Below are 57,335 nucleotides of genomic sequence, written 5' to 3' on the forward strand. Positions count from 1 at the left end.
AGCTGGGGGTGAGGGCGGGGGGTTCTGCTTGCTGATATCGCAGTTAGAACCGCTGGCCCTCTCCCCCGCCCCCTCTCCCGCAGAGCGGGAGAGGGGAGACAACATAGCGGAGTGGTGAGGTATCAGAACGCCCAGCAAGAACATCCCAGCGCGCCCCAGAACGTGCTTTCGTCCGAAGTCGGTGCGCTGGTGGTCCACGCCTTGGCGTGGGCATGGCCGTGAACGCCGCAGGAGCTGGCGCAGCCGCAGGCGGTGTTCATTGCCAGCTTGGTTTGCGCCGTGGGGCGTGGCTGGTACTTGCTGCCGTGGCGGGCCGGCGACCAGTCCGGCATGGCCGGCGGAATCTCGGGCGAGAGCTTGTCGAACTCGTGGTCGCCATAGACCACCTTGCCGCCGAGCACGGTCATCACCGAGGTGATGTCCTGGATGTCGTCGCCCGGCACGGCGAAGTAGTCGGCGGAGAGCACGGCCAGGTCGGCCAGTTGACCGGCCTTGATCTGGCCCTTCTTGCCTTCCTCCGACGAGAACCACGTGTTGGCTTCGGTCCACAGGCGCAGTGCGGTTTCGCGATCGAGCAGGTTGGCCTGCGGATACATCGACATGCCACCCACGGTCTTGCCGGTGGTCAGCCAGTACAGCGAGACCCACGGGTTGTACGAGGCCACGCGCGTGGCATCGGTGCCTGCACCAACCTTGACACCTTTTTCCAGCATCTTCTTGATCGGCGGCGTGGCTTCGGCAGCCTTGGCACCGTAGCGTTCGACGAAGTACTCGCCTTGATACGCCATGCGGTGCTGCACGGCGATACCGCCGCCCAGTGCCGCAATACGGTCGATGTTGCGATCGGTGATCGTCTCGGCGTGGTCGAAGAACCAGTTCAGGCCGGTGAACGGCACGTCCTTGGCCACCTTCTCGTAGACGTCCAGCGCGCGCGTGATGGTTTCGTTGTAGGTGGCGTGCAGACGCCACGGCCAGCGCTTTTCGGCCAGCAGGCGGATCACGGGTTCGAGATCGCCTTCCATCGACGGCGGCATGTCCGGACGCTCGACGCGGAAGTCCTCGAAATCGGCAGCGGTGTAGACGAGCATCTCGCCCGCGCCGTTGTGGCGATAGAGATCGTCGCCCTGGCCTGGCTTGACCGTCGATGTCCAGGTCTTGAAGTCCGACAGTTCTTCCTTCGGCTTCTGCGTGAACAGGTTGTAGGCCAGGCGCACCGTGAGCTGCCCATCGCGGTGCAGTTCCTCGATGATGTTGTAGTCCTCAGGATAGTTCTGGTAGCCGCCGCCAGCATCGATCACGCCAGTCACGCCCAGGCGGTTCACTTCGCGCATGAAATGGCGCGTGGAGTTCTTCTGGTACTCGGCCGGCAGCTTCGGACCCTTGGCCAGCGTGGCGTACAGGATGGTCGCGTTCGGCTTGGCCAGCAGCAGGCCCGTGGGGTTGCCGGCCTTGTCATGCACGATCTCGCCGCCGGGCGGGTTCGGCGTGTCCTTGTTGTAGCCCACGGCGCGCAGCGCGGCGGCGTTCAGGATGGCGCGGTCGTACAAGTGGAGGATGAACACGGGCGTATCGGGCGCCGCGGCGTTCAGTTCCTCGATGGTCGGCAGGCGCTTCTCTGCGAACTGGTGTTCGGTGAAGCCACCCACCACGCGCACCCATTGGGGCGCGGGAGTGCGGGCGACCTGGTCCTTCAGCATGCGCATGGCGTCGGCCAGCGATCGCACGCCGTCCCAACGCAGTTCCATGTTGTAGTTCAGGCCACCACGAATGATGTGCATGTGGCTGTCGATCAGCCCGGGAATGGCCCGCCGGCCATTCAGGTCCACTACCTTCGTTGTCGCGGCCGCGAGCTTCATGACCTCGTCGCGCGTGCCCACGCTGACGAATCGGCCATTCTGGATGGCCACGGCGTCAGCTTGCGGGTTGGACTTGTCAAGGGTGGTGAACTTGCCGTTGACGAGGATGAGGTCGGGAGTCGAGGACGGTGACATGGCAAAAAGCTCCGAAGAGGCTGCTGCGCCCAGGGCAGCAGCCGAGGCAATGAATTGCCGGCGGGATACGGACATGAAGCGTGAACCTTAGCTGTTGATGAAGGCGAGCAGGTCGGCGTTGACCTGGTCGGCGTGCGTGACGCACATGCCGTGCGGCGCGCCCGGGTAGATCTTCAGCGTGGCGTGCTTGATGATCTTGGCCGAGAGCTTGCCGGCGTTGTCGATCGGCACGATCTGGTCGTCGTCACCATGCAGCACCAGCGTGGGCACGTCGATCTTCTTCAGATCGGCGGTGTAGTCCACTTCCGAGAACTCCTTGACGCACAGGTACTGGCCCAGGATGCCACCGGCCATGCCCTGCGCCCAGAAGGCGTCGATGGTGCCTTGCGAAACCTTCGCGTTCGGACGGTTGAAACCGAAGAACGGCACGGCCAGGTCCTTGTAGAACTGCGAGCGGTTATCGGCCACACCCTTGCGGATGCCGTCGAACACTTCGATGGGCAGGCCGTTCGGGTACGCGGCGCTCTTGGCCATCGTCGGCGGCACGGCGCCGATCAGCACGGCCTTGGCCACGCGCTTGGTGCCATGGCGGCCGATGTAATGCGCCACTTCGCCACCGCCGGTGGAGTGGCCCACGAGCGTGGCTTCGCGGATGTCCAGTGCGTCGAGCACCGCGCCCAGGTCATCGGCGTACGTGTCCATGTCGTTGCCCTTCGCAGGCTGGTCCGAGCGGCCATGGCCACGGCGATCATGGGCGATCACGCGGAAACCCTTCTGCACCAGGAACAGCATCTGCGAGTCCCATGCGTCGGCATCCAGCGGCCAACCGTGCGAGAAGACGACCGGACGGCCCGAGCCCCAGTCCTTGTAGAAGATGCGCGTACCGTCCTTGGTGGTGATGTAGCTCATGTCTTTCGATCCGGAGGAGTGATGGGAAGATGCGCCTTGCCTGCCAGCCGCAGCGGCCGTGGCAGGGGCGCCAAGCGTGACCGCGGCCACGGCGGCAGCGCCGACCGTGCCTGCACCCGACAACAGCACCTTGCGACGCGACGACGAATGTTCGGCGTCCTGTGTCTTGTTTTGCATGTTCATTTAAGGAGATGGACGTTTGAAAGTCTGGTGAAAACGATGCCGCGCGCTTCAGCGTGCTGGGACCGGAGCGATCGACTCATGCGGCGTGGCGGTGCGCTGCTCGGCCTTGTGGACCATCGTGTAGGCGTAGTCCACGCCCATGCCGTAGGCACCCGAGTGTTCCTTGACCAGCTTCATCACGGCGTCATAGGTGTCGCGGTGTGCCCAGTCGCGTTGCCATTCCAGCAGCACCTGTTGCCAGGTCACGGGCACCACGCCAGCCTGCACCATGCGTTGCATCGCGTAGTCGTGGGCTTCCTTGGTGGTGCCGCCCGAGGCGTCGGCCACCATGTAGATCTCGTAGTCGCCTTCCAGCATCGCGCACAGGGCGAAGGTGGTGTTGCAGACTTCGGTCCACAGGCCCGCTACGACCACCTTCTTGCGGCCGTTTGCGGCCAGGGCGTCACGTACCTTCTGGTCGTCCCACGAATTCATCGAGGTGCGCTCCAGCGTCTTCTGGCCCGGGAACACATCGAGGATTTCCGGGAAGGTGTAGCCCGAGAACGAATCGCTCTCGACCGTGGTGATCGTCGTCGGCACGTTGAAGATCTTGGCGGCCTTGGCCAGGCCCACGACGTTGTTCTTCAGTGCCTGACGGTCCATCGACTGCACGCCGAAGGCCATCTGCGGCTGCTGGTCGATGATGATCAGCTGGCTGTTTTGCGGGGTCAGCACTTCGAGCTTCGGATTGGACATGATGTTGCTCCTTGATACGCAGGTTGGGGGCGACGCACGGACAGCGCGGCATATGCCTGGCGTCCGCGCCGGTTGCAGCGCGACTCCGGGTCGTCCGATCATCTGATGGTGTGACCGGACGGCACGATGCAACCCGACGGGAAGCCTAGTTGGCCCGCTGATAGCGGGCCATTGGCTGATCGTATTAGTCGATGGTGCCTCGGGCCTACCGTGTGCGGTACGCGGCAGTTGACCCATACGAACGTCGTATGAGGATGCGCTCACCGACGGCAGCCCGCGCAGGGTAGGCCCGTGCGGAAGCCCGCGCCATAGACACTTCGTATGGGTTTGCGCAGGGAGGGACGGCGCGTGGCGCAGGGGGCGCGCTGCGGTGAGGCCCGGCGGCGTGCCGCGCCCCTCACACAATGGTATAGGTGGCAGCCTGGCGCCGGGTGTGTTGAAATGCGGGCTTCCGGGGGACGGCACGCCATGAGCGTCGCGCGTATCGTGCCCCACATTGGCCAGCGTAACGGAGAGAGCAAGCGTGATTGCGCAGAGCGGGGAGCCTGGCGTTACCGGCACCGACATCCAGAATGTCGAGAGCGTCGATGACGCCCTGGTACTCGTCGTCGATGACGACGCCATGCTGCGTCGTGCACTGGGCAACCTCTTCCGTTCCGTCGACATGAAAGCCGAATTGTTCGGCTCGGCGGCGGAGTTGCTCGACTTCCCGCTGCCAGAGGTGCCCTGCTGCCTGGTGCTGGATGTGCGGCTGCGCGGCCCGAGCGGGCTCGATCTCCAGACGCGCCTCGCCCAGATGGGCATTCATATCCCGATCATCTTCATGACGGGCTACGGCGACATTGCGATGACGGTCACGGCGATGAAGGCCGGCGCCGAGGATTTCATTGCCAAGCCGTTCCGGGACCAGGACCTGCTCGATGCAGTGGCGGCGGCGATTGCCAAGGACCGGCTGCGGCGCAGGAGCCTGCGCAAGGTCCAGGAGATTCGTGCGAACTACGCCACGCTGACACCGCGCGAAGCGGAAGTCATGGGCATGGCCGTGTCAGGGTTGCTGAACAAGCAGATTGCCGGCGAGATCGGTATCAGCGAGGTGACCGTGAAAATCCATCGTGGCCAGGCCATGCGCAAGATGCAGGCGCGCACGTTTGCCGATCTGGTGCTGATGGCGCAGCAGATCGGCGTTTCAAAGGTCGATTTCTAGTTTTCTCGTTCAGGTTCGGCTCAGCCGAACTTGCGGGCCGCGTCCAGCGCCAGCCCCGAACCGATGCCGCCGAACAGGTCGCCTTCCACGCGGCGCGCAGCGGGCAGCAACAGCGCCAGTTGCTCGCGCAACATTGGCACGCTGCTGGAACCGCCTGTGAACAGGATCGTGTCCACGGCGTCGGCCGGGACGCCGGCGGTCTTCAGCATGCCCTTCACCGTGTCGGCAGTCTTCATCACCAGCTTGGTGATCGACGCGTCGAATGTTTCGCGCGTGATTTCCAGCGTGGTCTCGGGTGCAATGCGGCCCAGCTCCACCAGCGTGCGCTCGTCTTCGGACAGTGCGATCTTGGCCGCTTCCACCTGAATCGCCAGCCAGTGCCCGGCGCGTTCGCGAATCAGGCGGATCAGCCGGTCGAGCTTCTCGGTCTCGGCGGCGTCGCGATAGTTATCCATCACAAGCGCCCACGCTTTGCGTGTATAGACCAGGTTGATCGTGTGCCAGCTCGCCAGGTCGAAGTACTGGCCGGAGGGCATGGCCTTGCCGTTGCGCAACTGGCTGTTCAGGCCCAGCATGGGCATGACGCTGGCCAGGCTCAGTGCACGGTCGAAATCCGTACCGCCGATATGCACGCCGCCGTTAGCCAGAATGTCCTCGCGGCGATCGACCTTGCGTGCCCGCTCGGGCGACAGGCGCACCAGCGAGAAGTCTGACGTACCACCGCCGATATCGGCCACGAGTACCAGTTCCTCTTTCGAGATACCGGCTTCGTAGTCGAATGCCGCGGCAATCGGCTCGAACTGGAATGCGATGTCCTTGAAGCCGGCGTCGCGCGCAATCTCCGCGAGCGTGTCTTCGGCCAGTTGATCGGCGGCGGCGTCCTCGTCGATGAAATGCACGGGGCGGCCCAGCACGGCCGAGGTGAATTCACGACCGGCCGAGCGTTCGGCGCGACCCTTGAGTTCGCCGATGAAGTGCGCCAGCAGTTTGCGGAACGGCATGGCCTGGCCCATGACCTCGGTGCTGTCGTCCATCATCGACGTGCCCAGCAAGCTCTTGAGCGACCGCATCATGCGGCCTTCGTAGCCGGCCAGATAGTCGGTCAGCGCCGCGCGGCCGTAGCTGACCAGCGGGTCCTCGGCATGAAAAAAGATCACCGACGGCAGCGTGGCCTTGCCGTCCTCGAGCGGCAGCAGGGTAGGCGCGCCCGGGCGCAGCCAGCCGACGGTGGAGTTGGACGTGCCGAAATCGACGCCGCAAGCGTTTGTGGTCATGGGATTCAGGAGTTCAGGTGCAGCCAAAAGCAGACGGCGGCCACGCGGCCGCCGTTGTACGGGGCGATATTGTAGGGGGTTTCGGTGTCATGCACGCGGCAACGATGCCCCAGGCGGCTTGGCCGACCCATATCCGCATTCTCCCCATGCGGGTTTGTGCCAACTGTTCGCCACGCCGGCGCTGCAGTCTACTAAAGCCGCAGGATGCAGTGTGGCCGGGACAGCGCACCAGCGCCGCCCGGGCGTTTGGGACAACCAAAGGGAGACAACCATGGTGACCGCGCAAGACGATGCATGCATTTTCCGCAACCTGATGGCCCTGGCCGTGGTGGAGACACTGGGTGGGGCGGTCGCCTTGGGGTTTGTGTTCAACCTGCTGACATAAAGCATCCCTCTCTGTTGCTCCCCTCTCCCGCAAGCGGGAGAGGGGAAGAAGAAGGATGGCGGGAGAGGGGAGCAAAGCCACTCCAAGCACCATTCCCCGACCCCCACTACAATGCCCCATCGCCTGGCTGCCATGGCCGGGTCTGACCTGGGGAGTCGAAGATGCGAATTCTGGTGGTTGGGGCGGGCGCCATTGGCGGCTATTTTGGTGCGCGGCTGTTGCAGGCCGGACGCGATGTCACGTTTCTCGTGCGTGCCCGTCGGGCTGCGCAACTCGCGGAACACGGCCTGCGCGTGAAAAGCCCGCACGGCGACGTTCATATTCCCGATCCCCCGCGCGTACTTTCCGAGCAGATCGCCCAGCCCTATGACGTGATCCTGCTGAGCTGCAAGGCGTACGATCTGGGCAGCGCCATGGACGGCATCGCGCCAGCCGTGGGGCCTGAAACCGTGATCGTGCCGATGCTCAACGGCATGGCCCACCTGGACCAGCTCGACGCCCGTTTTGGCGCGGCCCGCGTGATGGGTGGCCGCTGCATGATCTCCAGCACGCTCGATGACGATGGCACCATCGTGCAACTCTCGCCAATGCACATCCTGTCATTCGGCGAGCGTCCGTCCGGCACCAGCAATCGCGCGCAGGCACTGGCCGAACTGTTCGGCAATGCGGGGTTCGACCTGCAGCACAGCCAGTCGATGCTCCAGGACATGTGGGAAAAATGGTTCTTCCTGGCCACGCTGGCCTCGTCCACCAGCCTGATGCGCGCAGCCATCGGCGATATCCTCGCCGCACCGCGCGGTCACGAGACGATTGCAGCCTTGCTGGAAGAATGCGCGGCTATCGCCGCCGCCAATGGGCACCCGATCCGGGAGCCCGCGCTGCAGCAGGCCCGGACCAACCTGTTCACCGAGGGTTCGAAGATGACGGCGTCGATGCTGCGCGATATCGAGCGCGGCGCAGCCATCGAGTCCGACCAGATCGTTGGCGACCTGCTGGCGCGCCGGCAGCAGACGGCGGCGCCCACGCTGCAACTGGCCCTGACCAGCCTGAAAGCCTACGAAGCCCGCCGCGCACGCGGCGGCTAGGCCAGCGACATTTGTGCATCCAGCCAGGCCGGCAGGTCTGCCTCCGGCATCGGCCGCGCCAGCAGGTAACCCTGCATGGTCTTGCAGCCGATGTCGATCAGCGCCTGTCGGTCGGCCTCGTATTCCACGCCTTCGGCAACCACCTCGAAGCCGAACGAACGGCCCAGGCTCAGCACGGCGCGCATCAGATCCTGGTTGCGCGGCGAGCCGGCAATGCCGGTGATGAAGCTCCGATCCACCTTCACGCACGCCGCGCCAAGCTGCCGCAGCGCGCCAAGCCCAGAATAGCCGACGCCGAAATCGTCCAGCGCGATGGTCACGCCGGCGCGGGCCAGGTTTGCCAGCTTGCCCTGCACGGCATCCATGTCGAGCGCGACTTCCTCGGTGATCTCCACCGTCAGCAGGGCGGGTTCGATGCCGTGGTCGGCCAGCGTGGAGAGCAGCAGGCGGTCGATATCGCCCTGTCCCATTTCCCGTGGCGAGAGATTGATGGCGATGGGAATCCTGCGGCCGTCGCGCACGTGGATTGCCTTGGACAGGCGGCAGACCTTGGCCAGCGTGGCGCGCAGCAGCGGCTCGGCCAGCCCCGAGGCGGCGGCCACCGACACCAGTTCGGGCGGCGGCACCCAGCCGTGGCGCCAGTGCTTCCAGCGGATCAGCGCCTCCAGGCTGCGCACCCGCGTGCCGCCATCGGCAAAGATCGGCTGGAACCAGACTTCGAGCAGGTCGTCCGTCAGCGCGCGCGGCAGGTCGCGTTCGATATCGCGCTGCATCTTGAGATGCCGGCGCAGGTCCTCGTCGAAGACGTAGTGGCTGTTGCGCCCCAGCCGCTTGGCGGCGTAGAGCGCCGCGTCCGCGAACAGCAGCAGGTCGTCCAGGCTCAGGTCCGGACCCTGGCAGATGCCGATGCTGATGCCGACCGGGCAGTACTCGTAGCCATCCAGCGGTTCGCGTATGGCGGCGATGAGGCGGGCAGCCAGGCTGGAGGGGCAGTCCGAGGTCTCGAACGGATCGTAGAGGATCATGAATTCGTCGCCACCCATGCGGCCGACCATCATGTCGGGGCCTGCCACGGCTTCGAGCCGCCGCGCCACTTCGCGCAGCACGCCGTCGCCGGCCTTGTGGCCGAAGGCGTCGTTGATGACCTTGAAACCATCGAGGTCGAGCAGCAGCAGGCAGTGACGCCCGCTGGTCCCCTGCATGAAGCGCTTGTTGGCGCGGTCGAAAAAGCCGCTGCGGCTCAGCAGGCCGGTCAGCGGGTCCTGGCTGGCCAGCGTCCACAGTTCGTCCGCGCGGGTGACCGCGTCTTCGTGAGCAATCCGCAGCGAATGCTGGATCGCCGTGGCCTCGTTCTTGAGACGGATCGAATGGCGGATCTGCTGTTCACTTTCGAGCGTGCACCGGAAAAGCGCCGCAAGGTAGAGCACCGTAGTGAAGGCAAGCCAGTACCGGTCGAAATCGCCAAAGACCACCAGGCACGCGGCAGCAGACAGCAGCGGCGGCGTGATGAAGCAGAGGGGAATCGGCGCATACGCAAAGCCATGCGTGACGGCGCCGGCCGTGATGCCGCAGACCACGGTCAGGTAGAACAGCGCTTGTGGCGACGTATAGCCGTCGCACAGGATGGGGATGGCCGCCCAGGTCAGCCCGGAGAGAAAGGCCAGCGTGCAATGCATCCGCAGATGCCATTTGACCGCACGATGCAGGCGCGGGTCCTCGGCCTGCGTTGCCGCACCGGCCTTGCCCAGCGGCAGGCGGCACAGCCAGATACGCAGCGCATTGAACAGCAGTGAAACCAGAAACCACGCGCTGGCCGTGGGGCCGCGCCCGGCATGCCATGCCACGGCCAGCACGCTGACGCCGAGCACGATATTGATCGGAATAGAGATACGTACCGTGCGGCAGACGGCCTGTAGCTGGTCGTGCCGGGTGAGCCGTGCCAGCGAGGCGTCAATGGTTGCGCCGCTGCGGTGATCGGCGGGCACAGGGATTTGCGCCTGCGCTGCCCTGCGAATTGTCTTCATCAGTTCCTGCCCGTCGCCTGTCGGTCGCGCGCTGCCGACTCCGCCGCGCCACCAGAAGGCGATTTCCTGCGCCCCAAAAAATACCTTGTTCCTGCTTGTTGTTATTGTGTTGCCGCCGTGTTGGCCGGTCGGCATATTCATGAACCTGGTGCCTGACTGCCCACGGCACCGGTACTGTCCCCGATTTGGTGCCATGCCAATCAGGCCGCTTGACGTGTGCCATGGGTCCGGATTGGAACCGGCGAGTATAAGGCCGAAGTGTGAAAACGGAACCGCGGAGATGGACTGTGCTTGTGCGGATCAGTCCGCGGTGACTTCCCTGCCGGCCTCCTGCCGCCCGCGCCGGCGGAAGAAATCGATGAAGTCCGCCACAGGCATGGGTCGGCCAAAAAGCCAGCCCTGCCCATACTGCACGCCGCGCTGTTGCAGAACCGCACACTGCGTCTCGGTCTCGATGCCTTCGGCCACCATGCGGATATCCAGCGCCCGCGCCATCTCGATGATGTGCGGGCCGACGCCGCGCGTGGGGCCGTCGGTGGTCATCGACTCCACGAACGCGCGGTCGATCTTGAGGCCGTCTACATCCAGATCCTGCAGGTAGGCCAGGCTCGAATAGCCGGTGCCGAAGTCGTCGATCCATGTCGGATGCCCGGCGCGGCGGAACGCGGCGATGGCCTCGCGGCAGGCCGCGTCGTTGGCAAAGCCCCGCTCGGTGACCTCGATCCAGAGTTGCTGCGCGCGGATGCCCTTGCGCTGCAGCGCTGCCGTGAGGAAGGGCAGCGTATCGGCCCGGCGGAAATCCTCGGGGGACAGGTTGATCGAGATATGCAGGCTGCGATCCGCGGCCAGCTGCGCGCCCAGGTCCGCGAGCACGGCCTCGACCATGCAGCGGGTGATGGCGTGGACGGTGCCCGTCGCTTCCGCCATGGGAATGAAGTTGTCGGGCATCGCGATCTGTCCGTCGGGCAGGCGCCAGCGCACAAGCGCCTCGGCGCCGATGCAGTGACCGGACTGCAACGCCATCACGGGCTGGTAGACCGCAAAGAATTCCTTGCGCCGGATGCCCCCCCGCAGCGCATGTTCCGGGCTGCTCAGGCGCCGGCCCCAGCGCAGCATCAGCCAGGTGGCCAGCGCGCTCACTCCAAGCGCCAAAGGTACGCTGGCATAGAGGAGTCGCGCCCAGGTCTCGTTCAGTTCGACGGACGGCTCGTAGGCCACCACGGCGAATGGCAGGCTGCGCGAGGCCTTGACGTCGAGGTATCGTCCCTCCTGAACCTGCCCGTCGAGTTGCCGGGACCAGGCCCGCTGCAACGTGGCCTGTTCGGTATCGCTCCACGCCGCCACGACGTTGCCCGTGCCGGTGTCGATCATGCCAAGGCGGATGTGCGCGTCGAGCGGAACGATGTCGATGAAGAACTGGGCGTCGACCACCGCCACGTGCCGGCCCACGCGGAACTGAATGGTGGGCTGCGTCAGCGCTGCCCCGGCGGGACGGTAGCTGGTGCCGAGTTCGGGTAGCGGGGTCCATGGCCGCGACTGGTCTTCGATACCGCGCAGGGCGCCAGGGAGCGACGACGACGCGCAGAGGAAGCGCCCGTCATCGAGGTACGTGATTTGCCGGACGTAGCGATGCTGGAGGTCTGACGCGCGCATGGCGTCGAGATGGGCGGCGCTGCACGTGTGGCCTGTGAATGCATCGGCCGATTGCGCGGCGGCGATGGCATCGCGCGCCACGGCTTCCACACGCTGGAGCGCCCGTTCGGTGAACTGGTCCACACGCTGCCGGAACATCTGCTCGGCAAACGCATGCGATAACCACGTGGTAAGGGCCACCGGCCCGCAGATCCCGAGCGCGACCACACAGAACATGAAGAACCAGAGGCGAAGCCTGCTCATGAGCGTCCGGGCCGGGGGAAATGCGTGGCAGGATACCAGACCCGATTCTCTGCACAGTCTGATATGGCTCATGCGGGAATCAGGTTCCCGTGTTCCTTATTTTGTCGGCTTGCCTCGCAGCGCCTTGCTGGCGCCGATGTCCACCAGATGTTGCTTCCATGCTGAAAACACCGTATCGAGGCACGCCGCCGTATCGCACTTGTCGCGCCGCGCCCGAAAGCCGTCGATATCGGCCTGTGAGATCACGCCAGCCTGCAGCAGGCGCTGCTGGTCGTTGTAGATGCGCTGATAGCCCATCGAGAAGAGCGCGTGTTCGCAGATGATGCGGCTGGCGGGCGTGGCCGGTGCATCGCAGGCGATGTCGTTGGCGTGTGCCACGGCGGAAAACGCCAGGAGCGCGGCGAAAAGGGTGGCAGTACGGGTGACGGAAAGCGCGGCCTTGGTATCGAGGGTCACGGGGAGTGCGCGGCGGTGGCCAGGTCTTGGGGGAAGCGCGTGATCATAGCGCAGGCCCCCTTTCCATTGCGCAGCAAAAAAGAGCGCCCGCCGGGGAGAGCGGGCGCAACGGAGGGAGGATGGTCCTCACGAAGAGGTGACTTGATAGTAGGTCCGGCGCGTCCTGCCCGCTATTACGCGATGGTATGCCCACTCCAATCTTTCGGATGGCATGGCCCACGCGGCGGTATGCGGCAGCGCCCGAATACATTCGATATTTCATGACATGCCGAAGCATTGGGCGGGCCGATGCTGGGATCATGGGTGCATTCTTCATCGACGCCCCGCCCATGCTGCCCGCCGATCCCATTGCCGCTGTTACCCATGCCGATCCCTATCCGTATTACCGGCACCTCGCGCAGTCACGGCCATTCCACTTCGATCCCGCGCTGAAACTCTGGGTGGCCGCCAGTGCCGCCGCCGTGGCCGAGGTGCTCGGCCATTCCGATGCCCGGGTACGCCCGGTTGGCCAGGCGGTGCCACCTGCACTGGCCGGGGCAGCGGCTGGCGAACTGTTCGGCAGGCTGATCCGGATGAACGATGGGCCCGCGCATGCCGCGCTCAAGGGCATCGTGATGGCACGGCTGATGCGGCTCGACCTCGATCGCGTGCGTGTGAGGACGCAGCAACTGGCGGCTGCCTTGCCGCGCGCCACGTCGGACGATGCGCACGAAGCCATGCGCTGGATGTTCACGCTGCCGGTGCTCGCTGTGGCGGACACGCTGGGACTCCCGCTGCATCACGACGAGGACGGCCACGTATCCACGCGGATGGCGGGGTTCGTGGCGACCTATGCGGCAGCCATGTCGCCACTCGCCTCCGCAGCCGATGTGGAAGCCGGCAACGTGGCCGCGCAATGGCTGACCCGGAACGTCGAGCAGTGCGCAGATGCGGCGCCCCACGATGGTCTGCTCGCCGCGTTGCGCCAGGACGCCGCGCTGGCCGACATCGCGCCGCCGAAGTGGATCGCCAATGCCGTTGGCCTGATGATCCAGGCGTGCGAAGCCACGGCGGGGTTGGTCGGCAACACGCTGGTGGCGCTCGGGCGCGAGCCTACATCCGCGCGCGACAACATCAATGCGCGCGTCGCCCGAGTTGCTCACGACGATCCCCCAGTGCAGAACACGCGCCGTTTCATGGCAGCCGATGCCATCATTGGCGGCCAACCGCTGCGCACCGGCGACACCATACTGGTGCTGCTGGCCGCCGCAGCGCATGATCCCGATGGCGCTGGACCTGCCGAGGATCGGCCATGGACATTCGGCACCGGCCGCCACGGCTGCCCCGGCGCTGCGCTGGCCCAGATGCTGGCGGCGTCTACGGTTCAGGCGCTGCTGGACCGGGGCGTGCGGCCCGAACGGCTATTGCCTGGCTTGCGTTATCGTCCCTCGGTCAACGCGCGGATTCCGCAGTTCCAGTGACGACTACGCATACCCCATAACCATACCCATAACGAAGGAGCCCCCGAATGATTGCCGTGATCTTTGAAGTCGAGCCCGCACCGGGCCGGCAGGATGCCTATCTCGATATCGCCGCTCATCTGAAACCGACGCTGGAGGCCATCGACGGATTTGTTTCCGTTGAACGTTTCCAGAGCCTGACCACGCCGGGCAAGCTGCTCTCGCTGTCGTTCTTCCGCGACGAGGCAGCGGTGATGGCATGGCGCAACACGCTCGATCATCGCCAGGCGCAGGCTGCCGGGCGCGGCGGCGTCTTCGCCGGATATCGGCTGCGCGTGGCACAGGTGCTGCGCGATTACGGCCTGAACGAGCGTGACGAAGCGCCGGCCGACAGCCGGGCTGCCCACGACGCGCACGAACACTGATACAGGGAGCCGATTCGCATGACCATGCTGCAAGCGAGCCACGAGATCGCGTTCATCGGGCTGACCTTCCTGCTGGCCGGATTCGTCAAAGGCGTGGTGGGTCTCGGCCTGCCCACGGTGGCGGTGGGACTGCTCGGGCTGGTCATGCCACCCGCCCAGGCCGCCGCGCTGCTGGTGGCGCCTTCGATGGTGACCAACGTCGTGCAACTGTTCAGCGGACCACGCTTTGGCCAACTTGTCCGGCGGCTGTGGCCGTTGCTGGTGACGATCTGCGTCGGCACCTGGGTTTGCGCGGCCCTGGTGCCCGCCAAGCTGATGGCGCATGCGACCAACGCACTGGGCGTGGCGTTAATCGCCTACGGGGTGCTCGGACTGGCGGCGGTCAAGTTGACGGTGCCGCCGCGTGCCGAGCGCTGGATGGGGCCGCTGGCCGGGCTGGTGACCGGCGCCATCACGGCCGTGACCGGGGTGTTCGTGATTCCCGCCGTGCCCTATCTGCAGGGTTTGGGGCTCGACAAGGAAAGCATGGTGCAGGCGCTGGGGCTGTCCTTCACGGTTTCGACGATTGCCCTGGCTGTGAGTCTGGCGCTGGGCGGCGCATTGCTGCACACGCCGGTGCTGGGCGCGTCGGCGCTGGCGCTGGTACCCGCGTTGGGCGGCATGTTCCTCGGCCAGTGGCTGCGGCACCGGATCAGTGCCGAACGGTTCCGCAAGCTGTTTTTCTGTGGCTTGCTGCTGCTCGGTGCCGAACTGGCCCTGCGCGGCGCGTTCTGACACCGGCGTCCGCGAGAAGCTGACACAATTGCCCGCCATACTCGTGCATCATCGCAACGGATGTGTGACAGCACGAAACGAAAGGGCTGATCGGCATGAAGCGGCGCACCGGTGGCATGAAGTTGTGGACGACGTTGAGCAAGCAGGCGACACGCAGTGCGCGCCAGCTTCAGCGCACCATGGCGCGCACGGTGACCGATCCGATGATGCGGGCCGCGCAGAAGCAAAGCCAGTCGGTCAGCAAGGCCGTGGGCGAGGCGGTCGGCAAGGCAGCCCGGCAGGCGCTGACCGGCGTGGTGACGCCTGCCCGGGCACCGGTCAGCCGTGGCGGCGGGGCCTGGGAGGAAGGACAGTGGGGCTTCGGCCTCGGCATTGGGCGCCTGGCACAACGCCGCTACCGCGTGTTCGTGCCGCCCGGCGTCACCGTGGCCCGGCCCGCACCGCTGCTCGTGCTGCTGCACGGCTGCGGCCAGGATGCGGCCAGCTTTGCCGCCTGCACGCGCGTGGCGACCGTTGCCCGCGATGCGCGCTGGGTGGTGTTGATGCCCGAACAGTCGTCGCACGCCAATCACCAGCGTTGCTGGAACTGGTTCCGACCCACGGTGCGCGGCGCCTCCGAAACCGCGCTGCTGATGGCGATGATCGACCACGTTATCCGACGCTATCCCGTCGTAGCGGATCGCGTCTGCGCATTCGGTCTCTCGGCGGGTGGCGCCATGGCAACGATGCTGGGACTGAACCACCCCGACCGCTTTGCCGCCATCGGCTCCCACTCGGGCGCCGCGCCCTACAGCGCATTGAACGCGACGCAGGCCGGCAAGGCCATGCGCGGCGAACGCGGTCCCGACATCCTCGCGGCGAAGGTGGCACTGGCCGGCCGCCGCGCGCCGCCGTTGCTGCTATTGCATGGCGACGCAGACAACGTGGTCACCTACGACAACGCCACGGCCACGGCTGCCATGTGGCTGGAACTGACACCGGCGGGCACGCCAAAGCCCGAGGCACAGGCCGCCAGGCGCGTGCGGCGTGGCACGCGGCGTGCGGTGGATGTGTTCGACTGGCAGGCAGGGGAGAGACCGTACATGAGGCTGGTCCGGGTGGAGGGCTTGCGCCACGCGTGGAGCGGCGGCACGCCGGGGCAGGCGTTCTCGGACCCGTCCGGCCCCGATGCCCTGAAAATCGCGCTGCGCTTCTTTTCGGTCAGCGGCCAACATCCCGCGTGATTCAACGTGTGCCGACGGGTTCGAACGTGACGTCGCTCGTGGGACACGCCACGCACGGCAGGATGTAGCCGTCTTCCTTCTCGTCGAGGCTCAGGCCCGGCCATTCGATCCGATACCGGACGCTGCCCGCGTGGAGCTTGCTCAGGCAGGCGCGGCATGTGCCATTGCGGCAGGAGCTGGGCAGCGGCAATCCTTCGAGCAACGCCGCTTCGAGCAGGCTGAGGGACGCCGGCGCTGCAAACCGGGTGTTGGCGGGCAGCAGGTGGGCGATGTATTCGCAGTCGTCCACGCCATCGTGTGCGATTTCCTTTGCTGCGCTCATGCCTCGGCATCCGGAAATGCCGCGCGTCCATGCGTGGCATCGCGTAGCGTTGCGATGGCGGATTCGCGCATAGTGACCGGCAGCCGGATAACGAGCTTCGCCAGCGCGCCGTATTCCGTATCGATCAGCGAGCAATTGTCCGCAGCGGCCTGATCGATCCAGCGGCGCACGCGCGGCTCGTCGGCATAGTCCACCAGCACGGCCAGCGTGGCAAACGCGATGCGCTCGACGCGCGGCGCATCCTTGAGCGCACCGGCGATGGCATCGGTGTAGGCCCGCACCAATCCACCTGCACCCAGTTTGACCCCACCGTAGTAGCGCACCACCGCAGCGAGCACGCCGTCGAGGTCGTGATGACGCAGCACTTCGAGAATCGGCCGCCCGGCGGTGCCCGAGGGCTCGCCGTCGTCGGACATGCCCGACTGTCCACCCGCCAGCAGCGCCCAGCAGACATGCGTGGCGGTGGGGTGGGTGGTGCGCAGGTCATGGATCACGGCCATGGCCGCATCGCGATCGGGAACCGGTACGGCCAGTGCGATGAAGCGGCTCTTGCGGATCTCGATCTCGGCGTGAACCGGGGCGGCAAGCGTGTAGGTGGGCAAGGTCTGGAAACAGGCAGGCAACAGGCAGACGGCGAGTGTAGCGCAGCCGCGCGGTGGCTGACGCCGCAGAGACCCAGGTGCTGCTAACCTGTGGCCTGTGCGCCGTCGTCATCCGGACGCATCGCGAGACCGACCCCCAAGGAGAATGCATGACCCAGCCCGCCGCAGACCTCAACGCGCGCCGCATGGCGCCCGCCACCGACCGCAACCGCGAGGCCATCCTGGCCGTATTGCGCGAGGCATTGCCGGCTTCGGGCACGGTGCTGGAGATCGCCAGCGGCACAGGACAGCACGCGGTGCATTTCGCCAAGGCGCTGCCGACGTTGACCTGGCAGCCCAGCGACCCCGATGCCACGCACCGCGAATCCATCGCCGCGTGGACCGCCCACGCACAACTGCAGAACGTGCCCGCGCCGCTGGACATCGACGTCCGCCGCGAACCATGGGCCGCGCCGGGCGTCATCGATCGCGTGGACGCCATCGTCTGCATCAACATGATCCACATCGCCCCCTGGGCCGCCGCCGAAGCACTGTTCGCCGGCGCCGGCAAGCGCCTGGCACCGGGCGGCGTGCTCTACCTCTATGGTCCGTATCGCCGGCACGACGCCCACACCGCGCCGAGCAACGAGGCATTCGACCGCCAGCTACGCCTTGCCGATGCAGAGTGGGGTGTGCGGGATATGGAAGCCGTCGTCGCGCTTGGCGCGGCACAAGGGCTGACTTGCGATGAACCGGTGGCGATGCCGGCGAATAACTTTAGTCTGGTGTTTCGGAAGGGGTAGTTGGGAGGTTCTGCCCTGCGTGCTCGATTTCGGGCGGGAACTTCGGTTCTATGCACAGCAGCATAGCCAGCCAGTGCAATGCGGCGCGAGCCAGATCAATGGGAGCAAGTCCGATCAGCAGCAACCACCACAACGGGCCACCGTGTATCAGCCGTTCCGGGTAGATATAAAAAATTTCCAGAAGCGACATGTGCGGCCAGACGCCTTTCCACAGCCGCAGGCGAGGCCTAGGTACGCTGTGGGGGCCTTCTTCCATATATCGGCGGATGTACTCCCACCAGGCGCGACCACGGGCAGCGTTACCCGCGGCGCGGCCCACGAAGATCAGGCCCGTCGCTTTCTCGCCTTCGGTATCTTGCCAGCCCATCAATAGCCGGCCATCGCCATGGTCCGGCACGGCATCGTCGAGCAGTGCGGTGGCACCGTCCCAGTCGTGGATCTGGATGCCGCCTGCATGAGGCGGCTGATGGACATAGACCTTGCGCGTGACACGATTGAAGCGAATAACCGTGCGGCGCGAGGTGAAATAGTCTCTGCGGATCAGTGGGAGGGCGAAGCGTATGCAGGCCCAGAGAATGGCCCACAGGATCAGCGACCTAAATATGAGAGTGAATATGTAATCCCCCAATCTGACAGGTTCGTCGGTGACCATAAAATAGACCAGGTCCAGCGCGATGGCGAGCAATTCAGAAATGCTGTAGACGATCACCCACGTCGGAATCGCGCCCAATGCAAAGCCGAGCAATCCACGATGCGCTTCGAATTGTCCGCATACCTCCAGATAGGTGTCGTTCTTCTTGAAGACCGACAGGTTGGAAATTGGCCGTTCCGCAGCGTGCTCGTCATGCGGCATCCCACCGGTGGGCAAGCTGGTATTCAGTTCGGGGCACTCCTTCAACCCGATAGCGATGGTTTCTTCTACGAACATCAGCGAAGTCCGTATGACGATCGTGGCAACGCAGGCAACGCAGGCAACGCAGGCAACGCACTTGATGGGATTTCCTGCGCATGCATGTCTGTGGGCCTCATCCCCTGCAGCGCCTTCTTGAACTCATCTTCCTCCTCGTCATGACTGACGTAAGGTTTGCCAGCCTGTTCTCGATGCATGATCTCGGTCCAGAAACCTCGATAGGCTGCGATCGGCTTGCGGAAGCGACAGCGCGTCAACCACACCTGCACCGGATTGTCCTTCGATGACATGATTGCAAACTCGCCCATTTGATACAGGACCAGGACCCAGCCAACGAAACCCGCCGCCGTTGTCGCTGCGGCTCTGATTGTCACACCGGCCAATGCGCGATGGGCAATCTTGCGCTCTGCGAAGGCGGCGATATGTTTCCCGAAATTCTCGACAACAGCTCCGTAATTGCTGCCGCTGATGAACTTCCCCACTGCTTGCAACAGTGGCCCGCTAAATAGCAGCCCCACAAACGTTGACCCGGCCGCAGCCGTTGCGGCCAGTGCGCCTTTCACATACAACACGTTGGCAGCAATCATGCGACTGTCCTCCCGGGCGCCCCTGGCATCCTCAAGAGCCTGAACTGCCATCAACCCCGCAGCAAATCCGCCCAGCACTCCGCTTCCCAGCGACAGATGGTCAATCCACTTTGTCCCGTTGCGTACCACCTTCGGTAGTTGGGCGACCGAGATTGCGATGGCGCCGGACGTCGCGGCAGTTGCTGCAATGAGTTCCCGTTGCTCGCGCTGATTCAGATCCCGCCCCTGCGATGCATGGAGTTTCATTCCAAGATTCAGGAGTTCGACGCAAGCCAGTCCTGTCGAAAACCGCAACGCGATGTAGTTGGCGTTTCGTCTGTTGTCAGTGGCAGCGGCTTCCGCCAGCACCTTTCTATATCGATCCGCTTGTTCCAGCGGCAGGTGGGCCCGGGATGCATGAGCCGCGTCGAATATGCCAAACACCGCATCGGACACCCCTTGCGCGTAGGCTCGGGCGCTGCCGCGCATGTACAGCAACAGCGAATAGAACTTGGTCACCACCGGGTTGAGCGGTTGCAACGCGGATTGCCCGATGGTCGCGTACATCTGTTGGGCGAGTACGAACTTGGCGGCAACGCCACCCATGCCGACTGGCACCATCCCCCCTTCGCCCATTGCGGCAATCGCTGCCGCCTTGTCGAACGTACTGGCGATGTGCGATACCATCGTTTGCAAGGTCGCCGTGTCGATATCGCGCTTGCCCTTCAGACCCTTTGCGATGGTTCGGAACTCATCGAGCGCCGCCTGTTGGTTGAACAGCAACTGCCGCAGGATCAGGTTGTCTCTACCGCCGTCGACATCCGAAGTCCATGCCCTGAGCAACACCTGTCCGCCTCGGGCGATCCCCATCCCGTAGGTACACAACGTGACCTGATACTCGAACAGTACGCCACAGTTCGCATCATCCTGGGCATACCATTCCAGCGCGTTCAGTAGCGCGGAGCTGGCCATCCACGCTTTCAGGTCAGTGAATCGCCGCTCGGCAACCTCCAGCCTGGACTGGATCAGGCGGCGAACCCTCGCGACTAGTTCGACGCGGGCCACCTCGTCGTAACAGGCGTCGTAACGGGCCCAGGCACGCTTCTGATTGAGCCTGACCCAGCCTTCAGGATCGCGCTCCCATTGTCGGTACTCGCTCTCTGCCTCAACGCCGGTGAGTTCGTAGGGATTGGCACGAAGGCGCGAGGGTGGCACCGCAGCCTGCATCATCACCTGATCCTTGATTCCTTCGATCTGGAACGAGGTTTGCAGCGCCCATTCATGCGGCCTGATGGTTGTCTCGATATCCTCCTCGACTGCGCGCAGCGAGCGGTTCAGCTCCTGGGTGATGCCGATGGGGTCCCACAGCACGACGGCCGGTGACTTCGTATCCTCCAGCCGCTGGATCAGGTTCGTGAGGCGCTTGCCGTGGAGGTTGAAATCGGGCACGTCCACCCCGGGGCCGCCCATCAGTGGATACAGTTGACGCGAAATTTGATTCTGTCCGGTCTGGCGCGGATCTTTCGTGTCGATCTCGCCAATCCCTTCCATGTTCAGCTTGAACTCCGCCACCCATTGCGTCAGTTCGTTCGCCTGCAGCGTGTGAGCCTGGCCTTTCCATGCCTTGGGAGACAATGTCTGCATGCCAAGCCTGTCCCTGGCGCGCTGGTCGAGCATGGCAATCGGCACCACATCGGGCGAGAACAGCATGTGGATGGCCGAGACGTCTTCGATCTTGTCGATCGAGACCAGAGAGGCGCCCACGCCATCGGTGGCCAGATCGCACGTAAATGGCACCGGCACATTGGGTGGAAATCTAATCGGGAACTGCGCCAGCATGCCGCCGGGGGTGACGGCGTAGCCCTGCCATTGCGGGCCGCGCTTTCGCTCGACCAGGACGTACAGATAGCCTTCACGCAGCAGGCGAACGGTATAACGCGACTGGCCTGGCGCCTTGTCGGCAACGTTCGCGCCCAGTGTGGACCCCAGATCAGGCCATTGGCTGGCTGAGGCATTGCACACCACGGCATAGCGCAGGGGCAGGAAGGTGTATCCCTTGTGTTTGCAGAATCGACAGTCCATTTTGCCGCCCATCTGGCCGCGCAAAACCGACTCTTCCATGCGTTGGAAAATATCTTCGGGAGTGGTCTTTCTTTGCACCCCACTCCCGACTTCCTTTTCTCCCTCCACCCTACTCGCCATGACTTCGCGCTCCGTTATCGGCGTGACTGAATATTCGGCGGGGGCCAGCGGTAATTGATGTACCACCTGTGGGCGCACGTTACGCCGATTTCATCGAGCCGTGAATGTGCGATTCGTGGTGTTTGCAACGCGTCCAATACGAAACTGCAAAATCAATGTTTGCCGATGTACGGCGTGGGAGGGCGATGCTAGTCCCGCATGTTCCGCGGCAGGTTAGTTGACCTCCGTCGAGGTGGGTTCTTAACCCCGCACCAGCATCACCACCGCCGTCGCAATCAGACACACCGCAAACGCGGCGCGCAGGCGGCGTTCGGGCATGCGGTGGGCGAGGGCGACGCCCCAGGAAATGGTCAGCATGCCGCCGAGCGAAAGCGGGATGCCTGCGTACCAGTCCACATGTCCGGCTTGGGCATAGGTGAACAGCGCCACGACTGCGCCTGGGGTCACCAATGCGAGGGCGAGTCCCTGTGCCGCGGCCTGTCGCATGCCGAACAGGCCGACGAGCGCGGGCGCGGCCACGACGCCGCCGCCGACGCTGAAGAATCCCGAGAACGCGCCGCCGACCACGCCGACCGCTGGAATCCACGCGGTGGAGACACGCGCCTGTTGTTGCGTGACGGATTTGCCGGGCAGCAGGCGCCAGAGAAAGTAGATCGCCATGCCGATCATGAACAGCGCGAAGATGCGACGCAGCAGTACGGCGTCCATCGACGTGGCGACCTTGGCGGAGAGATAGGTAGCGAGGACGGCGGAGAGGCCAAGGATCAGCGCGGTCTTCAGTTCGATATCGGCGCGCTTGCGGTATTGCCAGAAGCCGATCAGCACATTCGGCGCGATCATGACCAGCGAGGTGCCCTGCGCCAGTTGCTGGTCCATGCCGAACAGCAGGCCCAGCGCCGGAATCGCGATCAGTCCGCCGCCGATGCCAAACAGGCCTCCCACGCCGCCGAGCAGCCCTCCAAGTCCGAAGATGAGCAGGGCGGAGAGCAGCGAGTGGTCAGGCATCGTGAATCGGCGGGTTGAACGTGGGGGCGGGGGGCGCAGCCAAGCCTGCGATGATACGCGGACATCGGGCAGACATTCGGGAAACTACCGATGTGGTGTCGGTCGCGGGGCGCACGGGTGATGAGGTGTCATTCGGAGGGGCAGGCTATCGAATCCGTTTATGCCCCCTTTCGCAAAGCCAAGTTCACAGGGCCGGCACTGGCGGGTAGATTGGCGGCATCGTGAAAGCTCACAACGCCCCGCATACCGCCATGTCCAGACCGCTCGAAGGCATTACCGTACTCTCGCTCGAACAGGCCATTGCCGCGCCGTTCTGCACGCGTCAACTGGCTGATCTGGGCGCGCGCGTCATCAAGATCGAGCGTCCCGGTCCCGGAGATTTCGCCCGTGCCTACGATGGCCGCGTGCGCGGGATGTCGTCGCACTTCGTCTGGACCAACCGTTCCAAGGAGAGCCTGACGCTGGACGTCAAGGCGCCCGATGCAGCGCCGGTGCTGGCCGCGTTGCTGGAGACCACCGATGTGCTGGTGCAGAACCTGGCGCCGGGGGCATCAGCCCGGCTGGGGCTGGACTACGAAACGCTGTCGAAGCGCTACCCGCGGCTGATCGTCTGCGATATCTCGGGATATGGCGCCGATGGCCCCTATCGGGACAAGAAGGCCTATGACCTGCTGGTACAGAGCGAATCGGGCTTTGTATCGGTGACCGGCACGCCCGAGGAAGGCGTCAAGGCCGGCGCATCCGTGGCGGATATTGCCGCCGGCATGTATGCCTATAGCAACATCCTCGCGGCGCTGATCGAGCGGGGGCAGACTGGCCGGGGCAAGTGCATCGACGTGTCGATGCTCGAATCGATGGTCGAGTGGATGAATTTTCCGATGTACTACGCGTTCGACGGCGCCGAGCCGCCGCCGCGCGCCGGGGCCGCGCACGCCACGATCTATCCCTATGGCCCGTTCCCGACCGGCGACGGCAAGACCGTGATGCTGGGTTTGCAGAACGAGCGCGAATGGGCGATGTTCTGCAAGGTGGTGCTGCAGGAACCCGAACTGGCCACGCATGCGCCGTTTGCCACCAACAGCCTGCGTAGCGCCAACCGTGCGCAGTTGCGCGCACGGATCGTCGAGGCGTTCAGTCGATTGACTGCAGCCGAGGTGGTGGAACGCCTGGAGGCGGCGAGCATCGCCAATGCCAACGTCAACACCATGGCCGACGTCTGGAATCATCCGCAACTGGCGGCGCGCAATCGCTGGCGCCAGATCGAGACACCGGTAGGCAGCGTACCCGCCTTGTTGCCGCCCGGCCTGACCGATGCCCGCATGGACGCGGTGCCGGCAGTCGGCCAGCATACCGATGCCCTGCTGGCCGAGTTTGGCTACAGCGCCGAGCAGATCGCGCGCCTGCATACCGATGGCGTGGTCTGAGGACGCGCGATGACTTCCACGAAAAAAGCAGCGCGCGTGCCCCGCAGCTATCTGTTCGTCCCCGCATCGCGCCCAGAGCGCATTGGCAAGGCCATTGCGGCGGGCGCCGATGCCGTGATCGTCGACCTGGAAGACGCCGTGGCGCCCGATGCCAAGGCCACTGCGCGCGATGGCCTGACGGCGCCCTGGCAACCGTTGCAGGCACAGGCCGACGCCGCAGGCGTGGCGTTGCTGCTGCGTGTGAATGGTGCCGATACCGCGTATTTTGCGGACGATCTCGATTTTTGCGCAATGCAACATGTGCAGGCCATCGTCCTGCCCAAGGCAGACGCGGTTTCGCTGGCCGCGCTCCGCAAGACGCTGCCGGACATTCCTTGCCACGCCCTGCTAGAGAGTGCGGCAGGGTTTGCGGACCTCCACGAAGTAGCTCGCGCCCCCGGCGTCACGCGGCTGCTGTTTGGCAGCATCGACCTGATGTTCGACCTCGATGTGGCCGATGACGATCTGCCGCTGCACGCATTCCGCAGTGCGCTGGTGATGCATTCGAGGGCGGCCGGCCTGCCGGCGCCTGTCGATGGTGTGTGCACGGCCATTGGCGACGCGCAGGCGCTGGCGGCGGATACCGCGCGCGGCCGGCGTTTCGGCTTTGGCGCCAAGCTGCTGATTCATCCCAACCAGATCGAAGGGGTCCACGCGGGGCTGGCGCCGAGCGCCGAGGAACTGGCCTGGGCCACGCGGGTGGTGCAGCAGGCTGCCGCGTCGAACGGTGCCGCGATTGCGGTGGACGGGAAGATGGTGGACCGCCCCGTGCTCGATCGCGCGCAACGCATCGTGGCCGCAGCGGAAACCGCTCGCATGCTTTGAATCCTGCAAAAAGTGGCGCGGCAAGCCTTTGGCGACGGCAGGGCCCGCGCCGCCAATCGGTGTTTTCCCTGACCGGACGGTTCGCAGAAATTGCGGTGGCTTGCGTGAATATGTAAGCCATTTGAAATCACGTTGGGATCAAATGCGCGTGGGAGATCGTGCGCATCCGCCTTCGGGCAGGCCGCGTGTCCCGGGCGGCCAGAATCATAAAAAGTCTCATGCCCGGTGCACCGTTCGGTTGGCACGGTCGTTTACTGCAGACCGCTAGCGAATCGAGCCTGATTGATCGTGCATTTTTCTGTTGTTTCCAAAGCTGCCGCGGTAACGCTGCTTGCCCTGGCGGCAAGCGCGGGCCACGCGGCCAGCGAGCCAATGCCCCCGGATGGCCCTTGTGTGCCGCCGCCTGCCAAGGCCGCCCTGACACTCTCGCAGGCTCGTCTCGATGCCCTGCGCTGCAATCGCGACATCATTGCCGCGCGCCGCAGCGAAGAGGCCAGTCAGGCCGATATCCAGATTGCGTCGCAACGACCGAACCCGGTGCTGAGCCTGGGTGTGGCGAACATCAACCCGCATCTGGGCGTGGGGGCTGGCAACTGGCGCAGCAAGACCGTGGACTCCACGGTGCGCGTGGATCAGGTCATCGAAACCGCCAACAAGGGCAATCTGCGTACCGACGCGGCGCGCAAGGCCAGTGTGGCTGCGGGCGAGCAGACCCAGGCCATCGTGGCCCAGCAGCTCGGCAGCGTGGATCAGGCGTGGTACGAGGCGCTGGTCAGCCAGACGCGCGTGGAAGTGCTGACCGAAATGGTTGGCCTCTACGGACGGACGCAGCAGGCCAACGAAACGCGGCTCAAGTCGGGCGACGTATCGCGCGCCGATGTGACCAAGCTCCAGCTTGAAACGTTGCGCGCGCAGAGCGACCTGCGCAACGCGCTGGCCGATCACGCCAGTGACAAGGCCGCACTGGCCGCCGCCATGGGCGTGCCCGGCACGCTGATGGACAACCGCCTCGTGGCGGACTGGCCGGCGCCGGACGCGCCCGTGCCGCCGGTCGATCCCGAAGTGCTCCAGCGCCGGCCCGATGTGACCGCCGCCGAAGCGCGGCTGGCGGCTGCGGCATCGCAGCGCGACCTCGCCCGTGCGGGCCGGGTGCCTGATGTGACCGTAGGCGTCCAGTACGAGCACTATCCGATTTCCGAAGCCAATACCACGGGCAGCGGCAACAGCTACGGCGCGTTCGTGTCGATCCCGCTGTTCGTGCGCCATAGCTATGGTGGCGAGGCACGCCGCGCGGAAGTCGACTACTACGCGGCACTCGACGACCGCAACCGCATCTTGCTCGAAGCACAGAACGACATCGGCCGGCTGCGTGCCCAGCTCGAAGCGGCCCGCGCGTCGCTGCAGCAGATGCGCGAATCCGTACTGCCCGCTGCCGAAAGCGTGGCCAATAGTGCTGAGTTTGCCTATACCAAGGGCGCCAGCGGCGTGCTGGATCTGCTCGACGCGCGCCGCGCGTTGCGTCAGACCCGGGTGGATGCACTCGAGGCGCAAGGCAACTATGCCAAGGCCCTTTCGGCCTATCTCACGGCGCTGCAAGCTACCAGTTCCGATCTCAACAAGCTTCCCCAGGTTCGTACCGATGCGTCGCGCCCTTGATATGCGTATTTCCAGCGATTTCCGTCTGACTCGTACCGCTGCGGTACGAATGGCCGCCGTGGTGGCGTTGTGCACGCTTGCCCTGGCGGGCTGCGGCAAGAAGGAAGCCCCCGAGAACGATGACGATCCGAAGATCTCGGGCCAGACGATTTCCTACCCGGCCAGCGTGAAGACGCTCGCCGGCATCGTGGGCCAGCCTGTGCAGAGCGGCGGTGACCGCATGCTGCAGATGCCAGGGCGTCTGGTCTGGAACGAGGACAAGACGGTGCGCGTGGCCACGCCGTTCACGGGCCGCGTGATGGAAATCCTCGTGCAGCCCGGCGCCACGGTGAAAGCCAACCAGCCGCTGGCAATGCTGACCTCGCCGGACTTCGGTCTCGCGCAAGCCGATGCACGCAAGGCCGCCGCCGACAGTGCCGTGGCGTCGAAGTCGCTGGCCCGCCAGCGCGAACTCTACGACGCCGGCATCATCTCGCAGAAGGATTTCGAACAGGCGCAGGCCGACAGCGCGCGCGCTTCGGCCGATACGCAGCGCACGCAGGCCGCGCTGCGCATGTACGGTGCGGGCGGCGACGCGGTGAACCAGCGCTTTGCGCTGCGCAGCCCCATCGACGGCCTCGTGGTGGAACGCAATATCAATCCGGGCATGGAAGTGCGCCCTGACCAGCAACCCACCGCACCGCTGTTCCTGATCACCGATCCCACCACGCTGTGGGCACAACTCGACGCCGCCGAAGCCGATCTCGGCCTGTTCAAGCCGGGTATCGAGGTGCAACTGGCGAGTGCCGCGTATCCCGGCGAAACGTTCAAGGGCACCGTGGTCAAGATCGCCGACTATGTGGACCCGGCCTCGCGCAGTGTGAAGGTGCGACTGTCGGTGCCCAATGCCGACCGCAGGCTGAAAGCCGAGATGTACGTGACGGCCAAGGTGCAGGCCGCGTCGTTCCAGGGGATCTCGGTGCCGGCAAAGGCCATCTTCCTGGCGGACAACAAAAATTACGTGTTCGTGCGCAAGTCTGCTGCACCGATCGTGTTCGAGCGTCGCGAAGTCAAGCTGGGCGTGACCATGCCGGGCACCTCCGAAGTGGTGTCGGGGCTGTCTGCCGGCGATGTGGTGATCACCGACGGCAACCTGTATCTGCAGGACATCCTGCGCGACGCCACGGCCGTGAACAACGCGCGTGCGTCGGCGAAGTAAGGCGGGGACGACAGATACATGATTTCCCGAATCGTTCATTTCTCGCTGCACCAGAAGCTGTTCGTCTGGCTCGGCCTCATTATTTTCGTCGCCGGCGGCCTGGCCGCCTTCAAGAACCTGCCAATCGAGGCATTTCCCGATGTGTCGGACATCCAGGTCAACGTGATCACGTTGTACCCGGGCCGCGCCGCGGAGGAAGTGGAACGTCAGGTCACGATTCCCATCGAAACGGCGCTGGCCGGTACGCCGAATTCCGTGCGCGTGTTCTCGCATACGCAGTTCGGCCTGTCGTTCATGATGGTGACGTTCAACGACAAGGCCACGGACGTGACCGCGCGCCAGCAGATCATCGAGCGCCTGCGCGCCGTTGACCTGCCCGATGGCGTGCAGCCCGAACTGGCGCCGCTCTCTACGGCCATCGGCGAAATCTTCCGCTTCCGTCTGGCCGGCAAGGGCTATACGCCGCAGGAACTGCGCACGCTGCAGGACTGGGTCGTGGAGAAGAACCTGCGTCAGGTGCCGGGTGTGGCGGACGTGGTGACCATCGGCGGATCGGTGCGCCAATACGAGGTGAATCCGAACCTTGGCCGCATGCGCGACGCCAAGATCTCGATGGCGCAACTGTTCACGGCGTTGCAGCGCGGCAACTCGAATGCGGGCGGCGGTGCCGTCACGTATGGCCGCCAGCAGTATCTGCTGCGTTCGCTGGGCAGTTTCCGTACTTCGGCGGATATCGCCAACGTGGTGGTGGCCGAGAACAACGGCACGCCGATTCTGGTGAAGGACATCGCCGAGGTGCGCGTAGGTGCTGCGCCGCCGCAGGGTTTGATGGGCCAGGATGACGAGGACAATATCGTGTCCGGCATCGTGGTGATGCGCAAGGGCGAGAACCCGTCGGTGGTGCTGGAGGCGCTCAAGCAGAAGATCGAACTGCTCGACTCGCAGATCCTGCCCAAGGGCGTGAAGATCGTGCCGTACTACGACCGCTCCACGCTGATCGACAAGACGCTGCACACGGTGTTCGGCAATCTGGTGGAAGGTGCCCTGCTGGTGATGGCCGTGCTGTACCTGTTCCTGGCGAACGTGCGCGCGGCGGCCATCGTGGCGCTGGTGATTCCGCTGTCGCTGCTCTCGACGTTTATCGGCCTGACCTGGGTTGGCATTCCCGCCAACCTGCTGTCGCTCGGCGCGATGGACTTCGGCATCATCGTCGACGGCGCGGTGATCGTCGTCGAGAACATCTTCAAGCGGCTGGGCGAACTGAAGGAACAGCAGATCAAGGACAGCCGTGCGCGGCTCGACGCCATCCTGCAGGCCACGACCGAAGTGGGGCGTCCTACCGTGTTCTCGATGGTCATCATCATCGCGGCGCACATTCCGATCTTCACGCTGCAGCGCCACGAGGGCAAGATCTTCGCGCCGATGGCCTACACGGTGACGGGCGCGCTGATCGGTTCGCTGATCCTGTCGCTGACCGTGGTGCCGCTGCTGTGCCACCTGCTGCTCAAGAAGAACATCGCGCACGAGGACAACTTCGTGGTGCGTCACTGCAAGCGGCTCTACGAACCGATGCTGCGCTGGGCGCTCGACAACAAGAAAAAGGTGGTTGGTGTCGCGCTGGGCCTGCTGGTGGCCACGGTAGGTGTGGGCAAGTTCCTCGGCAGCGAATTCCTGCCCGAACTCGACGAGGGTTCGATGTGGGTCAGCTTCGACCTGCCGGCCTCGGTCTCCCTGACCGAAGCCCGCGAGCAGGCGCGCATGCTGCGTACCGTGATCCGCAAGACGCCCGAGGTGAACACCACGATCTCGAAGGTGGGCCGCCCGGACGATGGCACCGATCCCAAGCTGATCAACACCGTGGAAATCCTGGTGGACCTGAAGGGCGAGAAGCAGTGGCGCGATGGGTTCACCAAGCGCCGCATCATCGAGGAAATCAATCACAACCTGCGACAGTTGCCGGGCATCGAGCCGAACTTCTCGCAGCCGGTGCGCGACAACATTCTGGAGAGCATCTCGCAGATCAAGGGCCAGATCGTGATCAAGGTGCAGAGCGACAGCCTGGAACACAACAAGGCAGTGGCCGACCAGATCCTGGCCAACGTGCAGTCCGTGAAGGGCGTGATGCGCGCCTTCATCGACCGTGACGGGGAACTGCCGCAGTACGTGCTGGAATTCGATCGTGCCCAGGCCGCCCGTTATGGCATCAACGTGGCCGATGTGCAGGACCTGATGGAGAGCGCACTGGCCGGCAAGGCTGCCACCGAATTGTGGGAGGGCGAGAAGCACTTCAGTGTAGTGATCCGCCTGAAGCCGAACGAGCGCGAACTGCCGAACCTGCCGAACATCTTCATGCAGACCGCCGAAGGCGCGCAGGTGCCGTTGTCGCAACTGGTGACGTTCCGCACGGCGTCTGGTGCCATGAACATCAGCCGCGAGAACGGCCAGCGCACCACGTCGATCGGCATCTTCATCCACGACCGCGATATGGGTAGCGTGGTGAAAGACATGCAGGCGCTGGTGAAGAAGAACGTCAATGCCGAGGATGTGAAGATCAGCTGGTCGGGCGAGTTCGAGAATCAGGAACGCGCCATGGCACGACTGTCGATCGTGGTGCCGCTGTCGGTGCTGGTGATCTTCCTGCTGCTGTTCAACGCGTTCCAGTCGTTCAAGAGCGCGGCGCTGATCATCTCGAACATTCCGTTCGCGTTGATCGGTGGCGTGTTCGCGCTGTTCTTGACGGGCATTCCGCTGTCGGTGTCGGCGGCCATCGGCTTCATCGCGCTGTTCGGGCAGGCCGTGCTGAACGGCGTGGTGATGGTGACGTACTTCAATCAGCTACGCGGTGAAGGGCTGTCCGTGCGGCAGGCCGTGCTGACCGGTTCGATGGATCGCCTGCGCACCGTGCTGATGACCGCGATGCTCGCCATGCTGGGTCTGTTCCCGATGGCCGTCTCGCGTGCGATTGGTTCGGAAACACAGCGCCCGCTGGCCATCGTCATCATCGGCGGCCTGATCACGGCCACGATGCTGACGCTGATCGTGTTGCCTACGCTCTACGAGTGGATGGTGGGCCGTAACTGGCCCGACGAGGAAGCGGAACAGGAAAACGGCAACCGCCTGTCGGATTCCGTGGCGGGTTGATTCAACGCACCAGCGCCGGGATGCGCAAGCCGCCCGGCGCGATGGCTTGCGCAGCCAGCGTGCACACCGCCAGCGTGCCGGTGAGCAGGCCCAGCGCCGACGAGGTCTGCGCATGCGAGGAGAACCCGGCCGCGAATGCGTAGGCGGCCATCTTCAGATGGTGGGCGTCACGGTGGCTGTGTTGGGGGCGGGTCATGGCTCGCTGCCTTGCTAACGGTTAGTTAAGTTCAATTGGTTTGAAGGGTGGTGGCCAGGGCTTCGGCGTGGCTGCTGTCACCCCGCCTTCCGCTGCGCTGTCCATGTGCAGCACTATACCGACGGGCTCCCCGCCCAAAGTCGGCTATCGGTGTCATAGTCATTCAAATTTATTAAACGCCCGGTGCGCTGAGATCGCGCGGCGGGCTTGTATCGATAAAGCGACAAACAGACACGGGTGACTGCAAATAGAAATAATTCTCAATTAGTATGCGGCCCTTCCTCCTCCTGACTGCGGGTTTTCCCGCATCCTGCCGCATTCGATGTCTTTCCGCCGCCGTCCTCTCGCTATTGCAGCCCGCACGCTGGTTGCCGCTTCATTCACGCTGCCCGTCGTGCCTGTCATGGCCGCCGAGGAGCCAGTAGCCGATAACGTGACTTCGCTGCCCGCCGTCACGGTCAAGGCCGCGACCGATCCGTATGTCGATGTCGGTTTCGCCACGCGCCGTCCGGCCGGCGTCACCAAGTCCAACGAGGCGGTGGCCGACACACCGCAGTCAATCACCGTGATCACGCGCGACCTGATGGACAGCCAGCAGTCGCAGAACCTGAGTGACGTGCTGCAGAACTCGGCGGGGGTATCGACCAATACCTACGGCCGTCGCGGATGGGACGACTTCATCATCCGCGGCCAGCGGGCGTCGGAATCGCTGTTTGCGGATGGCCTGCTCGTCGACACGAACAACCGCGTGGCGCAGGAAGTGTTCGGCATGGAGCGCGTCGAAGTCTTCAAGGGTCCGGCCTCGGTGCTGTTCGGCGCGGTGCAGCCGGGTGGCCTGGTCAACATGGTGACCAAGCGGCCGCGTCCGGAATTGTTCGGCGAGTTGGGTCTGACCGTGGGCAACTATGGACTCCGGCAGGTCACCGCCGACGTGGGCACGCCGCTCAAGCCCGACAGCAAGGCGGCATTCCGCCTGACCGCGCTGGCCATGGATAGCGACGATCCCACTGACTACGTGTGGTATCGCAACCGCTATGTGGCGCCGTCGCTGACGCTGGACTTTGGCGAGCGTACGGATTTCACGATTCTCGCCAGCCACAACGAGCGCCACTATATTCGCCAGCAGGGCCTGCCGGTCAATGGCACGCTGGTGTCGAACATCAACGGCGTGGTGCCGAACTCGCGCTTCATCGGCGAGCCGAATGCCACGCCGTATGACGGCGAGCAGAACCGGATTGGATACGCGCTGACGCACCGCTTCGATTCGGGCTGGACGGTCAACCAGAACCTGCGCTACCAGACGTCATCGCTGACCGGGATGTTCGTCACGGCAGGCGCGATGGCGGTCAACAGCCAGACGATGGCGCGCAGCGGCACGCAGCAAAGCTTCAAGGGCGATAGCTTTGGCGTGGACACCAACGTGCAGAAGACGTTCGCATTCGCCAGCCATCAGCACAGCCTGACGTTTGGTATCGACTATCGGCATACCAACGAGGATCGTCTGCAGAAGACGTGCCGCGTGGGAGCGTTGAACGTGTACAACCCGGTGTATGGTGCGGCGATCAACTGCCCGGGCAACTTCAGCACCGATTCCAACGATACGCTCAACGCCATCGGCCTCTATGCGCGCGACCAGGTCCGCGTGGCCGATCGCTGGACGCTGACCGGCGGCCTGCGCTACGAATCGGCGCGCACCGCATCGCGCAACCATCTGACCAACTCACGCGTCGATACCGATGACAACGCGGTCTCCGGCAGTGCCGCAGTCATGTATGACCTCACGCACTGGGCGCGACCCTATGTGAGCTTCGCCACGTCCTTCCTGCCCAATGCGGGCACCGACGTGAGCGGCAACTCGTTCAAGCCCGAGAAAGGCCGGCAGTACGAAGTGGGTGTGAAATTCGACACACCGGGCAAGGCTGGGCTCGTGACGCTGGCAGCGTTCGACCTGACTCGCCGCAATGTGCTGAGCAGCGATCCGATCAACACAGGGTTCAGCGTCGCCGTGGGCGAACAGCGCAGCCGGGGTTTCGAGTTCGAGGTGATGCAGGACTTTGGCAATGGCATTAGCGTGACCGGTGCCTATGCGTATATCGCGAGCGAAGTCACGGACGATACGACTGCTGCGAACGTCGGCAAGTCACTCAACGCCGTGCCGCGCCACAGCTTCTCGGTGTGGAGTCAGTACCGTTTCCGCGGTGCACTGGCCGGCTGGTTCGTCGGCGCCGGTGTGCGGGGCGAGAGCGCCAAGCGCGGCTACAGCTTCAACTACACGGTGCCGGGATATGCCGTGGCCGACCTCGGTTTCGGCTATACCGCCCGGCACTGGCGTGCAGCGTTCAACGTCAAGAACGTGTTCGACAAGGCTTACTACGCGGGCGGGCTGAACAACAATGTGCTGCCTGTGGGCAACCCGCGCGTAGCGATGCTCAATGTCGTGCTGAACTACTAAGCGCGTTCAGCGGTCAGTCGTCGTTCAGTCGTGATAGCCGCGACTGGACGGCCGGCAGAGCAGGGCGCCAAGCAGGAAGCCGATGCCGAGCGCCATGCCGACGGCACGCACCGGCTGCTGGTGGACGTATTCCGTCACGCACTCCTGTCCGCGTGCGTAGCTATCGGTCACCGACGACTTGATCGACGCCAGCTTGTCCGAGCCTTGCGATGCCTTGGTCAGGAACGTCTGCTTGGCGGACTCGATGGCGTCGCCCGTCAGGTTGGGCAGCTTGGCCAGCAGGTCGTCCAGGTCCTGTGCCAGCTGCCGGGAGTCGGCCCGCAAGCGTTGCTGCGGGTCCGACGGATTGATGTCATTGGGATCGTACGGATCGTTGGGCATGGGACCTCCACTGTGGTCAGGTTGAATCCACCCCCTGCGCACGTTCCGTACCAGCGCGCGCTGCAAGTCCGCGCGGGCGCCTTCACGCTGGCGCGACGTTGCACACGCCAAAAACTTACCGGTGCTTGTAACTTTGACCCGCAAGCGCACGCATGGTCACTGGCGCACTACCTGTGCTACAACGACATGCCTCCGCTACCTGCTCAACCATGGAAACCACCGGGTCCGCCACTCTGATCGGCGACATTGAACGCGATGCCATCTACCGCGTGATTGCGTTGCGGCGCGACTGCCGTCACTTCACACCCGGGCCGCGGCTTCCCGACGCGCAGTTGGAGCGGCTTCTGCATGCCGCGAACCAGGCACCCTCGGTGGGCCTGATGCAACCGTGGCGCTTCATGCGCCTGAGCACGCCGGAATGGCGTACACGCCTCGCCCCGCTCGTGGAGGCAGAGCGGCAGGCCACGGCGCAGGCCCTTGGCGAACGCGCCGGGGAATTTCTTCGGCTCAAGGTCGAAGGCATCCGCGACTGTGCCGAACTGCTCGCCGTCATCCTCGCGCCCGACGACGGCACGGTCTTCGGCCGCCGCAGCATGCCGCGCGAAATGGCATGGGCTTCCGCCGCCTGCGCTGTGCAAAACCTCTGGCTCGCCGCCCGCGCAGAGAATCTCGGCCTCGGCTGGGTTTCGATGTTCGATCCCGATGCCCTCGCGCAAGAACTGGCGCTCCCTGACGGTGCTACACCGTTCGGGCTGCTTTGCATCGGGCCGGTCCCCGCGTTCTACGACGCACCCATGCTGGAACAGGAAGGCTGGCGCCAGCGCCGTCCGCTGGGCGAGATGCTGTGGGAGCCATCGGTGCGCGACGCCGATTGAGATGGATGTTGCGTGGCCCGGCGGCCACGTCCGACCTTGAACCGAATAACAAGACGAAACGCGTTCGCAGTATCCTCCTGCTCCTGGTCTTTTTCTTTACCAGCCAGACTTACGCCACACCGGGCCAGCCATTATCGGCACAGGGCTGGCAGCGCCAGGTCGTCACGTTCTCCGTCGCCCTGTACTACCTGTCGCCGCCATCGGCAGACCCGGCAAAGGCTGCAAGAACTCTGGCCGCGGACCCGAGGTTCGCGATGAAGGTTGTGGAGAAGCCCAGCAAGGCCGCGCAGGATCATGCTTTGCTGCAGGTTGCTGACAGTCGCAACGCTGCGCGTGACTACACGCCACCGTCGCTCGAATCGCTGCGCTATTTCGGGCGGGGGCTGACGATGGAACAAGCGCAGGCACTACAAAAAGCACCACGCGTCATCATCCTGACCTTCGCGCATCCCGCCAGCCAGGCCACCGCCCACTTGCGACGCGCCGAAGCGTTTGTCGCGGAACTGGTGCGGCAAGGGCAGGCGATTATCTGGGATGAGGAAACACGCGAGGCATTCACGCCTCAGGTATGGGAATCGTCCCGACTGCGGTCATGGGAGGCCGATACCCCCGACGTTGCGCGCCAGATCGTCTATCACGCGTACAACAATGACGGCCAGACGCGCGTGATCTCTCTCGGCATGGCAAAGTTCGGCCTTCCCGATCTGGTGATCAACGATACGGTGTGGTCGTTGAATACCCCATTGGGCACCGCCATGAGCAGCGTGGGGCAGCAGTTGGTGGAAAGCGGACCGGCCAATGACAAGGGCCTGCTCGAATTCAGGATCTCGGGATTCCGCCACGCTGGGGCACGCAAGCGTCTACGCGAAGGCGTTCTCGCTGGTGGTAGCGGACAAGGTCGCGTGCGTCTGCTGGAAGCACCGGCGGAAGAAGGCGACCCGGACAATACGCTCGTCGCCCTGCATTTCGATACCTATCCAGGCAGCGGCACAACCGAACGCCAAACCAATTTCGTCAAGGCAGTGTTCGGCGCAAAACCCGATGAAGTGATCGGCGTGCGTCCCAACAACGCATTGCGCGAGGCAAGCGAGCGTGCGCGTCTGCAACTCCCCGCACTTCAGAAAGCGTTTCAGCGTGGCTTGTCGCCTGGTGAACTGCTGCTGGTCAAGGCGCCGTTTGCCACGACAGACGACAGACGGGAATTCATGTGGGTCGAGGTGATGGAATGGACGGGCGAGCAGATCAAGGGCATGCTGCGCAGCGATCCGCGCTTTGTTCCCAGCCTGAAAGCAGGGCAGATCGTGGATGTTCAACAGGCGGAAGTCTTCGACTATCTGCACCGCTGGCCCGATGGCCGCACCGAAGGCAACGAAACCGCGAAACTGCTGAAGTAGGAGACCGCCAGGACCTTCCAGGATCAACCTTCTTACATCATCCGCATGCGGTGACGCTTGGGTCAGGGCATGATTGCCCGCGAGGCAGCGCCATAAAAAAGCCCGGCAAAACGCCGGGCTGCAGTACTACCAGATGTGTTCAGGTCGAATGTTGAAATCGCATCAATCGGCCTGGATGCCAAACTCCTTCACCAGCTTTGCATAGCGCGCGTAGTCCGTGGCGATCAGCTTTTGCAGCACGGCGGGCTCACCACCGACTGGCGTCACGGCGATGGTTGCCATGCGGGCTACCACGTCGGGCTGCTTGAGGATCTCGTTCACATGCGTGTTCAGCGTGCGAACGATGTCCTGCGGCAGATTCTTCGGGCCCAGCAGGGCCTGCCACGCGCCGATTTCCACATCCTTGTAGCCGAGTTCCGCCAGCGTAGGGACGTTGGGCGCGAACGGCGAGCGCTTGGTGTCTGCCACGGCCAGCGGCAGCAGCGTGCCGTTGCCCACGTATTGCGCCACGGCGCCGTACGTGACGTACGTCATCGGCACCTGGCCGCCGAGCACGTCGACGATGGCCGGTGCCGTGCCACGGTAAGGCACCTGCGACAGCTTGACGTTGGCGGACTTGTTGAACAGTTCACCCATGATGTGCATGGGTGATCCGTTGCCCGGCGTGGCGTAGGTTTCCACCTTGCCAGCCTTGGCGCGCGCCACGAGGTCGCTCATCTTGGCGATGCCGCTGTTCTTGTTCACCACGACGAACAGCGATTGCGTGCCGAGTTCGGCGATGGGCGTGAGGTCGTTCATCACGTCGTAGGTGGCGCCGGTGCCGGCCTTCAGCACGAGCGGTGCAATCGACACGGTGTTCGGTGCCAGCAGCAGCGTGTAGCCATCGGCGGCGGCGCGGGCCACGTAGGCGCTGCCGATGGTGCCGGCTGCGCCCGTGCGGTTTTCTACAACGACGGATTGCTTGAGACGGGACGAGAGTTTCTCGGCCATCAAGCGGGCCAGTACATCGGTATCGCCGCCAGCAGGATAGGCCACGACGATGGTGATCGGCTTGTTCGGATAGCCGTTCTGCGCCATGGCGGGCGCAGTGCCGAGCAGGGCAGCGGTGCCGACGGCAGCGCCGATGGCGGCGATGACGATGCGGCGGAGCGTAAATCGGTTCATGTGGCTCTCCTGCTTAGAAAACGTGCTTGACGCCGACCATGGCGCCAAACTGCTGGCCGCCCGGCTTGGTGTTGGCACCGGCCGATGCACCGCTGACGGACAGCGTCAGGTTGCCATCGTTGTTGATGTAGCCAGCGGTGGCGTACACGGCGGTGCGCTTGCTGAAGTTGTACATGCCGCGGACGGCGTACAGCATCGATTTGTTGTCGCTGTTCTGGTAGTTCAGGTAATAGACCTGGCCGGACAGCGTGAAGGCCGGCGTGAGATCGTGGGCCACACCTACGTAGTAAAGCTCGGAGAGCGGCGTGGCGCTGGCCTGATTCTCGCGGCGGATCACGCCGGCACCGATCTTGGTCTTGTCGAGCAGCACATAACCGGACAGCGAGGCGCGATCGTCGCGCAAGCTGCTGCTGGTCAGGCCGCCGAATGCACCGGGGCCACCGCGTTGCGAGTCGTACGCGGCATAGACGCCCCACGTCTTGGTATCCCAGCCGACCATGGCGGACCACTCGCGGCACTGGCTCTTGTCTGCCGGGTTCTCGCCCGCGCAGTTGGTGCCCGCAGGACTCGGCCCCGCGTTGGCCACATCACGGCCAAAGCTGTACGTGGCACCCACCTGCAGGCCGCCGAAGCTGCCCTTGTACGCGATGGAATTGTCAGCGCGCGTATTGGGAATGTAGCTGTCGAGCGAGCCGGAGCCAAAGGCGTTGGGCCCGAGGATGTCCGGATCGAGCACGGCCCAGAAGAGCATCGTGTACTGGCGGCCGAACGAGACCTGGCCGTACTTGTTCGATTGCAGGCCCACCAGCGCCTGACGGCCGAACAGTCGGCCGCCCTGGTTGGCCGTGCCGGAATCGGGAGCGAAGCCGCCTTCGAGCACGAATATGCTCTTGAGGCCGTTGCCGAGGTCTTCGGACCCACGCATGCCCCAGCGCGACGGCACCGTGCCGGTCAGCGTATTCATGCGCACCACGCTGTTTCCCGCGGTGCCAACGTTGTTGACGTACTCGATACCCGTGTCCACCACGCCATACATGGTGACGGACGATTGGGCAGTAGCCAGCACGGGCGCGGCGGCGAGCAGGGCTGCCGCGTATTTTGCGATCTTCATCTACCGTTTCCTTCTCTAGTCTTGTGGGCTCGTGGGACGTTTCCGGAGGCAACGGTATGGGGGCTGCCATGTCGTCCTGTGTCGCTTTACTGTTTCATTAGTAAAACACTGAACTACATAGGAAACGTTCGAACGAAATATAGACACGGTCGGCAAGGACGTAGATCAGGGCGAACCCTAGTGAGGCTTGGTGTGGACGCCGATGTGGATAGCGCAGGCCATCCTCTCGTGGGGACACGATCCGGAACGGGGTGGTGCATGCCGCACCGTCGCTGCGCAAGGCATGGACACGTGGTTCGGTGCAATCGCCATCCGCGCCACTGGTGGTGGGGATCGGCGGCGAATCGAATGTTTTCCCTGTTGTGGGGCGTGGCAATAAGACTCGATCCGGCTGCTCCGTCAGCCACGGATTTGACGTTGCGATCTCCCTGTTTACCCTGATGCCGCGGACAGGAATTCCGGGCCTATAGTCGAGAGGTTTTATTTGCGAATCTCTATTTCATATATGGAACAAAACGCGCCCAATACGACATATCGCGCCGATACCGGCCAGCAGCCTGATTTGCTGGCCGTGCTCGATACCCATTTCGCCGAGCGCGAAGTCTTGGTGGGCAATGACGCCACGCGCGTGGCGTGTCGGATCGGCGGCACACGGGGTCCGGTTGTCGTGCTGCTGCATGGCATCAGCTCCGGTGCGGCATCGTGGCTGCCGTGCGCGAGTCTGCTGGCTGCTGGCGCGCGAGTCATTGCGTGGGATGCTCCGGGCTACGGCCGGTCCACGCCGTTACCGATGCCGAATCCCACCGCACGCGACTATGCGTTGCGACTCGAGCAACTGCTGGGCGCGCTGAAAGTCCGTCCCGACCTGATCGTCGGACATTCGCTTGGCGCATTGATGGCATCCGCCTACGCCGCGCATGCACCGAACGATATGCAGCCCGGACGTTTCCTGTTGCTGAGTCCGGCGTTGGGATACGGTGCGGCAGGCAATGAAGAAAAGTCACGCGCCGTGGCGCAACAGCGTATCGATGCATTGGAATCGCTCGGCGTCGAAGGTCTTGCGCAACGCGGCCCCACGCGTCTGCTGAGTCCGGCGGCCACCGCCGATGCGCAGGCATGGGTGCGATGGAACATGGCGCGGCTCAATCCCGATGGCTATCGCCAGGCCGTGGCGCTGCTGTGTGGCGATGATATCCATCGCTATCTCGATCAGCGCCAGGTGCCGGTCGAGATTGGCTGCGGCAGTGAGGATGTGGTGACCACGCCGGTTGCATCGTCCGCACTTGCCGACCGCTTTGCATTGCCGTTCCACGCCATCGCCGATGCAGGTCACGCCTGCTATATCGAGCAACCTCAAGCCGTCGCACGGGTGGTGCGCGCAGCACTGCCTCCCCTCTGAGTTTCTTCGCCGTCACGAACGCTGGCCGACTATCGGTCGGCGTCTTCTTCGTCACGGGTTAACCCCAGTCTATTTTTAAAGCGTCGTTGTCTATAGTCGTACCTGTGTTCAATATTTAAACTCGTGTTTCATAGGTAAAACGCAGGGAGCGCGAAGACCTTCGAACGCGACAGCCGATTGAGCCAGCCGTCCCACACAAAGCAAAGCCATGGAGCAAAGCGCAATGGAAAGCCTCGCGTACAACCCGAACCTGGTGCCCTGGGAGCGTCCCGCACCCAACAACGTGGCCGGCAAGGGTCATATCGAGAAGCCCGGCCATGTTCAGAACATCGTCTGGCAAACGCGCGCCGCCGCACCCACCGCCTATGAGAACGCGCTGGGCGATGCGCTCGAAGCCGCCTTCGAAGGCGGTGCGAAATCTCCGGAAGACATCGTGCGTGCATTCAACCGTGCGAATTTTCTGAGTGCGGACGGCCAGCCATGGACCGAAGCCGCCTTCCTCTCCGAAATGCGCCGCCTGGGCGCCTGACCGGCCCAGCCAACGCAGCGACATACAAGCGAGAGCACAGACATGGAATCGAACAAGCAAGCACGCGCCGAAGCGCGACTGAACAGCGGCCTGCGCAACTACTGGTATCCGGTGGTGGCGTCGTGGCAAGTGGGCGCGGCACCCATCGGCATCACGCGCCTGAGCCAGAACATCGTGGTGTGGCGTGACAGCGAGGGCCGCGTCAGCGCACTGGAAGACCGTTGCCCGCACCGTGGCGCGCGTCTGTCGATGGGCTGGAACCTCGGCGACCGCGTGGCCTGCTGGTATCACGGCGTGGAAGTGGGTGGCGACGGCCAGGTCAAGAGCGTACCGGCCGTGGACAACTGCCCGCTCGAAGGCCGCACCTGCGTGCGCAGCTATCCGGTGCAAGAGCTGGCCGGTGCGATCTTCCTGTGGTTCGGCGACCGCGCACCGACGGATGCCGACGCCCTGCAACTGCCCGAGGAACTGGTCAGCGACGAACACAGCAACTTCCTGTGCGTGGCGCACTGGGATTGCAACTACCGCTACGCCATCGACAACGTGATGGACCCGATGCACGGTGCCTACCTGCATGCGGTGTCGCACTCGATGGCCAGCGGCGAGAAGTCGGCGGTGATGCAGGTCGTGGAAACGGATCACGGTCTGGTCTTCGAGAAGACCGGCCAGCGCGGCGTGAACTTCGACTGGGTGGAGTTTGGCGAGACCGGCACGATGTGGCTGCGTCTGTCGATTCCGTATCGCGACAAGGCTGGCCCCGGCGGTCCGTTCGGCATCGTTGGTATTGCCACGCCGGTCGATGAAGAACACTGCATGGTGTACTTCTGGCGTACCCGTCATGTGCAGGGCTGGGAGCGCGACGTGTGGCGCTTCCTGTATCGCAATCGTCTGGAAGGTCTGCACTGGGACGTGCTGGAGCAGGACCGCGTGGTACTCGAATCGATGGCCCCGCAGGCACGCGATCACGAAATGCTCTATGCGCACGATGCCGGCATCACGCGCGTGCGTCGCCTGCTGAAGCGTCGCGCCGATGCCGAGGTGGCAGACGAACCGGTGGCGATGCTGCAACCGGTGTCCGGAGCCGCGACCCATGCCTGATTTCTCGAACGCGCCATCGAAGGCCAACTTGCTCGCTGGCCGACGCGTACTCGTGACGGGCGCCGCACGCGGACTGGGCCTGGCGTTTGCCACGGCGATTGCCGAAGCGGGCGGTCGCGTCGCGATGGCCGACATCCTTGCGGATCGCGTCAACGAATCGGCCGCCGTATTGAAGGCGCGCGGTTTCGATGTGGTGGCATTGCAGCTGGACCTCAACGATCCCGCATCGGTGCAAGCGTGTGCCGATGCTGCCATCGAAGCGCTCGGCGGTCTCGATGGACTGGTGAACAACGGCGCAGTAACCGACTCCGGTGGCCGTGACCTAACGGGTTTGGAGGTGGCAACGTGGGATCGCGTGATGAACGTGAACGTACGTGGCACCTGGCTGATGACTGCCGCTTGCACGGCGGCGCTGCGTGAAAGCGGACGCGGTGCCGTGATCAATCTCGCATCGGACACGCCGCTGTGGGGCGCACCGAACCTGCTGGCCTATGTGGCAAGCAAGGGCGCGATCATCGCCATGACCCGCTCGCTGGCACGTGAACTCGGCGACGGCAACGTCACGGTCAACGCCGTGGCGCCGGGCCTGACGCTGGTGGAAGCCACTGAATACGTGCCGCAGCATCGCCACGACCTGTATCGCAACCAGCGCGCCATCCAGCGCGAACAAGTACCCGATGACGTCAGCGGCGCCGTGCTGTTCGCGCTGTCCGACCTCGCCCGTTTCGTGACCGGCCAGACGCTGGCGGTCAACGGCGGCTTTGTCATGCACTGAAACCAGAGAATCCGAGGAATCCAAATGAGCGATCTGTCGCAACAGCAAAACATCAAGCGCACGTGGGAACAACCCGAGGGCGCATCGTTCGACCAGTGGATGGAATCGCGCGTGGCGCGCTTCAGCACCCGCCGCTATGACTGGGACGCCCTGAAGTTCCAGGCCGACTACGACCCCAAGTATCGCCGTGCGCAGATGCGCTATCTCGGTACGGGCGGCACGGGCGTGTCTACCGACACCAACACGGTGCCGTCGGAGCACTTCACATTCTCGACCATGATCATCCCGGCCGGTCATGAAGGCCCGTCGCACCTGCACACCGACGTGGAAGAAGTGTTCTTCATCCTGCGCGGCAAGATCAAGCTGATCCTGGAAAAAGACGGCGAGCGCTTCGAGACGATCCTGACGGACCGCGATCTCGTGTCGGTGCCGCCGGGCGTGTATCGCGAAGAAATCAATATCGGCGAGGAAGACGCGCTGATGTGCGTGATGCTCGGCGCCAAGAAGCCCATCACGCCGACGTATCCGCCCGAGCACCCGCTGACCAAGGTCAAGCGTTAAGCCGCTCGATCACGCGATAGAGACAGAAGAAGCCGACCCCACATCATGAGCGCCAATCCATCCGCTGTTGCCGACATCGAGGTTGCAGCATCGACGCCAGAGGACAACCTGGAACGCTACATCGTTCCGGGCCTGGAACGCGGCCTGCGTCTGCTGGCCGAGTTCAGCGCGCGCGATCGTGTGCTGTCCGCAGCGGACCTGTCGCGCCGACTCGATGTGCCGCGCTCCACGGTGTTCCGCCTGCTGGCCACGCTGGAATCCACGGGCTATGTGGAGCGTGCCGATGGTGGCCGTGAATACCGGCTGGGGCTCGCGGTGCTGCGGCTCGGCTTCGACTATCTCGCATCGCTGGAACTGACCGAACTGGGCGCGCCGCTGCTGAATCGCTTGCGCGACGACATCGAGTACCCGTGCAACCTCGTGGTGCGCGATGGCCGCTCGGTGGTGTACGTGGCCAAGGCTGCGGCATCGCGTCCGTTTGCGAGCAACGTCAACGTCGGCGCGCGCCTGCCCGCGCATGCCACGGTACTGGGTCACGTCTTGCTGGAAGACCTGAGCATTGCGCAATTGCGCGAGCTGTATCCGGAAGCGCAGTTGCAGGTCTATTCGGACAACACGCCACGCACCGTGGAAGCCCTGTTCGCACTGGTGCAACAAGTGCAGCAGCGCGGTTATGACCTGCAGGAAGGCTTCTTCGAAACCAGCATCTCCACGATTGCTGCGCCGGTGCGTGATCGCACGGGCAAGGTCGTGGCGGCGCTGGGCACGACTGTGCCTGCGTCGCGGCTGCCCGCAGAAGAGTTGCAGGGCATGACAGACAAGGTGAGGGAATCGGCGGGCGAGCTGTCGCGCCTGCTGGGCTATCGGGCACATCGCCACGCAAAGGCGATGCAGGCCCGGGTCGTATCGATGGTCCGAGACTAGAAAAGGGAAGGGGACGATGTCCATGATTGAACTCGATGGCAAGGTTGCCGTCGTCACCGGTGGGTCCTCCGGCATCGGACTCGCCACGGTCGAGTTGCTGCTGGAAGCGGGTGCTGCCGTTGCGATGTGTGGCCGCGATGAGGCGCGCCTGCGCAGCGCAGAAGCCGCACTGCGCGAACGCTTCGCAGGCTGCAAGCTGTACGCGGCACCGTGCGACGTACTGAAGCCCGAACAGGTCAACGCATTCGCCGCCGACGTGGCGCGCGAGCTCGGACCCGTGGACATGCTCGTCAACAACGCCGGCCAGGGCCGCGTGTCGACGTTCGCCACCACAGAGGACACCGCATGGGTTGAAGAACTGCAACTCAAGTTCTTCTCGGTGATTCACCCGACGCGTGCTTTCCTGCCGCAGCTCGAACAGTCCAGGCAGGGTGCAGTGGTGTGCGTGAACTCGCTGCTCGCTACGCAGCCGGAGCCGCATATGGTGGCCACATCGGCGGCACGCGCTGGCGTACACAACCTGGTGCGCTCGCTCGCAACGGAGTTTGCGCCGAAGGGCGTGCGCGTGAACGGCATCCTGATCGGTCTGGTGGAATCGGGCCAGTGGCGCCGCCGCTTCGAAGCGCGTCCGCAGGAAGACCAACACCTGGACTGGGCCGCATGGACCGCGCGCCTCGCCAAACAGAAACACATTCAACTGGGCCGTCTTGGCCTGCCACAGGAAGCCGCCCGCGCCATCCTGTTCCTTGCCTCGCCGTTGTCTTCGTACACCACGGGCAGCCATATCGATATTTCCGGAGGACTCTCCCGTCATGCGTAACGAGCAACAACAAGTCACCGTGGGCTGCGCCATTGCAGCCTTCCTGGAGCAGTGCGGCGTCAAGGCCGCCTTCGGCGTGATCTCGATCCACAACATGCCCATCCTCGATGCGATGGGCGAGCGCGGCAAGATCCGCTTCGTTCCCGCGCGCGGCGAAGCAGGCGGCACGAACATGGCCGATGCGTACGCACGCACCACGGGCAGCCTCGGCGTGTGCCTGACGAGTACGGGCACTGCCGCAGGCAACGCAGCCGGTGCGATGGTGGAAGCGCTGACCGCAGGCACGCCGATGCTGCACATCACGGGCCAGATCGAAACGCCGTACCTGGACCAGAGCCTCGCTTACATCCACGAAGCACCGGACCAGCTCACGATGCTGAAGGCCGTGTCTAAGGCTGCGTTCCGCATCCGCAGCGCCGACACCGCCATCTCCACGATCAAACTGGCCGTGCAGACCGCGCTGACCGCGCCGACCGGCCCCGTCAGCGTGGAGATTCCCATCGACATCCAGGCCGCACTGATCCCGATGCCGAGCGACCTCAAGCCGCTGCCGGTGCCTGTGCACCAACCGTCGGCGCATGCACTCGACGCACTGGCCGAACGACTGATCAAAGCCAAGCGTCCGATGTTGTGGCTCGGTGGTGGCGCCCGTCATGCCAGCAAGCAGGTGAAGCGTCTGATGGACATGGGCTTTGGCGTGGTGACGTCCACGCAGGGTCGCGGCATCGTGGCGGAAGACGATCCCCGTTCGCTGGGTGCGTACAACCTGCACAAGCCCGTGGAGACGTTCTATCAGACGTGCGATGCGATGGTTGTGGTGGGTTCGCGTCTGCGTGGCAATGAAACGCTGAAGTACGAATTGAAGCTGCCGCGTCCGCTGCTGCGTATCGACGCAGATCCGGCATCGGAAGGCCGCTGCTACCAGAGCGATTACTTCGTCAGTGGCGATGCCGCGCTCGCACTCGACGGTCTGGCTGATCGCCTCGCAGGCCGCATGCAGATTGACGCCACGTTTGCCGATGATCTGCGCCGCGCGCATGACGTGGCCGTCGGTGCACTGGTCGATGGACTCGGTCCGTACAGCGCGCTGGTGCAGGCGCTGCAGCAATCCGTGGGCCGCAACTTCAACTGGGTGCGCGACGTCACGGTGTCGAACAGCACCTGGGGCAATCGTCATCTGCAGATCTTCGATTCGCGTGCAGGCGTGCATGCACTGGGCGGTGGTATCGGCCAGGGCCTGGCGATGGGTATCGGCGCGGCAGTGGGCGCTGCGGCCACGGTGTCGGGCAAGAAGACGTTCATGCTGGCTGGCGACGGTGGCTTCATCCTGAACCTCGGTGAACTGGCAACGGCTGTGCAGGAACGCGCCGACATGGTCATCGTGCTGATGAACGACAAAGGCTACGGCGTGATCAAGAACATCCAGGACGCGCAGTACGGCGGCCGCCGCCACTATGTCGATCTGCATACGCCCGACTATGCACAACTGTGCCAGTCGCTGGCGCTGCGCCATCGCCGCGTGAGCAGCCTGGCCGATGTGGGTGCCGCACTGGAAGAAGCCACGATCGAGCCGGGTCCGTTCATGCTGGAAATCGACATGCTGTCGATCGGCACGTTCAAGACCGTGTTTGCCGGCCCGCCGGTCAACAAGCAGGCCGAGATGGCGAACACCGCCGCGCTGGCCTGAGGAGAAACGTCCATGCTGCATGTGTCGATGGTGGGTTGCGGGGCGATTGGCCGCGGCGTGCTGGAGTTGCTGAAGGCTGACCGCGATGTCGTGTTCGATGTGGTGATCGTGCCCGAAGGCACGATGGACGAGGCGCGTGGTGCGCTGTCTGCCCTCGCGCCCAACGCGCGCGTGGCCACGCGGCTCGCCGATGGGGCGCGTCCGGATCTGCTCGTCGAATGCGCAGGACACCGCGCGCTGGAAGAGCACATCATCCCGGCGCTCGAACGCGGCATTCCGTGCATGGTGGTGTCGGTCGGCGCACTCTCCGAACCGGGCGTGGCCGAACGGCTGGAAGCGGCGGCACGGCGTGGCAACACGCAGGTGCAGTTGCTGTCCGGTGCCATCGGTGCCATCGACGCATTGGCCGCTGCGCGAGTGGGCGGTCTGGACGAGGTGATCTACACGGGCCGCAAGCCGGCGCGCGCATGGGAAGGCACGCCCGCAGCGGACCTGTTCGATCTGGCCGGGCTGAAGGAGCCGACTGTGATCTTCGAAGGCACGGCACGCGATGCGGCGCGTCTGTATCCGAAGAATGCGAACGTGGCGGCTACGGTATCGCTGGCCGGGCTGGGTCTGGATCGCACATCGGTGAAGCTGCTGGCGGACCCGTCCGCAGTGGAGAACGTGCACCACGTGGAAGCACGCGGCGCATTCGGTGGCTTCGAACTGACGATGCGCGGCAAGCCGCTGGCGGCGAACCCCAAGACGTCCGCACTGACCGTGTTCAGCGTGGTCCGCGCACTCGGCAACCGCGCGCACGCGGTGTCGATCTGATCCGATAACGAGATTTACCGAGACTTCCTCATGACGACGCAACAAGTCCTTCCAATCTGCATCGCCGGCGAATGGCGCCTGGGCACGGGAGACCGCTATGCCACGCGCTATCCCGCCACGGGCGAGGTCGTGGCCGAACTCAACGCGGCCAGCCTGGCCGATGTGGAGGAAGCCATCGAGGGTGCGTGGCGTGCCTTCCGTATCAGTGGCTGGGCACAGCGCAAGCCGCATGAGCGCGCCGCCGTGCTGTATCGCGTGGCCGACCTGATTCGCGCGAAGTCCGAGGCACTGGCCCAGCGACAGCGCCTGGATAACGGCAAGCCCATCAGCGAAACGCGCGCACTGGTAGCCAGCGCCGCCAGTACGTTCCAGTTCTTCGGTGCGGCACTCGAAACGTTGGAAGAGCAGATCACGCCGCAGCGTGGCGACTGCCTGACGATGAGCGTGTACGAGCCGATGGGCGTTGTAGCGGCCATCACGCCGTGGAACTCGCCGATTGCGAGCGAAGCGCAGAAGATGGCGCCGGCACTGGCCGCTGGCAATGCGGTGATTGTCAAGCCTGCGGAAGTCACGCCGCTGATGGCGCTGGAACTCGCACTGATCTGCGAGGAAGCTGGCGTGCCCAAGGGCCTGATCAGCGTGCTGCCGGGCAAGGGTTCGGTCATCGGCGATGCCATCACCAAGCATCCACTGGTGCGTCGCGTGTCGTTCACGGGCGGCACCACCACGGGCAAGCACATCGCGCATATCGCTGCCGACAAGATGATGCCGGTGTCGCTGGAACTGGGTGGCAAGTCGCCGACCATGGTCTTCGACGATGCCGATCTCGATCATGCGGTGAATGGTGTGCTGTACGGCATCTTCAGTTCGTCGGGCGAATCGTGCATCGCGGGTTCGCGTCTGTTTGTGGCGCGTTCGCAGTACGAGGCGTTCATCGACCGTTTGGCCGCCGGTGCCGCAAAGCTGCGCGTGGGCGATCCCGCCGATGAACGCACGCAAATGGGGCCGCTGATTACCGATCGGCACCGCGACAGCATCGAATCGTATGTGGCAGCGGGCGTGGCCGAAGGCGGCCAGTTGCGTACGGGTGGCGTGCGTCCCGAGGTGTCGGGCTTGTCGAACGGTTACTTCTATCGCCCGACCATCATCGAAGGCCTCGATAACAATGCGCGTATCTGCCAGGAAGAAATTTTCGGGCCGGTGCTGGTGGCGATGCCGTTCGATGACGAAGACGATCTGATCGAACAGGCCAACGACAGTGTGTATGCGCTGGCGGCGGGCATCTGGACGCGCGACTACAAGCGCGCATGGCGCGTGGCACGATCCGTGCAAGCCGGTAACGTATGGATCAACACGTACAAGCAGTTCTCGATCTCGACCCCGTTCGGCGGCTGGCGGGACAGCGGCCTGGGTCGCGAGAAGGGACGGCTGGGCATCCTGCAGTACATGGAACAAAAGAGCGTGTACTGGGGCCTGAACGAACAACCGCTGCCGTGGGCCGGCAACTGAGCCGACGGCGCGACGGAGACTGGAAATGAAAGTATTGGGAATCGACGAGATCGTCTACGGTGCCGATGATTTCGATGCATGCCGTGGCTTCTTCAGCGACTGGGGCCTGACCATCAAGCGCGACGATGCCGACGGTCTGGACTTTGAAACGTTGAACGGCTGCCGCGTGCTGGTGCGCAAGATGGGTGACGCAGCACTGGCACCGGCCATCGAAGACGGCCCGACCCTGCGCGAAGTGGTGTGGGGCGTGGATAACGAGGCATCGCTGCGCGAACTGCGCGAAGCCATCGCGGGCGAGGCGACGTTCGTCTCGCAACAGGGTGGTGCACGCATTGGCTGCACCGATCCGAACGGCCTGGCCGTGCGCTTCCAGGTGTCGCGCAAGCATGACGTGCAGGTGGATTGCGCGCTGATGAATACGTGGAACGAGAAGCCGCGCATGAACCAGCGCAGCCCGATCTACGAACGTGCGGTGCCGATCGAAGTGGGCCACGTGGTGTTCTTCGTCAAGGATGTGAAGGCGACGGAACAGTTCTACATCGAGAAGTTCGGCTTCGTGCAATCGGACAACTACCCGGACCGCGGCGCGTTCCTGCGCTGCACGGCGGAGGGCGGTCACCATGACCTGTTCCTGCTGCAGTTGCCGCATGGCAAGGCCGGTCTCAATCACGTGGCGTTCACCGTGCGCGATATCCACGAGGTGTTCGGCGGTGGCATGCATATGTCGCGCACTGGATGGGATACGCAACTCGGCCCGGGCCGCCATCCGATTTCTTCGGCGTACTTCTGGTACTTCAAGAATCCGGCCGGCGGACTGATCGAGTACTACGCCGACGAAGACCAGCTCGATGCGCACTGGGAGCCGCGTGCATTCGAACCGGGCCCGACGATGTTTGCGGAGTGGGCCATCGAAGGCGGCCTCGATGGCAACACGCGCCGGCAGAAGAACGCCGGTGGTCCGGAAGGCAAGTTCCTGACGGAAAAGCGTTGAGTCGTGTAAGCGTCGAAGTGTTGAAGCTGTAGAAGGAAGGATCGAGTGATGAGTGCCAGCCAATCCCTGACCCTGCGCGTGCAGGCCATGCGTTTCGAAGCACGCAACGTCGTCAGCGTCGAACTGCGTGACCCCAACGGTGCGCAATTGCCCGAGTTCGCACCGGGTGCGCATATCGATTTGCATCTTGCCAACGGCCTGGTGCGCAGCTACTCGCTGTGCGGTGCGCCGGAGCAGCGTGACCGCTACACGGTGGGCGTGCTGCAGGACCGCAACAGCCGTGGTGGTTCGCGCTACGTGCATGAGCAACTGCGCGTGGGCGCCACGCTCACTGTGGCCGTGCCGCGCAATCACTTTGCGCTGGACGAGGATGCCGCGCATACGGTGCTCGTGGCCGGTGGTATCGGCGTGACGCCCATCGTCTGCATGGCACGCCGTCTGGCGGAGCGCGGCAAGCCGTTCACGCTGCTCTACTGCGCACGCTCGCGCGAGGAAGCGGGTTTCGTCGAACAGTTGTCGGCCTACGGCGATGCCGTGCGTTTTCATTTCGACGACGAAGCCGGCGTGCCGCCCGATATGAAGGCGATGCTGGCCGGGCAGGACGCTACCACGCATTTCTACTGCTGCGGTCCCGGACCGATGCTGAATGCCTTCGAGGCCGCGTGCGAAGCGCACGGCTATCCGAACGTTCATATCGAGCGCTTTGCCGCTGACCCGGCTACGCAAACAGTGCAGGAAGGCGAGTACAGCGTCATGCTGCAACGGACCGGCAAGCAGGTGAGCGTGCCGCCCGGCAAGTCGCTGCTCGATGCGCTGCTCGAGTCGGGCGTGCAGGTGGAGTACAGCTGCCGCGAAGGCGTGTGCGGCTCCTGCGAAACGGCCGTGATCGAAGGCTGCCCCGAACATCGCGACAGCGTGCTCAGCAACAGCGAGCGGGCGTCGAACAAGACGATGATGGTCTGCGTATCCGGTTGCAAGGGGCAACGCCTGGTGCTCGACCTGTGACGGATCTTTGATGTTCCCCTGATGTACGCGCCGCGACCTGCTTGCTCGCGGCTCTTCGAAGTTCGCCCCCCGCTCATTCGAGCCGCTCCAGCGGCCGCGCGCCGGGCAACCTGCCCCACACGATTCGGAAATGCATAACGTGTTGATCGATAGAGACGACGCCGCGATTTCAGCGGCAGGCGCGCACGCGTCCGCAGTGGCCGCCCCCGGCGCTGCAACCCCTTTCGCCGGTACGCACACCACGCATCATTCGCCAGGCAACGTCACGCGCGGCCAGATCGTCGCGCGCATCGAACGCATGCCCGGCAACATGATGCATGTGCGTGCGCGATTGCTGATTGGCCTTGCCACGTTCTTCGATGGCTTCGACGTGATTGCGATTGCCGCCACGCTGCCGCTGCTGATCGGGCACTGGTCGCTGACGCCCGCGCAGATCGGTATTCTGATTGCCGCGCCCTCGGTGGGACAACTCGTGGGTGCACTGCTGTTCCCCGCATTGGCCGAACGCTTTGGCCGCTTGCGCTCGATTGGTTGGAGTGCGGGCATCATCGGCCTGATGAGTTTGCTCTGCGGTTTCGCACCATCGTTCGAGATCTTTTTGCTGCTGCGCATCGTGCAGGGTCTGGGGCTCGGCGGCGAGTTGCCCGTGGCCGCGACCTACATCAACGAGGTCACGCGCGCGCATGGACGTGGCCGCTTTGTGCTGCTGTACGAAGTGGTGTTCCCCATCGGCCTGATGGTGTCGAACGGACTGGGCGCCGTGCTCGTGCCGCGCTATGGCTGGGAGGTGATGTACTTTCTCGGTGGCGTGCCGCTGGTGCTGTTCTTTGTGTTGCGGCGTCTGGTGCCCGAGTCGCCGCGCTGGCTGGCCGAGAAGGGCCGCATGGCCGAGGCCGATGACGCATTGCGCCAGTTCGAGGCGCGTGCGAAGACACCGCTGCCGCCGGTGGGTGATACCTCGCGCTTCGATGCGATGGCGAGCAAGCATCCAAAACGCCGTGTGCGCGATCTGGTAAGCGGCGCGTATCTCGGCCGCACGGTGGCCGTGTGGATGCTGTGGGCGACGTGCGGCTTTATCCAGTACGGATTGTCGACGTGGCTGCCCACGGTCTACAAGACGGTTTATCACGCCCCGCTGCAACTCGCGCTGAACCTCGCGGCAGGCGCATCGGTGCTCGGTGTGGTCGGTTCGCTGGTCTGCGCGATGATCGTGGATCGCGTGGGACGCAAGCCGGTGATAAACGTGTCGTTCGTGCTGTGCGCGGTGTCGCTGCTGCTCGCTGGTGTGTTCCACGCTTCGTCGGTGTACGTGGTGGCCACGTTCTGCTCGCTGGCGATGGGCTTCCTCGCGTGCGGCTTCATCACGGCCTACGTCTACACGCCGGAGTTGTATCCGACCAGCATCCGCGCGATGGGCTGCGGCCTGGGCGGCGCATGGCTCAAGATCGCGGCGATCTTCGCGCCGGGCCTGATCGGCGCGACCATCGGCACCGGCAATCTCAGCGTGGCGTTCTACGGCCTGGCCGTGGTGCCGCTGCTGGCCGCCGCAACCGTGTTCTGGCTCGGCATCGAAACAAAAGGACAGGTGCTCGAAGAACTCGAGGTCTGATTCGCACAGTGGTTGTTGTCGCTGCGCCCCGCCACCGACTTTCCCGGTGGCGGGGCTTTTTTGTTGGTGCGTGTTTTGTAATGAGACGAATCTGAAAGCGCGCTTGGCGCCTGAAATCCAATGGTATTTCGGAAGTTGATCCTTTAAGTTGTGGGGACGGTCAACGGTGTCTGGGTCTGGGCATGGGATGACCGCAGGTGACAACGGAAGCGTGTTCAACAACGCAAGGGTCAATCGATGACGACGATGAGTTTGACCGGTACGGGCGATGCAAAGTCAGCCGGAGGTCAATGTTTCGGGAAAGGGGTTTTAGAGATGGAACGTGAGAACGAAAGCAGCAGGCCGGGCGGCAATGCCGGTGATGTTGGATGGCGGCTGACAGCGAGCATGATTGGTGCAGGCGTCAGTTTTATTCTGTCCATGTTCATGTTCATCAACGGAAACATGAACGAGAAGGTGGCGCCTACCGCTCAGGCCATCGATGCTGGCAACGCGCGGATCGCTCGGTTGGAGGGTACATCGGCGCAGACGGTAAAGGAACTCGCCGAGTTGAACGGGACGGCTAAAGGGCTAACTCACCGTGCCGACGGAGTCGAGAAGCGGCTGGACAGGATGGACGCACACATACGCAACGAGTTTGAGAGAGTGCACGACAAGCTCGACCGCGTCCTGGAGTCCCAATCGAGGCGACGCTAGCCACCCTACGACATCACTCCTTCCCCGAGCCCGTGCAAATCCCATGCAGCTTGCGCAGTCCCGTATAGAGACCTTGCCGCTCTTCCGGCGACAGCAGCCGGATGACCGATGCCTGGCCGCGTCGGGCTAGGGGGATGACTTGCGCATGCAGCGCGGCGCCTTGCTCGCTGATCTTGCAGGCGAGACGTTTGCGCGGCGTGCTGCCTTCGGATTCAAGGATCACAAGTCCACGGTCTTCGAGCAGGCGAAGCGTGCGGCTGACCAGCGCCTTGTCCGAGGTGGATTGCTTGACGAGTTCGGCGAAGGACATCGCTTCGCCATCGGCAGCCAGCAGCGCGAGGATGCGCCACTCGGGCACGGTCAGGTCGAACTGGGTGGCGTATGGCTCTGTCACGCTGTTGCGCAGGGCCGTCACCAACTGGCTCAGCATCGTCGTGAGGAAGTCATTGACGGTCAGGCCGTTGCCGGCTTCGTCCAGGCTCGACCAGGGGTCGACCGGTTCGACGTCGATGGGGGCGATGTGGGGGGTGCTGGACATAAGGCGTGCGCAGAAACTGCGTGACAGAAAAGTTTGGGGGCTCACCCGAACGGGCTACGCGATTGTCTCATATGAATTGTTGTTCGCAACTTTGTGCTGCGAAAGGACATTTACCTACCGCGCAGCAACTGTCAATCCGGAGTTATCTTAAGTTGAGTCATCAACAACGCTAACCTACATTCAAATCGTTCCTGTTGTGAATCTTGGTTTTATATATAAAACACATCTGCTAGTGTTCGAACTGCACCAGTGCGCCTTGGCGCGTGCGGTAACGGGGAAGCATGTTATATCGATCCGTTGCCGTGCATTGGCTGAATGGCTAACCGAACGTGAGGTAGAGAGAGACCATGAGCAAGGACACTCCCGCAGAGGAGACACAGGATTCGCAGGACAAGTACATCGTGCCGGGCCTGGAACGGGGGTTGCGGCTGCTGGGCGAATTCAGCAGCAAGGACCGGACGCTGTCGGCGGCGGAGCTGGCTCGCCGGTTGAAGGTGCCGCGCTCGACCGTGTTCCGATTGCTCGCGACGCTGGAAATGATGGGGTTTGTCGAACGCACCGATGGTGGGCGCGAGTTCCGGCTTGGCATGGCGGTGTTGCGGTTGGGGTTCGACTATCTGGCATCGCTGGAGCTGACGGAACTCGGGCGGCCGTTGCTGGACCGGTTGCGGGACGAGATCCACTACCCCTGCAACCTGGTGGTCCGGGATGGGCGGTCGATCGTGTATGTGGCGAAGTCCGTGGCGGCGCGTCCGTTCACGAGCACGGTCAATGTGGGCACGCGCCTGCCAGCGCATGCCACCGTGCTGGGACGCATCCTGCTGGAGGACCTGACGCTGGGCGAGTTGCGGGAGTTGTATCCGGAGCCGCGTTTGGAAGTGTTTTCGGACAGCACGCCGCGCACGGTGGAAGAGTTGTACGAGATGGTGCAGCGCGACCGCGAGCGCGGTTACGTACTGCATGAAGGTTTTTTCGAGGCCAGCATCTCCACCATCGCCGCGCCGGTGCGTGATCGCACCACGCGAGTGGTGGCGGCTCTTGGTGCGACGATTCCGGCGGCACGGATTGAAACCACGCTGCTCGACCCGATGGTGGAGCAGGTGCGCGAAGCCGCCGCGGAGTTGTCGCGATTGCTGGATTACCGGCCAGGCCTGAGCGGCAGGGTGGCCGGCGCTTGATATCGCCGCATCCACCACAGGCAGGAAGAGAAACATGCAGGACGGCAGCCACATCCAGATTCGGCGCAGTGCGTTTCGATGGCTACGCAGCGTCGCAGGTCTCGCAGGCATCGCGGCGACAACCGTAGTGCTGAGCGCAGGCGCGGCACATGCGGCCTGCACGACAGTGCGCATCGTGGTGCCGTTTCCCGCTGGAGGGCCGGCGGATCAACTGGCTCGCACGGTCTCGCAAGGGTTGCAACCGCGCAAGGGTGTGCCGATCGTCGTGGATAACAAGCCCGGCGCGAACGGCAATATCGGTATCGATGCGGTGCGTCGCGCGGCGGGTGATGGATGTACCTGGCTGGTGGTGCCGGCTGGCAACCTGACGATCAATCCCACGTTATTCCCCGCGCTGTCTTATCAGGTGGCGCGCGATTTCCGGCCAGTCTCGCTGCTGGCCAGTTCGCCCAATGTGCTGGCCGTGCATCCTTCGGTCAAGGCGCGCACCGTGCCTGAACTTGTTGCACTGGCGAAGGAAGCGGATCGCAACAAGTCGCCGCTCGGCTATGCCAGTCCCGGTGTAGGCAGTGGCCTCCATCTCGCTGGCGAACTATTCCGCAACAAGGCCGGCGTGAACATGCTGCACGTCCCGTACAAGGGCACCGCGCAAGCCATGACCGATGTCGCGGGCGGGCAGGTGCCCGTGCTGTTCGGTACGTGGCCGACGCTGGCGCCATTCATCCAGTCTGGCGCGTTGCGTGCGATTGCGGTCACGCAGTCGAAGCGTTCGCCGGCTGCGCCCGATGTGCCATCCATGGCGGAGCAGGGCATGCCCGGTATCGACGTCAGTTCCTGGTATGCGTTGCTCGTGCCGTCGGCCACGCCGAAGCCGATGGCCGATGCATTGTCCGTCGAGATCCAGACGCTGTTCGGTTCGGCAACCGTACGCAGTGATCTGCAGCGTCAGGGGCTGGAGCCCGTGGCGAGTACTCCCGAAGCGTTGGCCGCACGCATCCGCGAAGACACCGCGGCGTGGACCACGCTGATCCGCACGTACCACATCACGGCGGAATAGCCTCGGCGCCTGGTCAGGCGCACCCATCGCATTCATCTCTTACTCACCAGTGCTGTATCTGGTCGCACCCATGCCGTGCAGGGGGGCGTGCGGCCGTTTTTTTCCTGCACATACGGGGCAACCATGGACTTTGTGTTGAACGGAAAGACGACCCGCTTCGACGGCGACGGCGATACGCCGCTGCTGTGGGTGATTCGAGACGATGCCGGGTTGACCGGCACCAAGTACGGATGCGGCATTGGCGCATGCGGCGCCTGTACCGTGCATGTGGATGGCAATGCGCAGCGGTCCTGTGTCACGCCGGTCTCGACCGTGGCGGGACGCAACGTGACGACGATTGAAGGGCTATCGCCCGATCGGTCGAGCAAGGTCCAGAAGGCGTGGATCGCCAAGGACGTGCCGCAGTGCGGCTACTGCCAGTCGGGCATGGTGATGGCGGTCACGGCATTGCTCAAGCAGAACCCGCATCCCACTGACCGCGACATCGATGCCGCAGTCAGCAACCTGTGCCGCTGCGCCACCTATCACCGCATCCGGGAGGCCGTCCATGCTGCAGCAAAGTGAACATGCCGTGAATGTGTCGCGTCGTGGCTTCCTGAAAGGCAGCGCGGCGCTGGCCGGTGCACTGTGCATTCCGCTGCCGGTACTCGCATCGGGGCGAACCGTCGATAGCGGTCCGCATGGCACGAACGAAATCACGGACTGGATCTGGATCGAGCCGAACGGCAAGATCACGCTCGGTCTGTCGCAATGCGAATGCGGGCAGGGCGTCTACACGGGGATGCCGCAGATACTGGCCGACGAACTCGACGCGGACTGGGAGAACATCACCGTGACCTTCGTCACCGGACGCGATGCGTATCGCACCGGCGCCGCCTACGAGGAACCGCAGCAGTTTGTTGGCGCATCGATGTCGGCCACGCTGTTCTATCAGCGGTTGCGTATCGCTGGCGCACAGGCGCGTGAAGTGCTGACGATCGCAGCGGCGAAGCAGTTGCATGTGCGACCCGGCCAGTGCTACACGGAGAAAGGCCGCGTGTTTCACGGCGCCACCGGGCGGTCGATCGGTTATGGCGAACTGGCCGAAGCGGCGGCGAAACTTCCACTCAATCCGACGCCGCGCCTCAAGGCCGAAGCCGACCACAAGCTGATCGGAAAGAATCTGCTGCGGCTCGATACACCGGCCAAGGTCGATGGCTCGGCAGAGTTCGGCATCGACGTGCGCGTGCCCGGCATGCTCTACGGCGCATTGAAGATGCCGCCCACCGTGACCGGCAAGGTCACGGGCATTCGCAATGCCGATGTGGTGAAGGCCATGCCCGGTGTGCAGGCCGTGGTGCAGGCGCCGGATGCGGCCATCGTGGTGGCAACGAGCTACTGGCTGGCGAAGAAGGGTGCGGATGCACTGGAACTGGAAGTCGATCCCGGTGCGTCGCGCGATCTCGACAGCGACAAGATCATGGCCGCACGCGTGGCCGCGCTCGGTGCGCCCGAGGCCGTGGTCGCCACGACACTCGGCGAACCCGATGCCGTCCTGGCGGCGGGCGGCAAGCGCGTGGAAGCGGACTATCACACGCCATACATCGTGCATGCCACGATGGAATCGGTGAACGCCACCGTCCATGTGCGCGACGATGCCATCGAGGTATGGGGTCCGATCCAGGGGCAGGATTTTGTGCGTAATGCTCTGGGCAAGCTGTACCAGCGCAAGCCCGAAACGATCATCGTCCACACAACGTTTCTCGGCGGCAGCTTCGGTCGCAAGTTCCTGCCGGATTTTGTGGTGCATGCCGCGCGGGCATCGGCAGCGGTGGGCAAGCCCGTCAAGGTGATTCGCTCGCGCGAAGACGATATCCGCCATGGCTTCTATCGTCCTGGCGTGTCGGGCCGCTTCC

50 protein-coding genes (1 of these 50 running past the window's edge) are annotated in these 57,335 nt (G+C 64.1%); 33 read left to right on the plus strand and 17 right to left on the minus strand.

The features are described 5' to 3' along the window. Positions 1-122: 122 nt before the first annotated feature. The 3 genes from FFS21_RS19135 to FFS21_RS19145 all read right to left on the minus strand — a co-directional run bounded on the left by FFS21_RS19135 (position 123) and on the right by FFS21_RS19145 (position 3,818). Positions 123-1,991 (minus strand): amidohydrolase, encoded by a 1,869-nt coding sequence (locus tag FFS21_RS19135; protein ID WP_212745252.1) that lies wholly within the window; start codon positions 1,989-1,991, stop codon positions 123-125. A gap of 87 nt (positions 1,992-2,078) precedes the next feature. Then, positions 2,079-2,900, minus strand: a complete 822-nt coding sequence (locus tag FFS21_RS19140; RefSeq protein ID WP_137926404.1) for an alpha/beta fold hydrolase — start codon at positions 2,898-2,900, stop codon at positions 2,079-2,081. Positions 2,901-3,131: 231 nt separating this feature from the next. Beyond that, the gene (locus FFS21_RS19145; RefSeq protein WP_137926361.1) at positions 3,132-3,818 is read right to left on the minus strand and encodes a hydrolase; all 687 of its coding nucleotides are present in this window, start codon (positions 3,816-3,818) and stop codon (positions 3,132-3,134) included. Between the two features lie 565 nt (positions 3,819-4,383). On the opposite strand from FFS21_RS19145, the gene FFS21_RS19150 reads away from it, so the two are divergent. Beyond that, complete coding sequence (locus FFS21_RS19150) at positions 4,384-5,022, plus strand: response regulator transcription factor (RefSeq protein WP_283205146.1); 639 nt, start codon at positions 4,384-4,386, stop codon at positions 5,020-5,022. A gap of 20 nt (positions 5,023-5,042) precedes the next feature. On the opposite strand, the gene FFS21_RS19155 is transcribed toward FFS21_RS19150, so the two are convergent. After that, positions 5,043-6,296: an Hsp70 family protein gene (locus FFS21_RS19155; protein WP_137926362.1), complete on the minus strand. Its 1,254-nt coding sequence runs from the start codon at positions 6,294-6,296 to the stop codon at positions 5,043-5,045. 546 nt (positions 6,297-6,842) lie between these two features. Here FFS21_RS19155 and panE point away from each other — a divergent pair. Then, the gene (gene panE / locus FFS21_RS19160) at positions 6,843-7,766 is read left to right on the plus strand and encodes a 2-dehydropantoate 2-reductase (protein ID WP_137926363.1); all 924 of its coding nucleotides are present in this window, start codon (positions 6,843-6,845) and stop codon (positions 7,764-7,766) included. Here the strand turns inward: panE and FFS21_RS19165 are convergent. The 3 genes from FFS21_RS19165 to FFS21_RS19175 form a co-directional block, all read right to left on the minus strand. Continuing rightward, a complete protein-coding gene (locus tag FFS21_RS19165) occupies positions 7,763-9,790 on the minus strand; it encodes a putative bifunctional diguanylate cyclase/phosphodiesterase (RefSeq protein WP_137926364.1) in 2,028 nt (675 codons plus the stop codon). The two genes, panE and FFS21_RS19165, sit on opposite strands and share 4 nt — an antisense overlap. 300 nt (positions 9,791-10,090) lie before the next feature. Continuing rightward, positions 10,091-11,686, minus strand: a complete 1,596-nt coding sequence (locus FFS21_RS19170) for an EAL domain-containing protein (RefSeq protein ID WP_160474539.1) — start codon at positions 11,684-11,686, stop codon at positions 10,091-10,093. A gap of 96 nt (positions 11,687-11,782) precedes the next feature. Next, complete coding sequence (locus FFS21_RS19175) at positions 11,783-12,142, minus strand: hypothetical protein (protein WP_249359496.1); 360 nt, start codon at positions 12,140-12,142, stop codon at positions 11,783-11,785. A 260-nt stretch (positions 12,143-12,402) separates the two neighbouring features. Here FFS21_RS19175 and FFS21_RS19180 point away from each other — a divergent pair, with 260 nt between their 5' ends. The 4 genes from FFS21_RS19180 to FFS21_RS19195 all read left to right on the plus strand — a co-directional run bounded on the left by FFS21_RS19180 (position 12,403) and on the right by FFS21_RS19195 (position 16,003). Further along, complete coding sequence (locus FFS21_RS19180) at positions 12,403-13,602, plus strand: cytochrome P450 family protein (RefSeq protein WP_349304719.1); 1,200 nt, start codon at positions 12,403-12,405, stop codon at positions 13,600-13,602. Between the two features lie 47 nt (positions 13,603-13,649). Continuing rightward, positions 13,650-14,006: an antibiotic biosynthesis monooxygenase family protein gene (locus FFS21_RS19185; protein ID WP_137926366.1), complete on the plus strand. Its 357-nt coding sequence runs from the start codon at positions 13,650-13,652 to the stop codon at positions 14,004-14,006. A gap of 18 nt (positions 14,007-14,024) precedes the next feature. After that, positions 14,025-14,780: a sulfite exporter TauE/SafE family protein gene (locus FFS21_RS19190; protein WP_137926367.1), complete on the plus strand. Its 756-nt coding sequence runs from the start codon at positions 14,025-14,027 to the stop codon at positions 14,778-14,780. A 95-nt stretch (positions 14,781-14,875) separates the two neighbouring features. Then, positions 14,876-16,003 carry an extracellular catalytic domain type 1 short-chain-length polyhydroxyalkanoate depolymerase gene (locus tag FFS21_RS19195; protein ID WP_137926368.1) on the plus strand — a complete coding sequence of 376 codons (1,128 nt, stop codon included), beginning with the start codon at positions 14,876-14,878 and terminating at the stop codon, positions 16,001-16,003. 1 nt (position 16,004) lies between these two features. Here the strand turns inward: FFS21_RS19195 and FFS21_RS19200 are convergent, their stop codons facing one another. Both FFS21_RS19200 and FFS21_RS19205 read right to left on the minus strand, forming a co-directional pair. Next, positions 16,005-16,325 carry a 2Fe-2S iron-sulfur cluster-binding protein gene (locus tag FFS21_RS19200; RefSeq protein ID WP_137926369.1) on the minus strand — a complete coding sequence of 107 codons (321 nt, stop codon included), beginning with the start codon at positions 16,323-16,325 and terminating at the stop codon, positions 16,005-16,007. Then, positions 16,322-16,927: an IMPACT family protein gene (locus FFS21_RS19205; RefSeq protein WP_137926408.1), complete on the minus strand. Its 606-nt coding sequence runs from the start codon at positions 16,925-16,927 to the stop codon at positions 16,322-16,324. The genes FFS21_RS19200 and FFS21_RS19205 overlap by 4 nt, the downstream gene beginning before the upstream one ends. Positions 16,928-17,076: 149 nt before the next feature. Between FFS21_RS19205 and FFS21_RS19210 the strand changes: the two genes are divergently transcribed. After that, on the plus strand, positions 17,077-17,709 hold the full coding sequence (locus tag FFS21_RS19210; protein WP_137926370.1) for a DUF938 domain-containing protein: 633 nt from the start codon (positions 17,077-17,079) through the stop codon (positions 17,707-17,709). On the opposite strand, the gene FFS21_RS19215 is transcribed toward FFS21_RS19210, so the two are convergent. The 3 genes from FFS21_RS19215 to FFS21_RS19225 all read right to left on the minus strand — a co-directional run bounded on the left by FFS21_RS19215 (position 17,684) and on the right by FFS21_RS19225 (position 22,392). Further along, positions 17,684-18,637, minus strand: coding sequence for a DUF6708 domain-containing protein (locus tag FFS21_RS19215; protein WP_137926371.1), 954 nt, complete (start codon positions 18,635-18,637; stop codon positions 17,684-17,686). The genes FFS21_RS19210 and FFS21_RS19215 overlap by 26 nt on opposite strands. Then, complete coding sequence (locus FFS21_RS19220; protein ID WP_137926372.1) at positions 18,637-21,345, minus strand: T6SS effector BTH_I2691 family protein; 2,709 nt, start codon at positions 21,343-21,345, stop codon at positions 18,637-18,639. Before FFS21_RS19220 ends, FFS21_RS19215 begins: the two co-directional genes overlap by 1 nt. A 282-nt stretch (positions 21,346-21,627) precedes the next feature. Further along, the gene (locus tag FFS21_RS19225; RefSeq protein WP_137926373.1) at positions 21,628-22,392 is read right to left on the minus strand and encodes a sulfite exporter TauE/SafE family protein; all 765 of its coding nucleotides are present in this window, start codon (positions 22,390-22,392) and stop codon (positions 21,628-21,630) included. Positions 22,393-22,643: 251 nt separating this feature from the next. On the opposite strand from FFS21_RS19225, the gene FFS21_RS19230 reads away from it, so the two are divergent. The 5 genes from FFS21_RS19230 (at position 22,644) to FFS21_RS19250 (ending at position 30,675) form a co-directional block, all read left to right on the plus strand. Next, positions 22,644-23,816: a CaiB/BaiF CoA transferase family protein gene (locus tag FFS21_RS19230; RefSeq protein ID WP_137926374.1), complete on the plus strand. Its 1,173-nt coding sequence runs from the start codon at positions 22,644-22,646 to the stop codon at positions 23,814-23,816. A 9-nt stretch (positions 23,817-23,825) separates the two neighbouring features. Further along, positions 23,826-24,680, plus strand: a complete 855-nt coding sequence (locus tag FFS21_RS19235) for an HpcH/HpaI aldolase/citrate lyase family protein (RefSeq protein ID WP_137926375.1) — start codon at positions 23,826-23,828, stop codon at positions 24,678-24,680. Between the two features lie 372 nt (positions 24,681-25,052). Continuing rightward, positions 25,053-26,336 (plus strand): TolC family protein, encoded by a 1,284-nt coding sequence (locus FFS21_RS19240; RefSeq protein ID WP_137926409.1) that lies wholly within the window; start codon positions 25,053-25,055, stop codon positions 26,334-26,336. Next, a complete protein-coding gene (locus FFS21_RS19245; protein ID WP_137926376.1) occupies positions 26,320-27,534 on the plus strand; it encodes an efflux RND transporter periplasmic adaptor subunit in 1,215 nt (404 codons plus the stop codon). The genes FFS21_RS19240 and FFS21_RS19245 overlap by 17 nt, the downstream gene beginning before the upstream one ends. Positions 27,535-27,552: 18 nt before the next feature. Further along, the gene (locus FFS21_RS19250; protein WP_137926377.1) at positions 27,553-30,675 is read left to right on the plus strand and encodes an efflux RND transporter permease subunit; all 3,123 of its coding nucleotides are present in this window, start codon (positions 27,553-27,555) and stop codon (positions 30,673-30,675) included. A gap of 1 nt (position 30,676) precedes the next feature. On the opposite strand, the gene FFS21_RS19255 is transcribed toward FFS21_RS19250, so the two are convergent. After that, on the minus strand, positions 30,677-30,871 hold the full coding sequence (locus tag FFS21_RS19255; protein ID WP_137926378.1) for a hypothetical protein: 195 nt from the start codon (positions 30,869-30,871) through the stop codon (positions 30,677-30,679). Between the two features lie 322 nt (positions 30,872-31,193). Between FFS21_RS19255 and FFS21_RS19260 the strand changes: the two genes are divergently transcribed. Next, positions 31,194-33,323, plus strand: coding sequence for a TonB-dependent siderophore receptor (locus tag FFS21_RS19260; RefSeq protein WP_137926379.1), 2,130 nt, complete (start codon positions 31,194-31,196; stop codon positions 33,321-33,323). A 24-nt stretch (positions 33,324-33,347) separates the two neighbouring features. On the opposite strand, the gene FFS21_RS19265 is transcribed toward FFS21_RS19260, so the two are convergent. Further along, positions 33,348-33,704, minus strand: coding sequence for an ElaB/YgaM/YqjD family protein (locus FFS21_RS19265; RefSeq protein ID WP_137926380.1), 357 nt, complete (start codon positions 33,702-33,704; stop codon positions 33,348-33,350). Between the two features lie 209 nt (positions 33,705-33,913). Between FFS21_RS19265 and bluB the strand changes: the two genes are divergently transcribed. Further along, positions 33,914-34,579, plus strand: a complete 666-nt coding sequence (gene bluB, locus FFS21_RS19270; RefSeq protein ID WP_137926381.1) for a 5,6-dimethylbenzimidazole synthase — start codon at positions 33,914-33,916, stop codon at positions 34,577-34,579. 5 nt (positions 34,580-34,584) lie between these two features. Continuing rightward, positions 34,585-35,973 (plus strand): DUF2314 domain-containing protein, encoded by a 1,389-nt coding sequence (locus FFS21_RS19275; RefSeq protein WP_137926382.1) that lies wholly within the window; start codon positions 34,585-34,587, stop codon positions 35,971-35,973. Between the two features lie 162 nt (positions 35,974-36,135). Here FFS21_RS19275 and FFS21_RS19280 read toward each other — a convergent pair whose 3' ends face one another. After that, complete coding sequence (locus FFS21_RS19280) at positions 36,136-37,137, minus strand: Bug family tripartite tricarboxylate transporter substrate binding protein (RefSeq protein WP_137926383.1); 1,002 nt, start codon at positions 37,135-37,137, stop codon at positions 36,136-36,138. Between the two features lie 13 nt (positions 37,138-37,150). Further along, a complete protein-coding gene (locus tag FFS21_RS19285) occupies positions 37,151-38,248 on the minus strand; it encodes a porin (RefSeq protein ID WP_137926384.1) in 1,098 nt (365 codons plus the stop codon). A gap of 505 nt (positions 38,249-38,753) precedes the next feature. Between FFS21_RS19285 and FFS21_RS19290 the strand changes: the two genes are divergently transcribed. From FFS21_RS19290 to FFS21_RS19355, 14 genes are all read left to right on the plus strand, one after another. Continuing rightward, the gene (locus FFS21_RS19290) at positions 38,754-39,647 is read left to right on the plus strand and encodes an alpha/beta fold hydrolase (RefSeq protein WP_137926385.1); all 894 of its coding nucleotides are present in this window, start codon (positions 38,754-38,756) and stop codon (positions 39,645-39,647) included. Positions 39,648-39,870: 223 nt separating this feature from the next. Then, positions 39,871-40,176 (plus strand): recombinase-like helix-turn-helix domain-containing protein, encoded by a 306-nt coding sequence (locus tag FFS21_RS19295; RefSeq protein ID WP_370459359.1) that lies wholly within the window; start codon positions 39,871-39,873, stop codon positions 40,174-40,176. Between the two features lie 42 nt (positions 40,177-40,218). Then, positions 40,219-41,274 (plus strand): aromatic ring-hydroxylating dioxygenase subunit alpha, encoded by a 1,056-nt coding sequence (locus FFS21_RS19300; RefSeq protein ID WP_137926387.1) that lies wholly within the window; start codon positions 40,219-40,221, stop codon positions 41,272-41,274. Next, positions 41,267-42,049, plus strand: a complete 783-nt coding sequence (locus FFS21_RS19305) for an SDR family oxidoreductase (RefSeq protein ID WP_137926388.1) — start codon at positions 41,267-41,269, stop codon at positions 42,047-42,049. The genes FFS21_RS19300 and FFS21_RS19305 overlap by 8 nt, the downstream gene beginning before the upstream one ends. Before the next feature lie 24 nt (positions 42,050-42,073). Further along, positions 42,074-42,610 carry a cupin domain-containing protein gene (locus FFS21_RS19310; protein ID WP_137926389.1) on the plus strand — a complete coding sequence of 179 codons (537 nt, stop codon included), beginning with the start codon at positions 42,074-42,076 and terminating at the stop codon, positions 42,608-42,610. Positions 42,611-42,655: 45 nt separating this feature from the next. Further along, positions 42,656-43,534 (plus strand): IclR family transcriptional regulator, encoded by an 879-nt coding sequence (locus FFS21_RS19315; RefSeq protein WP_137926390.1) that lies wholly within the window; start codon positions 42,656-42,658, stop codon positions 43,532-43,534. A 16-nt stretch (positions 43,535-43,550) separates the two neighbouring features. Beyond that, the gene (locus tag FFS21_RS19320; protein WP_137926391.1) at positions 43,551-44,354 is read left to right on the plus strand and encodes an SDR family oxidoreductase; all 804 of its coding nucleotides are present in this window, start codon (positions 43,551-43,553) and stop codon (positions 44,352-44,354) included. Next, positions 44,347-46,041: a thiamine pyrophosphate-binding protein gene (locus tag FFS21_RS19325; RefSeq protein ID WP_137926392.1), complete on the plus strand. Its 1,695-nt coding sequence runs from the start codon at positions 44,347-44,349 to the stop codon at positions 46,039-46,041. Before FFS21_RS19320 ends, FFS21_RS19325 begins: the two co-directional genes overlap by 8 nt. A 12-nt stretch (positions 46,042-46,053) precedes the next feature. Then, positions 46,054-46,857 carry an aspartate dehydrogenase gene (locus tag FFS21_RS19330; RefSeq protein ID WP_137926393.1) on the plus strand — a complete coding sequence of 268 codons (804 nt, stop codon included), beginning with the start codon at positions 46,054-46,056 and terminating at the stop codon, positions 46,855-46,857. Between the two features lie 30 nt (positions 46,858-46,887). Beyond that, positions 46,888-48,366, plus strand: a complete 1,479-nt coding sequence (locus FFS21_RS19335; protein ID WP_137926394.1) for an aldehyde dehydrogenase — start codon at positions 46,888-46,890, stop codon at positions 48,364-48,366. A gap of 25 nt (positions 48,367-48,391) precedes the next feature. Beyond that, complete coding sequence (locus FFS21_RS19340; RefSeq protein ID WP_137926395.1) at positions 48,392-49,357, plus strand: VOC family protein; 966 nt, start codon at positions 48,392-48,394, stop codon at positions 49,355-49,357. A 48-nt stretch (positions 49,358-49,405) separates the two neighbouring features. After that, positions 49,406-50,362 carry a PDR/VanB family oxidoreductase gene (locus FFS21_RS19345; RefSeq protein ID WP_137926396.1) on the plus strand — a complete coding sequence of 319 codons (957 nt, stop codon included), beginning with the start codon at positions 49,406-49,408 and terminating at the stop codon, positions 50,360-50,362. 145 nt (positions 50,363-50,507) lie between these two features. Then, on the plus strand, positions 50,508-51,971 hold the full coding sequence (locus FFS21_RS19350) for an MFS transporter (protein WP_502705184.1): 1,464 nt from the start codon (positions 50,508-50,510) through the stop codon (positions 51,969-51,971). Positions 51,972-52,208: 237 nt separating this feature from the next. Next, a complete protein-coding gene (locus tag FFS21_RS19355; RefSeq protein WP_137926398.1) occupies positions 52,209-52,667 on the plus strand; it encodes a hypothetical protein in 459 nt (152 codons plus the stop codon). Positions 52,668-52,680: 13 nt separating this feature from the next. Here FFS21_RS19355 and FFS21_RS19360 read toward each other — a convergent pair whose 3' ends face one another. Continuing rightward, positions 52,681-53,205, minus strand: a complete 525-nt coding sequence (locus tag FFS21_RS19360; protein ID WP_137926399.1) for a MarR family winged helix-turn-helix transcriptional regulator — start codon at positions 53,203-53,205, stop codon at positions 52,681-52,683. A gap of 347 nt (positions 53,206-53,552) precedes the next feature. Here FFS21_RS19360 and FFS21_RS19365 point away from each other — a divergent pair, with 347 nt between their 5' ends. The 4 genes from FFS21_RS19365 to FFS21_RS19380 form a co-directional block, all read left to right on the plus strand. Continuing rightward, positions 53,553-54,383: an IclR family transcriptional regulator gene (locus FFS21_RS19365; protein ID WP_137926400.1), complete on the plus strand. Its 831-nt coding sequence runs from the start codon at positions 53,553-53,555 to the stop codon at positions 54,381-54,383. A gap of 34 nt (positions 54,384-54,417) precedes the next feature. Further along, positions 54,418-55,440: a Bug family tripartite tricarboxylate transporter substrate binding protein gene (locus FFS21_RS19370; RefSeq protein ID WP_137926401.1), complete on the plus strand. Its 1,023-nt coding sequence runs from the start codon at positions 54,418-54,420 to the stop codon at positions 55,438-55,440. A 123-nt stretch (positions 55,441-55,563) separates the two neighbouring features. After that, entirely contained in the window at positions 55,564-56,004 is a 441-nt protein-coding gene (locus FFS21_RS19375) for a (2Fe-2S)-binding protein (RefSeq protein ID WP_137926402.1), read from the plus strand. Beyond that, positions 55,988-57,335, plus strand: partial view of a xanthine dehydrogenase family protein molybdopterin-binding subunit gene (locus FFS21_RS19380; RefSeq protein WP_137926403.1) — the 5' portion only. The gene runs 839 nt beyond the window's last position; the window shows 1,348 of its 2,187 coding nt (coding positions 1-1,348); it begins with the start codon at positions 55,988-55,990; the stop codon falls past the right edge of the window. Before FFS21_RS19375 ends, FFS21_RS19380 begins: the two co-directional genes overlap by 17 nt.

The organism is Cupriavidus sp. 2SB (assembly GCF_005503625.1).
In the GTDB taxonomy this organism is placed as follows: domain Bacteria; phylum Pseudomonadota; class Gammaproteobacteria; order Burkholderiales; family Burkholderiaceae; genus Cupriavidus.

What these genes read in the sequence shown, in the direction of transcription:
- FFS21_RS19135 (WP_212745252.1), bottom strand. Translation starts at nt 1,991, where the DNA reads ATGTCACCGTCCTCGACTCCCGACCTCATCCTCGTCAACGGCAAGTTC.
- FFS21_RS19140 (WP_137926404.1), bottom strand. Translation starts at nt 2,900, where the DNA reads ATGAGCTACATCACCACCAAGGACGGTACGCGCATCTTCTACAAGGAC.
- FFS21_RS19145 (WP_137926361.1), bottom strand. Translation starts at nt 3,818, where the DNA reads ATGTCCAATCCGAAGCTCGAAGTGCTGACCCCGCAAAACAGCCAGCTG.
- FFS21_RS19155 (WP_137926362.1), bottom strand. Translation starts at nt 6,296, where the DNA reads ATGACCACAAACGCTTGCGGCGTCGATTTCGGCACGTCCAACTCCACC.
- panE (WP_137926363.1), top strand. Translation starts at nt 6,843, where the DNA reads ATGCGAATTCTGGTGGTTGGGGCGGGCGCCATTGGCGGCTATTTTGGT.
- FFS21_RS19165 (WP_137926364.1), bottom strand. Translation starts at nt 9,790, where the DNA reads ATGAAGACAATTCGCAGGGCAGCGCAGGCGCAAATCCCTGTGCCCGCC.
- FFS21_RS19170 (WP_160474539.1), bottom strand. Translation starts at nt 11,686, where the DNA reads ATGAGCAGGCTTCGCCTCTGGTTCTTCATGTTCTGTGTGGTCGCGCTC.
- FFS21_RS19180 (WP_349304719.1), top strand. Translation starts at nt 12,403, where the DNA reads ATGACATGCCGAAGCATTGGGCGGGCCGATGCTGGGATCATGGGTGCA.
- FFS21_RS19185 (WP_137926366.1), top strand. Translation starts at nt 13,650, where the DNA reads ATGATTGCCGTGATCTTTGAAGTCGAGCCCGCACCGGGCCGGCAGGAT.
- FFS21_RS19190 (WP_137926367.1), top strand. Translation starts at nt 14,025, where the DNA reads ATGACCATGCTGCAAGCGAGCCACGAGATCGCGTTCATCGGGCTGACC.
- FFS21_RS19195 (WP_137926368.1), top strand. Translation starts at nt 14,876, where the DNA reads ATGAAGCGGCGCACCGGTGGCATGAAGTTGTGGACGACGTTGAGCAAG.
- FFS21_RS19200 (WP_137926369.1), bottom strand. Translation starts at nt 16,325, where the DNA reads ATGAGCGCAGCAAAGGAAATCGCACACGATGGCGTGGACGACTGCGAA.
- FFS21_RS19210 (WP_137926370.1), top strand. Translation starts at nt 17,077, where the DNA reads ATGACCCAGCCCGCCGCAGACCTCAACGCGCGCCGCATGGCGCCCGCC.
- FFS21_RS19215 (WP_137926371.1), bottom strand. Translation starts at nt 18,637, where the DNA reads ATGTTCGTAGAAGAAACCATCGCTATCGGGTTGAAGGAGTGCCCCGAA.
- FFS21_RS19225 (WP_137926373.1), bottom strand. Translation starts at nt 22,392, where the DNA reads ATGCCTGACCACTCGCTGCTCTCCGCCCTGCTCATCTTCGGACTTGGA.
- FFS21_RS19230 (WP_137926374.1), top strand. Translation starts at nt 22,644, where the DNA reads ATGTCCAGACCGCTCGAAGGCATTACCGTACTCTCGCTCGAACAGGCC.
- FFS21_RS19235 (WP_137926375.1), top strand. Translation starts at nt 23,826, where the DNA reads ATGACTTCCACGAAAAAAGCAGCGCGCGTGCCCCGCAGCTATCTGTTC.
- FFS21_RS19240 (WP_137926409.1), top strand. Translation starts at nt 25,053, where the DNA reads ATGCCCCCGGATGGCCCTTGTGTGCCGCCGCCTGCCAAGGCCGCCCTG.
- FFS21_RS19245 (WP_137926376.1), top strand. Translation starts at nt 26,320, where the DNA reads ATGCGTCGCGCCCTTGATATGCGTATTTCCAGCGATTTCCGTCTGACT.
- FFS21_RS19250 (WP_137926377.1), top strand. Translation starts at nt 27,553, where the DNA reads ATGATTTCCCGAATCGTTCATTTCTCGCTGCACCAGAAGCTGTTCGTC.
- FFS21_RS19255 (WP_137926378.1), bottom strand. Translation starts at nt 30,871, where the DNA reads ATGACCCGCCCCCAACACAGCCACCGTGACGCCCACCATCTGAAGATG.
- FFS21_RS19260 (WP_137926379.1), top strand. Translation starts at nt 31,194, where the DNA reads ATGTCTTTCCGCCGCCGTCCTCTCGCTATTGCAGCCCGCACGCTGGTT.
- FFS21_RS19265 (WP_137926380.1), bottom strand. Translation starts at nt 33,704, where the DNA reads ATGCCCAACGATCCGTACGATCCCAATGACATCAATCCGTCGGACCCG.
- bluB (WP_137926381.1), top strand. Translation starts at nt 33,914, where the DNA reads ATGGAAACCACCGGGTCCGCCACTCTGATCGGCGACATTGAACGCGAT.
- FFS21_RS19275 (WP_137926382.1), top strand. Translation starts at nt 34,585, where the DNA reads ATGTTGCGTGGCCCGGCGGCCACGTCCGACCTTGAACCGAATAACAAG.
- FFS21_RS19280 (WP_137926383.1), bottom strand. Translation starts at nt 37,137, where the DNA reads ATGAACCGATTTACGCTCCGCCGCATCGTCATCGCCGCCATCGGCGCT.
- FFS21_RS19285 (WP_137926384.1), bottom strand. Translation starts at nt 38,248, where the DNA reads ATGAAGATCGCAAAATACGCGGCAGCCCTGCTCGCCGCCGCGCCCGTG.
- FFS21_RS19290 (WP_137926385.1), top strand. Translation starts at nt 38,754, where the DNA reads ATGGAACAAAACGCGCCCAATACGACATATCGCGCCGATACCGGCCAG.
- FFS21_RS19295 (WP_370459359.1), top strand. Translation starts at nt 39,871, where the DNA reads ATGGAAAGCCTCGCGTACAACCCGAACCTGGTGCCCTGGGAGCGTCCC.
- FFS21_RS19300 (WP_137926387.1), top strand. Translation starts at nt 40,219, where the DNA reads ATGGAATCGAACAAGCAAGCACGCGCCGAAGCGCGACTGAACAGCGGC.
- FFS21_RS19305 (WP_137926388.1), top strand. Translation starts at nt 41,267, where the DNA reads ATGCCTGATTTCTCGAACGCGCCATCGAAGGCCAACTTGCTCGCTGGC.
- FFS21_RS19310 (WP_137926389.1), top strand. Translation starts at nt 42,074, where the DNA reads ATGAGCGATCTGTCGCAACAGCAAAACATCAAGCGCACGTGGGAACAA.
- FFS21_RS19315 (WP_137926390.1), top strand. Translation starts at nt 42,656, where the DNA reads ATGAGCGCCAATCCATCCGCTGTTGCCGACATCGAGGTTGCAGCATCG.
- FFS21_RS19320 (WP_137926391.1), top strand. Translation starts at nt 43,551, where the DNA reads ATGTCCATGATTGAACTCGATGGCAAGGTTGCCGTCGTCACCGGTGGG.
- FFS21_RS19325 (WP_137926392.1), top strand. Translation starts at nt 44,347, where the DNA reads ATGCGTAACGAGCAACAACAAGTCACCGTGGGCTGCGCCATTGCAGCC.
- FFS21_RS19330 (WP_137926393.1), top strand. Translation starts at nt 46,054, where the DNA reads ATGCTGCATGTGTCGATGGTGGGTTGCGGGGCGATTGGCCGCGGCGTG.
- FFS21_RS19335 (WP_137926394.1), top strand. Translation starts at nt 46,888, where the DNA reads ATGACGACGCAACAAGTCCTTCCAATCTGCATCGCCGGCGAATGGCGC.
- FFS21_RS19340 (WP_137926395.1), top strand. Translation starts at nt 48,392, where the DNA reads ATGAAAGTATTGGGAATCGACGAGATCGTCTACGGTGCCGATGATTTC.
- FFS21_RS19345 (WP_137926396.1), top strand. Translation starts at nt 49,406, where the DNA reads ATGAGTGCCAGCCAATCCCTGACCCTGCGCGTGCAGGCCATGCGTTTC.
- FFS21_RS19355 (WP_137926398.1), top strand. Translation starts at nt 52,209, where the DNA reads ATGACGACGATGAGTTTGACCGGTACGGGCGATGCAAAGTCAGCCGGA.
- FFS21_RS19360 (WP_137926399.1), bottom strand. Translation starts at nt 53,205, where the DNA reads ATGTCCAGCACCCCCCACATCGCCCCCATCGACGTCGAACCGGTCGAC.
- FFS21_RS19365 (WP_137926400.1), top strand. Translation starts at nt 53,553, where the DNA reads ATGAGCAAGGACACTCCCGCAGAGGAGACACAGGATTCGCAGGACAAG.
- FFS21_RS19370 (WP_137926401.1), top strand. Translation starts at nt 54,418, where the DNA reads ATGCAGGACGGCAGCCACATCCAGATTCGGCGCAGTGCGTTTCGATGG.
- FFS21_RS19375 (WP_137926402.1), top strand. Translation starts at nt 55,564, where the DNA reads ATGGACTTTGTGTTGAACGGAAAGACGACCCGCTTCGACGGCGACGGC.